The organism is Zunongwangia pacifica (assembly GCF_023499215.1).
Classification (GTDB): Bacteria; Bacteroidota; Bacteroidia; order Flavobacteriales; family Flavobacteriaceae; genus Zunongwangia; species Zunongwangia pacifica.
Genome location: NZ_JAKHSK010000001.1, coordinates 57,672 through 115,342 on the forward strand (window position 1 = coordinate 57,672; position 57,671 = coordinate 115,342).

The following is a 57,671-nucleotide window of genomic DNA, read 5'->3' on the forward strand; positions in this document are numbered from 1 at the left end:
AAAAGAAAAAAAGGTATGCCGGCCCATTCCAAGAAAAAACAAAACAGCAGTTTGTATAAAGGCATGATTATAGCTGCGTTAAATATTTTTCCCATCCCTTATTTTTGCGCTATTGCCGGTGCTTTTAACGTAGGGGTTGGCGTTAGCTATAACTGGTTTAAAATTATAGCCTTTGCAGTTGCAGCGTCGCTAGGTAGCTTTACCAGTCTTTACCTGTATGTACTTTCTTTTATTAAGATTGAAAAAAAAGCAGAGAAATTCGCTAAATATTCCAATTACTTCATGGCGGGTTTAATGGCGGTTCTTGTGGTTATTACCATAATTAGAATATACAATTCATGAGTGTGGTAGATAAATCTGGATTTTTTGAAGAAGTATATAAAGTAGCCGCACAAATTCCTGAAGGCCGTGTAACTTCTTACGGTGCTATTGCAAAATATCTTGGTTCAGCAAAAAGTGCGAGAATGGTAGGCTGGGCTATGAATGCTTCTACAAACCGGGAGGATATTCCTGCCCATCGGGTGGTAAATCGAAATGGTGTGCTTACCGGTAAAAGTCATTTTGGAGGGTCTAATGCCATGCAACAATTATTGGAAGCTGAAGGAGTGAAAGTACTAGAGTTGAAAATCGTTGATTTTGAATCTGTTTTTTGGGATCCCATGAGCGAGTTGGGAGAACATTCTTAAGAAATTTATTTCTGTAAGGTTTTGGGTTGTGGTTACACTAAATCTGGAGTGTTTATCCGATAATCGAGACTAAAAGTTTATATCCTGTGCCGTCCCGATAGTGAGATGACTAGGGCATAAAAAACATTTTCTAACAGCTATTTTATGGGCTTGCCCTTCGATAGTTTACTATTCAGAAAACCTGAATTAATTGTATTTATTAGATAATAGATCAATTCTTTATAAATGCTTCGTGTTCTTAGCATTTCAAAGTATATTTGCATTTAGAATCGATCTAATTAGAAGATATTCTGACTAAAAATTTTTATGAAATTAGATAGAAAAGAAATAATCAGAGCATTAGAATCTATTAGTGTTGCCGGAGAAGGTAAAAACATGGTAGAAGGCGGTGCTGTTCAAAACGTTATGACCTTTGGAGACGAGGTCGTTGTAGATTTAGTATTAAGTTCGCCTGCGCTCCATATAAAAAAGAGAGCTGAAGTAGATGTGATGAAAGCTATTCACGAAAAAGTCTATGAAAAAGCGAAAGTAAAAGTAAATATTAAGGTTGAAGCGCCTGCGGCGGAGAAAAAAGCTCCTGAAATTAAAGGAAAAGCTATTCCCGGGATTAAAAACGTAGTGGCCGTAGCATCAGGAAAAGGTGGTGTAGGAAAATCTACCGTTACTGCGAATTTAGCGGTTACTTTATCGAAAATGGGCTTTAAAGTAGGTGTTTTAGATGCAGATATTTACGGCCCATCTGTACCTATTATGTTTGATGTGGCTGCAGAGCGTCCATTATCTGTAAATGTTGAGGGGAAATCTAAAATGAAGCCGGTAGAAAATTACGGAGTTAAAATCCTTTCTATTGGATTTTTCACCAAACCAAACCAGGCGGTGATCTGGAGAGGTCCAATGGCTGCAAAAGCACTAAATCAAATGATTTTTGATGCGGCCTGGGGAGAATTAGATTTTCTTTTGGTCGATTTACCTCCGGGAACAGGAGATATTCATCTTTCCATCATGCAATCCTTGCCCATTACAGGAGCAGTTGTAGTGAGTACACCACAAAATGTGGCATTAGCAGATGCTAAAAAAGGAGTTGCGATGTTTCAGCAGGAAAGCATAAACGTACCCGTGCTGGGTATTGTTGAAAATATGGCGTACTTTACCCCACAGGAGTTGCCGGATAATAAATATTATATTTTTGGTGAGCAGGGAGCTAAAAACCTTTCTGAAGATTTACAGGTGCCATTTTTAGGAGAAATTCCATTGGTGCAAAGCCTTAGGGAATCAGGCGATATTGGTCGTCCTGCCGCACTTCAGGAAAATACTCCTTTAGAGGAATCTTTCAAAGAGCTTACCAGGAATATGGTTCAGGAAACGGTAAACAGAAACAAAAGCTTACCTCCCACCGAGGCGATTAAGATCACCACGATGGCTGGATGTAGTGCGGTTAAAACTAAGTAAATGACAAGCGAAGAAGTAAAAATTAATGTAGAAAAGGCATTAGCCGAAATTCGCCCTTTTTTAGAAAGTGATGGGGGTGATATCTCTTTGGTTGCGATTGAAGACGATCGTTTAGTGAAAGTACAGTTAGAAGGTGCTTGCGTAGGTTGCTCTGTAAATCAAATGACTTTAAAGTCTGGAGTAGAAATGACCATTAAAAAGTACGCACCACAGATAGAAGAAGTAATTAATATACAAAAATAAATAACCTCAGGGCCATGTCATGAGGCATTTATTAGATAATGGTTTTATTTCAAGGTCTCCTGATCCCGATAACCATCTGGATCAGGACGGATCGGAGCATATAATCGCGATTATCGAATAAACTTTCAAATTAACCCAAATAGCATGATTGAAACAGATATGATAATTGTTGGTGCAGGACCAACAGGACTTTTTACTGTTTTCGAGGCAGGATTATTAAAATTGAAATGTCATCTTATCGATGCTTTGCCACAACCAGGTGGTCAATGTTCAGAAATATATCCTAAGAAACCCATATATGATATTCCTGGTTTTCCAGAAGTACTTGCAGGAGACCTTGTAAGTAATTTAATGGAGCAAATAAGGGCTTTTGAGCCAGGTTTTACATTGGGAGAGCGTGCTGAAACCATCGATAAACAAGAAGACGGTAGTTTTATAGTAACCACAAACAAGGGGACTAAGCATCATGCGCCGGTAGTGGTGATTGCCGGAGGTTTGGGAAGTTTTGAGCCAAGAAAACCTCCTATACCAAATATTGTTGGTTTTGAGGACAAAGGGGTGGCTTATATGATTAAAGAGCCAGAAACCTATCGCGATAAAAAAGTAGTTGTTGCGGGCGGAGGTGATTCTGCTTTAGATTGGGCGATTTTTCTTGCCGATGTAGCTTCAGAGGTTTCTTTAGTGCACAGAAGACAGGAGTTTAGAGGGGCTTTAGATTCCGTAGAAAAGGTAGAAGAATTATCCAAAATCGGTAAAATAAAACTAATTACAAATGCCGAGGTTGTTGATCTAAAAGGAGAAGATGATCTTGAAGCGGTAGTAATAAGACATAAAGATACGGCACTTGGTGAAGAGGTTAAAGAAACCGATTATTTTATTCCGTTATTTGGTTTATCGCCAAAACTAGGGCCAATAGGTGATTGGGGACTGGAAATTGAAAAGAACGCCATAAAGGTCAATAATTCTTACGATTATCAAACTAATATTCCCGGTGTGTATGCAGTGGGCGATGTAAATACTTATCCAGGTAAATTAAAGCTGATCCTTTGTGGCTTCCACGAAGCAGCGATTATGTGCCAGAGTGCTTATCAACGTATATTTCCAGATAAGAAATATGTGATGAAATATACTACCGTGAGTGGTGTTGATGGTTTTGACGGAAGTAGAAAAGAAGCGAAAAAAGAAGTAGTTAAAAGTATAAATTAGTAGTGGAAGCCTAGAGCTTCAAAATATAAAGACATGTCTGATATAAAAATTACCATCATAGACAGAGAAGGTGAAGCGCATACTGTAGATGCACCTACAGATATGAATATGAATTTAATGGAAGTCATTCGTTCGTACGAACTTGCTCCTGAAGGTACGATTGGTATCTGTGGTGGGATGGCGATGTGTGCGTCCTGCCAGTGTTATGTGCTTAATTTGGAGCACATGTTGCCAGAGCAGAGTTTTGAGGAAGAAGATATGCTAGATCAGGCATTTTTTGTTGAGGATAACAGCCGTTTAAGTTGCCAGATCCCAATTACCGAAGATTTGGATGGATTGGAAGTGAAATTAGCGCCAGAGTCCACTTAACAATAAATGATATTTAAAAAGCCAATTCTTTAAGAGTTGGCTTTTTCGTTTTTTATGGCGAGTAGATCAATTTCTTGTTCTATTCCATCCCATAATTCAATTCGGGTATTTAAAGCTTGTTTAGCAATGGCTTCAACTTCCTGCCATTTCGCAATGTCTTTTCCGCAAAGATGGGTAATCATTTCAAAGGCCATTGGTCCGTGTTCATCATCATCCAATTCTATATGGCGGTCAAAGTAATATTTGAATAATTGTAAGTCTTTTTCAGGGAAATTCTTTTGGATATTCCCGATAATAGAAGTAAACATCCCAGGGATTAATCCTTCCCTGCCAAAGGTAAATGCAGAGGCTATTTTGTGCGGTTTACCTTCAGAAATGGTTTCAAAAGTAAATTTTAAAAACTGTTTGATGCTCCAGGGTAAATCACTGGCAGCAATAATTAAGTATATATCGGTACCATGAATTACCTGATTTAAAAATGTAGTGATTTTGATGGTATTTGCGCCTGCTTTTTCCATAGCATCAATGTACATCTCATAATGACTTTGGTGTTTCCCGTAGAAATTAACATCGGTTTCCTCGGCCAGTACAATTTCATTGATTAAATATCTGGTTTCAGGATTCCCAACCGGGAACCAGGGATTGGTAGTTTTGGTAAGATTTTGCTGTAAAGCTTTTAGTAACGACATAAAATCCCAAACTGCAAAAATGTGGTGCTCCATAAATATTTGCAATTCCTTTGGAGTGGTTACTTTTGAATATAGCGTGTGGTTTAGTAAAGTTTCTACCTGTGGTTTTAAAACTTTATTGATGTCTTTAATCATAGCTTCACTTAAATTTGCCGCAAAAATACTCGCTGGCATGGGGATTTTAAAATTGTAACAGTCTTTTTGCAAATTGTTAGTAGCAAATTTCGGTAATTCTGGTTAAATTGAAAGATATTATGATTGGATTAACTCATTTTCATATCATTATTTTTTATTCTGAAAAATCTAAAGATTTCCTCAGGGTAGAGGGGGTGATGCCCAAAAAGGAAGTGAAATTAAAAACCAAATGCTGCGAGAAATATAAAAAAGGCAAACGATGTAAGCGCTGCCCTTGTTTTGATCTTTTGTAACTCGATTTTATCGAATTTGGAATCTAATTTTTAAAAAGCGGGATGTCCTGTAATATCCATTCCCGTGATTAGCAGATGAATATCATGGGTGCCTTCATAAGTAATAACACTTTCAAGGTTCATCATGTGGCGCATGATGCTGTATTCTCCCGTTATTCCCATCGCTCCTAAAATCTGGCGAGCTTCTCTGGCAATTTTTAAGGCCATTTCAACATTGTTTCTTTTAGCCATGGATATTTGTGCTGAAGTTGCTTTTCCTTCATTCCTAAGAGTCCCCAAGCGCCAGGCTAATAACTGGGCTTTGGTAATTTCAGTAATCATTTCAGCTAATTTTTTCTGCTGAAGTTGCTTTACCGCAATAGGTTTTCCAAACTGAATTCGTTCTTTAGCATAACGCAATGCGGTGTCGTAACAGTCCATTGCTGCTCCAATAGCGCCCCATGCAATTCCATATCTTGCAGAATCAAGGCAGCCAAGTGGTGCGCCCAATCCGTTTTTTTCGGGTAAAAGATTTTCTTTTGGTATTTTAACATCATTAAAAATAAGTTCACCGGTGGCACTGGCGCGAAGGGACCATTTATTATGAGTTTCGGGCGTAGAGAATCCTTCCATGCCACGTTCCACTATAAGCCCGTGTATGCGGCCTTCTTCGTTTTTTGCCCATACTACTGCGATATCTGCAAAAGGAGCATTAGAGATCCATAATTTCGCTCCGTTTAGTACATAATGATCCCCTTTATCTTTAAAATTGGTAAGCATTCCGCCAGGATTCGAGCCAAAATCTGGTTCGGTTAAACCAAAACATCCTATTAATTCACCAGAAGCCAATTTTGGAAGGTATTTTTGCTTTTGTTCTTCACATCCGTATGCGTAGATAGGATACATTACCAAAGACGACTGTACCGAGGCGGTAGAGCGTATTCCGCTGTCTCCTCTTTCGATTTCCTGCATAATGATCCCGTAGGAAATCTGGTCTAAGCCGGCACCGCCATAACTTTCAGGAATGTATGGCCCAAAAGCGCCAATTTCAGCTAAGCCTTTTAGTAAACCTTTTGGGAATTCTGCTTTCTGAGCGGCATCTTCTATAACCGGGCTTAGCTCTTTTTTAACCCAGGCGCGCGTCGCGTCGCGTACCATTTTATGTTCGTCGTTCAGTAAATCGTCAAGATTGTAATAATCTGGTGCTGTAAAAAGATCTGGTTTCATTTGCAATGTGTAGTTTCATTAAATGTAACCAAGTTTTTAATAGGAATCAATAGAAATTACATTTTCAGATAGAAGGGAGCAACTAATTTTTGATATTCGTTAGTATATTGATGTCTTTCGTGCTCAATTATTAATTCATCCTTTACGACTTCAATGGGCTTTGCTCCCAATAAAACAAGACATCTTTTGATTGCAGAAGTAGGGGTTCCTTTTACGTAAGTGATTTTTTCAGGGAAAAGATTAAAGTTACCGGCAATTTTTAGAAAAACCTGTTCTTGATCCTTAGGGATAATAACGGCTAGTTTCCCTTCTTCGGAAAGTAAATAAGTTGATCCTTCCAATAATAATTCAAATGGTAAAGCATCCTGAAAACGGGCCATATCCCTTTCTTCTGAAGCACTTTTGAAGTCTGAATTATAGAATGGCGGATTAGAAATGATAAGATCATATTTTTCTTCGTCCTGCATTTCTTCTACAAACTCGCCAAACTCGGCATGGTAGCAAAAAAGGCGATCGCCCCAATCACTACGTTCAAAATTTTCTACGGCTTGTTCGTAGGCGGCTTCATCAATTTCCAGAGCATCTATAAGTTGTGCAGAACAACGCTGTGCCATCATAAGAGCGATGACTCCTGTGCCGGTACCAACGTCTAAAATACTATCGGTATTTTCGCTAATATCGGCCCATGCGCCTAAAAGAACACCATCTGTGCCTATTTTCATGGCACATCGATCCTGAAGGACTTCAAATTGTTTGAATTTAAATGGTTTTTGGGACATAGATTTAAACTACCTCAGGGCAAGTCCATGAGAGATTTATTAGAAAATTATTTTTTATTTCGAAGTATCCCGATCTTTATAGTCATTGGGACGGGCCGAGGTATTTAATCTCGGTTATTAAGTAAAATAAAAAAAACCGCTTCAATTGAAGCGGTTTTTGTCGATATATTTTTTCCGAAGAAATTATTCTCCTAAAGCAACTCTTTCAAAAGCAACTACAGTAAGATCTGAATCTACAGATTTTACGTATTCTGCAACAGATAATTTGTTGTCTTTAATGAATGCCTGGTTTACTAAAGTATTGTCTTTAAAGAAACGCTTAATTTTACCTTTAGCTATATTGTCTAACATGTCTTCTGGCTTCCCTTCAGCTCTTAACTGGTCTTTTGCGATCTCGATTTCTTTCTCGATAGTCGTTTGATCTACACCTTCTTCGTTAAGGGCAACCGGGTTCATGGCAGCAGCTTGCATAGAAACGTCTTTTGCAGCTTCTTCAGCACCTTCTACGTTTTTAGAAAGACCGGTTAAAACAGCAATTTTGTTACCAGCGTGAATGTAAGATCCTACGAAAGGAGCTTCTAAAATTTTAAAAGATCCGATCTCGATTTTTTCACCTATAACTCCGGTTTGTTCAGTTAATTTATCCTGAACTGAAATCCCGTTGTAATCTGCAGCTAAAAGCTCTTCTTTAGTAGAAAAGTTAAGGGCTAACTCTGCAAAATCATTAGCTAGTTTTACGAAATCATCGTTTTTAGCTACGAAATCTGTTTCACAGTTTAAAGAAATAACAGCACCTTTAGTAGCATCTGCATTTACTTTAGCAATAGCAGCTCCTTCAGAAGATTCTCTGTCTGCTCTTTTAGCAGCTACTTTCTGTCCTTTTTTACGAAGAACTTCGATTGCTTTATCAAAATCACCATCAACTTCTACAAGAGCTTTTTTACAGTCCATCATTCCTGCTCCCGTAGCTTTTCTCAATTTATTTACTTCAGCGGCGGTTATCTTTGCCATAGTTGTTTTAGTTTTTAATCCCTCATGGAGGGTTTAATTCCCCGAGGCTTGCCTCGAAATTGTATAAAAAGTTTTCAGACTCAACCTCGCTGGTTTCCCTTGAGGTTCTTGATAGTATGAGTCGTTTAGTTATTTTGTAAAGAAATAAACTAAACGACTCATAGAGTTTACCAAAATGTTATATTTTATTCTTCTTCGTTAGAAGAGGTCGCTTTCTCTAAAGTTTCCTGTTTAGACTCTAATTTAACATCTTTCTTAGCCTCTTTCATGGCTTTTTTGTCTGATGCGTCTTTAGATGGAACTTCTCCTTCTGCTTTTGGCATTTTTGGAGCTTTCTCGCTTTTACTTTCTTTATCCTCTTTTTTAGAATCTTTGTTAGATTTTCTATCAGATAAACCTTCTACGATAGATTCTGATACATAAGATACTACTTTGTCGATGGATTTTGAAGCATCATCGTTGGCAGGAATTACATAATCCACTTCACGAGGATCTGAATTCGTGTCTACCATAGCAAAAATTGGAATGTTTAATTTTTGAGCTTCTTTTATTGCAATATGTTCACGAGTAATATCTACTACAAATAATGCTCCTGGAAGTCTGGTCATATCTGCAATAGATCCTAAGTTTTTATCTAACTTAGCTCTTAAACGATCTACCTGAAGACGTTCTTTTTTAGAAAGAGTATTAAAAGTACCGTCTTTTTTCATTCTATCGATAGAAGCCATTTTCTTAACAGCTTTACGGATAGTAACAAAGTTGGTAAGCATACCACCTGGCCATCTTTCTGTGATGTAAGGCATGTTTGCTTTTTCAGCTTGCTCAGCTACGATTTCTTTTGCTTGTTTTTTGGTAGCAACGAAAAGTATTTTTCTGCCGCTGGCTGCTATTTTTTTAAGGGCTTCACCAGCCTCTTGCATTTTAGCAGCACTTTTATATAGGTTGATGATGTGAATACCATTACGCTCCATATAAATGTAAGGAGCCATGTTTGGATTCCATCTTCTTGTTAGGTGTCCAAAGTGTACACCTGCATCAAGTAATTCTTTAACTTCTACTTTATTTGCCATTTTTGTAATAGTTTACTTTCTGTTGAGATAGCAACAATTAGGTGGCTACTGTTAAGTATGGCCCTAATCGTTTAGATGCTAAACTAACTCTCGATAACCATGACCGAGATAACAACAAAATTTTTAATTTAAATGAACTTAATCGGGTAAATACCCAATACATATTAACGTTTAGAGAACTGGAATTTCTTACGAGCTTTCTTCTGACCAAATTTCTTACGTTCCACCATTCTTGGGTCTCTTGTAAGTAATCCTTCTGGCTTAAGAGTCGATTTGTTCTCTTCGTTAAGCTCTACCATCGCTCTAGATAAAGCAAGACGGATAGCTTCTGCCTGTCCTGTGATTCCTCCACCGTACACGTTGATTTTTACATCAAAAGTCCCCGCAGTTTCGGTAAGATTGAAAGGCTGGTTTACTTTATACTGTAATGTGCTTGTGGTAAAGTAATCGTTAAGATCTTTTTTGTTTACAGTGATGTTTCCTTTTCCTTCAGAAACATATACACGTGCAACAGCCGTTTTTCTACGGCCAATTTTGTGAATAACTTCCATTACTTAAGATCGTTTAAGTTAATAGTTTTAGGTTTTTGAGCTTCCTGATCGTGTTCTGATCCTGCATAAACCTTTAAATTACGGAAAAGAGCTGATCCTAATTTGTTTTTAGGAAGCATTCCTTTTACTGCTTTTTCAACAAGACGCTCTGGCGCTTTTGTAAATAATTCTGAAGCAGTTAAACTTCTTTGTCCACCTGGATAGCCTGTGTGACGGATGTATTCTTTAGCATCCCATTTCTTTCCAGTTAAGTTGATTTTCTCTGCGTTGATAACAATTACGTTGTCTCCACAATCAACGTGTGGGGTGAAGTCTGGCTTGTACTTACCTCTAAGGATTTTTGCAACCTTAGAAGATAGGCGGCCTAAAGTCTGTCCTTCAGCATCTACAAGTACCCATTCTTTGGTTACTGTCGCCTTGTTGGCTGATACTGTTTTGTAGCTTAATGTGTCCACACTAAATAAATTTACTTAATAATTAAACATTCCATTCCTGATCCCAAAGTCGTAGCAAGGGAAATTCAGGGGTGCAAATGTACAATTATAAATTTATATAGCAAATAGCATTTTTATTAAAAATTAGATGTAAAGATTTTGATAGTCAAATATATAAGTTTTGAATATGATGAATAGCACCAATCTTATCATATTTAAGGCGGCTTTAAATTGGGCTACCTTTTATTTTATAGGGTAATTGATATTAAATAATTCAATTTTGTCCAATGGATTAGGATAAGATGATTCAAACTGAAAAACAATTTTTCGAGGAATGTCTGTTGGACTGCCCTTTAAAAGCTTTTCTGATCTCCTAAAACTATAGTTGCCGACTAAATGCGAGGAATTGCAGGTGAAAGGTATTAATTGATGTTAAATAATTCTTAATGTTGATTTTCGTTGTTATATTTGTGCTTTGAAAATGAATTACATACCATTTTTAGAAAGTATAATTTTTAGTGTTAGTCTGGGAGCCTCGTATGCAATGTAGGGTAAAGCAAACGAGGCTTCCTTCTTATTAATGTGCTTCTAACCAATCCTGCCCAACGCCTAAATCTACGTCTAAAGGCACTTTTAGCTGATATGCATTTTCCATTTCAGATTTAATGAGTTTTTTTACCTTTTCCAATTCTGGTTTATAAACATCAAACACCAATTCATCATGAACCTGAAGCAGCATTTTGGTCTGTAGCTTTTCTTCTTCCAGTTTTTTATGAATATTGATCATGGCGATCTTAATAATATCTGCGGCACTTCCCTGTATGGGTGCGTTTACCGCGTTACGTTCAGCAGCACCTCTAACCACCGCATTTTGGGAATTTATATCTTTTAAATATCTTCTTCGGCCTAAAATAGTGGAGACATAGCCATGTTCTCTGGCATACGCTACCTGATCTGCGATATAATTACTGAGTTTTGGATAAGTTTTGTAATAAGTGTCGATCAATTCTTTAGATTCAGATCTGCTTAAACTTGTTTGATTGCTTAAACCGAAAGCGGATACTCCATAGATGATTCCGAAGTTTACCGTTTTTGCGTTACTACGTTGCTCGCGCGTTACTTCTTCTAATGGGACATTGAAAACCTGAGAAGCGGTAGAGGCGTGAATATCTTTCCCATCTTTAAAAGCTTTAATCATGGTTTCTTCTTCACTTAGGGCAGCGATAATACGCAATTCGATTTGCGAATAATCGGCAGCGAGCAATACATAGTCCTCATTTCTTGGAATAAAAGCTTTTCTTACCTGTCTTCCACGTTCGGTACGTATCGGGATGTTTTGCAGGTTTGGATTGTTGGAGCTCAACCTCCCTGTCGCTGCAATGGTTTGTACATAATCGGTATGAACGCGACCGCTGGATTCTTCTACCTGCCCCGGTAAGGCATCTACATACGTATTTTGAAGCTTCACGAGTCCGCGGTAATCTAAAACATGCTGAACAATTTCATGTTCTGGCGCCAGATAAGAAAGTACATCTTCACTGGTAGAATACTGGCCGGTTTTGGTCTTTTTGGGTTTTTTAACTAAAGCCAGCTTTTCAAAAAGAATAATTCCCAGTTGTTTGGGCGAGCTAATTTTAAATTCCTCACCGGCTGTTTCATAAATTTTAGCTTCTAATTCTTTAATATCACGATCTAAAGCTTCAGAAAGTTTTTTTAGGAAATCAAGGTCCAGATTAATGCCTTCGATCTCCATATCGGCTAAGACTTCAACCAATGGCATTTCAATTTCATTAAAAAGCTTGCGTGTTTTAGCCTCGTCCAACTCTTTCTCGAAAAATTCTTTAAGCTGAAAAGTAATATCGGCATCTTCCGCAGCATATTCGGTTTGTTCGGCTAAAGGAACATCTCGCATACTTTTCTGATTTTTGCCTTTTTTGCCGATTAATTCTGAAATAGGTTGCGGAGTATAATTAAGGTATGTTTCCGCTAAAATATCCATATTATGTCGCATATCGGGATTAATTAGATAATGCGCGATCATGGTATCGAAGGTAGGCCCTTCCACTTTAATTCCGTATTTATCTAAAACCTTAATGTCATATTTTAAATTCTGACCTATTTTTTCAATTTCGGGAGATTCAAAAAATGGCCTTAGCAACTCGATAAGTTGCTGTGCTTTTTCTTTATCCTCTTCAAACGGTAGGTAATAGCCTTTTCCGCCTTCCCAGGAGAATGCGATCCCTACTAATTGCGCTTCAAGCGGATTCAAACTGGAGGTTTCAGTATCAAAGCAAACCGATTTTTGTTTCATTAATTTCTGAATGAACAAGCGTAAGCCCAAACCGGTGTCTACTTTTTGATAAACGTGTGACGTATCCTTTAGTGTTTTTCGACTATTGGTGCTTTCAATTTTTTCTGAAGTATCGCCGCCAAACAACGAAAACTGACCTGCACCGGCAGTTTGTGCATTTTTCTTGGCAGAAGGGGAATTGGTTACCTGTGTTTGGGTGCCGTCTTCTTCGCCGCTAAATAGTTTTATAAATTGATCTTTTAAACGTCTAAATTCAAGTTCGTCAAAAAGTTCCTGTACTTTTTCAGAATCTGGCATCGAAAGTTCATAATCTTCCGCATGAAATTTCACATCACAATCGATAATTATCCTCGCTAGTTTTTTAGAAAGTATTCCCTGTTCGGCATTGGCTTCAACTTTCTCTCTCATTTTCCCTTTTAGCTTATCGGTATTCGCTAAAAGCTCTTCCATCGAGCCAAACTGCTTCAGGAATTTTTTAGCGGTTTTTTCTCCAACACCTGGTAAGCCAGGAATGTTATCTACCGCATCGCCCATCATTCCTAAAAAGTCGATTACCTGTTCTGGTCGCTGCACTTCAAATTTTTTCTGCACCTCGGGAATTCCCCAAATTTCAATTCCGTTGCCCATTCTGGCCGGCCGGTACATAAAGATATTTTCAGAAACTAACTGTGCAAAATCCTTATCTGGGGTTACCATATATACCTGGTAATTTTCTTTTTCAGCCTGCTTTGCCAATGTCCCGATAATATCATCGGCCTCGCAACCCGGTAGTTCTACCACCGGAATATGCATGGCTTTCAAAATATTTTGAATATATGGAATGCCCTGCATGATAGGCTCTGGCGTAGCATCCCTATTGGCTTTGTAATCTGAAAATAGTTCGGTTCTTACCTCGCTACCTTCTTTATCAAAACAAACCGCTAAATGATCTGGTTTCTCCCTGCGGATCACATCGAACAGCGAATTCATAAAACCCATGATTGCCGAAGTATCAAAACCTTTAGAGTTTATTCTTGGGTTTTTGATGAAAGCATAGTATCCACGGAATATTAACGCATAAGCATCTACTAAAAACAGTCTTTTTTGAGCGGCCATATTTTGTGTAAAATTTATATGTATCTTCCCAAAACTACGAAGATAATGTTATACAAAAAGAAAACCGTCCATAAAAATGAACGGTTTTTATATAGAATATTGATCTTATTCAGTTTAAATTTCTACCTGTCTTTTTCGGTTTATAAATCCGTAGAAGAAAATATAGGCATAGGCAACCATTACTAAAACAAAGGCAACACTAAAGCCAAATCTATCGGTTAGGAAGCCAAAAGAAGGAGGTAAAACAGCCCCGCCAACGATCATGGTACATAAAACACCAGATCCTTGTGGTTTATCGTCACCCAAACCGTCTAAAGCCAAACTGAAAATCGTAGGGAACATAATGGAGTTGAATAAACCAACGGCAATGATCGTCCACATCGCGATTACCCCAATAGAAAGGTTAGAAATATTTACCATAATAATGGCAAATGCCGCAAAAGCGCATAAAACAACCGCAGGGTTGAAGATCTTAGTTAAATAAGAACCTATAAATCTACCAATCATAGCACCCGTCCAGTAGAAAGTTACAAATACTCCTACTACCGCCATATTACTTGCGTTTTCTAAACCGGTGTCTAAGATCCACTGGGCGATATTACGTAAATATGGAGTTGATTTTATAATTTCTGAAAGTTCTAAGGTTAAGAAGTAGTTTACCATATAACTTCCTAAGGCAACTTCAGCCCCAACATAAAAGAACAATCCCACTGCTCCCAGCATTAGGTTTTTATTTTTAAGAACCCTTCCGTAGTCGTTAGATGCTGCGGTATTGCCAACTTTAGGTAGGTTTACAAATGCAAAAACCAGTGCGATAACAGCAATAAAAATAGCAATGCCTAAAAACGGTTTTTGTACCGCTCCGGCTTCAGCAATGTAATAGGCTTTTTGTTGAGCTGCGGATAAAGCTTCAATTTCTTCGGTGCTCATTACTTTATCTCTAAGGATAAATAAAGCACCAATTGCCGGAGCAATGGCTGTACCTAACGAGTTGAACGCCTGTGAAAGGTTAAGCCTACTTGATGCCGATCGTTCTGGTCCTAAAATGGTAACATAAGGATTGGCGGCAACCTGAAGAATGGTAATTCCTCCCGCTAATACAAAATATCCAAGCATAAACACCCAGAATACCCTAAAGGATGCTGCGGGCCAAAATAGTAAACAGCCTGCTGCCATGGTGCTTAATCCTAAAATAATACCTTTTTTATAGCCAATTTTAGATAGAATATATCCTGCCGGGATCGATAGTAAGAAGAATGCTCCAAAAAAAGCAAACTGTACCATCCCTGCCTGAAAATAACTAAGTGTGAATACTTCTTTTAATCTTGGGATTAATGAATCTACAAGTACCGTAATAAACCCCCATAAAAAAAACAGAATCGTTAAAAATAGAAATGCGGTGCGGTAAGATTTATTCGTATTGTTTTCTGTGCTCATAAATTATTGAACCTGTAGATTACAGGTAGCTTTTACATTTTACATTTTCGTTTTTGCTGTCCTGGTATTTGGCATAAGAGAATCCGTCGTGAATACTGTATCCGCCAACTTCCCCATCTTTGTTAATCGCGATAAAACAAGCCTGGAAGTCATTATAGTTGTCATTCCTTTTTACAATTCGTTCTATAGCTTCTTTACAGGCTTCCTGCGGAGACCTGCCGTTTCGCATAAGTTCTACCACTAAAAAACTACCCACACTTTTCATAATGGCTTCGCCCATTCCTGTGGCTGCTGCTGCTCCAACTTCATTATCTACATATAATCCAGAGCCTATAATAGGAGAATCGCCAACACGGCCATTCATTTTATAGGCAAGTCCAGATGTTGTGCAGGCGCCTGCGATGTCACCATCCTTATCGATACATAGCATGCCAATAGTGTCATGATTTTCGATATTGATAATTGGCTTGTATTTTTTTTCTTTAAGCCATTCTTTCCAGGCTTTTTCGGATTCTTCGGTGAGCAGATTTTGCTTTTTAAATCCGTTTTGTAAAGCAAACTGTAATGCCCCTTCACCGGCAAGCATTACGTGAGGAGTGTCTTCCATTACTTTTCGGGCAACAGCAACCGGATGTTCTATGTTTTTAAGATAAACTACAGATCCCGCGTTTCCATTAGGGGCCATGATGCAGGCATCTAAAGTAACATTACCATCGCGATCTGGTGCGCCGCCATTCCCTACAGTAGTGTTTTTTAAATTAGATTCTTCTACCATTACGCCCTGTTCCACCGCATCTAAAGCTGATGTACCTTTATCCAAAAGTTCTCCGGCTCTTAGGGTAGCTTCGTGAAAATTCCAGGTGGCGATTGCAATGGGGAGCGAAGATTTTTTCAGGTTTGAGATTGCCGAAATGTTCTTTGCAAAAATGGAAGGTGTGGTTCCTAGCACAGCTCCCGTTATTCCTGCTTTTTTTATAAAATTTCTACGTTTCATGATTCGTAGCTATAAGGTTTTAGCTGAGTATTTTGCGTGAAAGGTATAGTTTAAAGCGTAAACTCGCAATTTTATGCTTGTTAATTTTATGATTTTATAATGATTTGCCTAGTGTTTACGGGCGTTATTACGTTAAATTAGTTGTAAAAGTACCCATTAAAGATTTGATTAAAAGTACCTTCGCCAAATAAATTACTTTGCTATGCGTTGGCTGCTGTTTATTGCCTTCTATTTGCTTGTCGATATTTATGCTTTTCAGGCCTTAAGAAATCTTAATCGGTCCTGGTGGGTTGCGGGTGTTTATTTTTTTATTAGCCTGTTGGTGATTGGTAATTTTATTTATCAATGGCAAAGCTCTGGAGGGACATTTTTTAGTGCGATAGGATTTGCTTTTGGGATTGTCCTTGCGTTTTTACTTGCCAAGATTGTACTGGTTATTTTTATGTTTGCAGAAGATATTGTACGCTTTTTTATAGGGATTTTCAATGCTGTTTCAGGTTCAGGATATAAGGCGCCGGGAAGAAGAAAGTTTGTAAGCCAGATTGCACTTGGATTGGCGGCGATTCCTTTTGTTTCCGTTTTATACGGAATGTTTAAAGGGAAATACGATTTTAGGGTGTTGAATTATGCACTTTATTTCGAAGATTTACCCGCTGCGTTTGACGGATATCGTGTAGGGCAAATAAGTGATGTGCATAGCGGAAGTTTTGATAATCACGAAAAGGTAGCTTATGGGGTAGATCTGCTAAATAAGCAAGAGGCCGATGTGGTATTTTTTACCGGTGATCTGGTAAATAACAAAGCTGTCGAGATGAAAAATTGGAAATCACTTTTTAGTACTGTAAAAGCAAAAGATGGTGTTTATTCTATTCTGGGAAATCATGATTATGGAGATTATGTAAATTGGAATAGTGCCGAAGAAAAAGAAAATAACCTGGATCAGTTAAAATCAATTCATGCTGAAATGGGTTGGGATTTATTATTAAATGAACATCGCTATTTAGAAAAAAATGGTGAAAAAATCGCCATTGTTGGTGTTGAAAACTGGGGAGGCGGACATTTTAAAAAGGCAGGTGATCTGGATGCCGCTGGTAAAAATGTAGACGATAAAGACTTTAAAATACTTTTAAGTCATGATCCTTCACATTGGCAGGAAAAAGTGAAGCAAAATGATAAATTTTATCATTTAACTTTAAGCGGGCATACACACGGTATGCAATTTGGAATAGAAATCCCTGGTTTTCTAAAATGGAGTCCGGCGAAATATCGTTATAAGAACTGGGCAGGAATTTATAAAGAGAACAATAGATATATTAATGTGAATAGAGGTTTTGGATATCTGGCTTTTCCGGGAAGAGTAGGGATGTGGCCAGAAATTAGTGTAATAGAACTGCGTAAAGGTAACGCTCCTACTTAATTGTAATTTATTGCTATATTTGGTTATATGGCATTTGTGATTGCAAAAAAGGCAAGATTTTTTCTAGCAAAAAATAATGTGTACTTGAATTCGAAAGAATTGAAGTGTAAAACCTCAAATATCGAGTAAAGCTCAATTTTATGTCAAAATTTGGAGAATTAGTAGGTTTAAATATACCCGTACTTATCGATTTTTATACCGAGTGGAATGAAGCTTCGGTAAAAATGCATCCGGTGTTAAGGGATGTGGCTTCGGCTATTGGTGATAAAGCTAAAGTGATTAAGATCGATGTAGATAAAAATACGCAACTGGCCGAGGCTCTTCGGGTAAAAGGGTTGCCAACGCTTATGATCTATAAGAAAGGAGAAATGCTTTGGCGGCAAAGCGGAGAGCAAAATGCAGCATCTATTATCGCTATTTTAGAGAAGTATTCTTAGGTTAAAGCTTTAAACTTCCAGCCCTTTTGTGTGTATTTTTCCAGCAATTTTGGGAGCACGTATTTTAAATTCTTTTCAGCTTTCAGGCTATCGTGAAAAACAATAATACTGCCCGATTTTATCAAATTTAGGGCATTTTGCAAGCATTTTTCAGCATCATAATTCTTGTCATAATCCCCGGTAATCACATCCCACATCACAATGGTATAGCCCAGATTGGAGATTTTAGCGGCCTGTTTATTTTTAATTTTTCCGTAGGGAGGTCTAAATAATTTTTCTTCGGAAGTCAATGTTTTCTGAAGCTGAAATTCGATAATTTCTTCTGTTTTTTTGAAGTTTTCCAGGTACGCTGAAGTAGCCGTTTTCCAACCGTTTAAATGATTGAAGGTGTGATTGCCAATAGCATGGCCTTTTGCTTCTACTTGTTGAAAAATTTCAGGATATTTTCGAATATTGTCGCCAATACAAAAAAAAGTAGCTTTTGCCGAGTATTTTTCCAGCTGTTCTAAAACCCAGGGTGTGACTTCAGAAATGGGACCGTCATCAAAGGTTAAAAACAATGTTTTTTCCGCAGTAATCCTGGAAAGCCTTTTGGGATAGAGCTTTTTTAAAATCCACGGATATTTAAGAATAAAGCGGTTCATAAAAACAAGGCCTTAGAATATCGATTTTCGATATTCTAAGGCCAGATTATTTTATTGATCAGCATCAATAGAAATTGAATCCTGTGCGGCTTGCCCCTGATTAAGTTCTTGCTCTAATTGTTGTTGTCGCAATTGTTCTTCAGGAGAAACTTCAGGCTCAATGCCTTCCTCTTCAGAATAGAAATGCTGGAATTTTTTCAGGTAATTATTAAATTCTTTTGCCTTTTCTTTTACGATCTTTTCATCTTGATTTCTAACAAGAAGATCTACGAGTCCGCGATAACGTTCAACATCGGTAAAAATTTCTTCCGCATAACGGCGCTGTCTCTGGAAATCCCAGCTACTATACCAGTCTAAATTTTGCTGATATTTTTCCGCTACTTTATTCCAAAGTTGCCTTGCCTTTTCATCTTCGCCAACTTTATAATAACCATCAATAAATGGTTCTAAAAGGGTGTAATATCCATAATAATCTACTGGCATGTTTTTCATGCCTAAATCAAGGATTTCTTTAGCGCGCTCTTTATCACCTTCATTAAGAAGGTTTTCGACCAGGCGGGCAAGGTTGCTCCTGTAGGTGATTGAGTTTTTGCGGGTTTCTGGATCGTGATAAATATTTGGATCGCCCATGTTGCCCCAATCCCAATGCGTTACGATCTCGTACATTTTATCGGTGTTTACCCTTCCCATATCAAATGGATTTCTTGGGTTAACAGGCGTTTTAATGGGGACAAGTTTGTAAGCAACACCTTCTAATTGAAGGTAATCTTTCATCCATAAATAATCATCATCGCCATAGCTGCCACCGGTAAAGTAAATTGGGCGCTCCCAGTTATTATTGGCAATAATATCTAACATTAATAGTCGATTTTTATAGATAAGGTTCGAGCCAATTTCGATATCGATGTGATCTACGATTAGATCGGCTTCGCTAGGATCTACAATGCCATTTTTTAAAACGGTTTGTTTATCTACCGGGATTCTAACATGTTTAGATGGGTAGGTATTGAAGGTTTCGTCTTTAGAATATTCCAGTTTGGTTCTTGGATCGTCACTTTCAATATAATTCATCCATTGTTTGATATTTAAGGTATCCTGAGTGATTTCTCGGCCAACTACAATATCGTTTCTGCCGCTATAAAAATCATGTTCTAATTGCGAAGGGATTGGATCACTATCAAAAGCTTTGCGTTTCATCTGGTCAATATACCAATCTGTCGCAAATAAGCTGGTGTTTATAATTCTAACATCAAGCCTGTAGCGTTCAATTTGTTGTGCATACCAAAGCGCGAAAGTGTCATTATCCCCAATAGTAAAAATAATTCCGTTTTGGTCTACAGAGTCGAGATACATCTTCGCCATCGCTAAAGCTGAATATTTATCTGAACGATCGTGATCGTTCCAGTTTTCTGCTGCCATAATTCCCGGTACAATTAGCGAGGCAATAATTACAATTGGTGCAGCCAGTTTGGGGGATAGATAATTTTTTAACTTATCATAAATCGCATAAACCCCAAAGCCAATCCACATCGCAAACACATAGAAAGAGCCTACCAGTGCATAATCCCTTTCACGAGGCTCGAATGGTCGCTCATTTAGGTAAATTTTCAATGCAATTCCTGTAAACAGGAAGAAGACTAAAAGTACCCAAAAATTCTTTTTATCCCGATTAAGATGAAAAAAGAAGCCAATAAAGCCTAAAAGGAAAGGTAAGAAATAATAAGTGTTTCTTGCCGGGTTGTTTTTTACATCATCTGGTAAATTATCCTGTGGGCCCAGATGCCATTCGTCTATCGGTTTAATCCCGCTTAACCAGTTACCATGTAAATCGGTATATTTTCCCTGAATATCATCCTGTCGTCCTACAAAGTTCCACATAAAATAACGCCAGTACATATAACCAATCTGGTATTCTAACAGATAGGAGAAATTAGCGGAAGCACTTGGTTTTTCAACATCGATATAATCGCTGAATTGTTGAAGGAATTTATGGTAATCGGAATTATCAAGTTCGCCACTGGAATACCGTTGCTTAAATTGAGAAATAGCCTGCATTAAACGTTCCTCGCCCTGATATTCCTGCTTAACGGTAAATTTAAGTGGGCCGGTAAGGTCCATGTAATTTGCAGCGTGTTCTGTACTCCACATTCTTGGTAGAAATGTTTTATGAGCATCATCAAGGTTTTGCTTGGTGTTTTTCCAGTCGTTTACAATAATATATTTGCCAAGCTCTTCGTTTTTCTCGTATTTAGGTTTTTTATCGCTGTACGGGTTTTCTTCATCTAAACCAGCATACATCTCAGACCATTGCGGTCCATAAAAAAGATGGGTTTCGCCATATTGTTCCCTATTGTAATAAGCTAGTAATTCTCTGGCATTATCTGGGCTGTTTTCGTTAATTACCGTAGGCGCGTTAGATCGAATAGGTAGCATGATCCAACAAGAGAAACCTATTAAGATAAAAAGGATACAATGTAGCAGGGTATTTATTTCGATTTTTTTGTTTTTGATGCTCCAATTAATTCCGAAGTAAAAAATAGCGATTACCGCTAGAAAAGCCACTATTGTCCCTGTGTTGAAAGGCATTCCCAGTGAGTTGGTAAAGAAAACCTCTGAAGCAGAGAAAAAGGTAAGCGTATAAGGTAATAACAGTTTGAAAATAAATAATAGCACGGCTACCACTACAATATTGGCAATGATAAAATTCTTAATAGTAACTTTTGGGTAGTTTTTAAAGAAATATAAAAATCCGATTGCAGGGATAGTAAGAAGTCCCATAAAGTGGATCCCAAAAGTAAGTCCTGTTACAAGCGAAATGAGAATTAACCATCGATTGCCACGTGCTTTGAACATATCGCGCTCCCAAAGCAAGCCGAGGTAAAACATGATAGACATTAAGCAGGCCGCTGCTGCGTAGACTTCAGCTTCTACAGCGCTAAACCAAAAACTATCGGTAAACGTAAAGGCTAATGAGCCAACTGCGGCACTTCCCAGAACAGCAAGTTTTCCTGAAAAGCTAAGACTTTCAGCGGGGCCAGAAATTTTTCTTACCAACAGTGATATCGACCAAAACATAAAAAGAATCGCAAATGCACTGGCCAGGCCAGACATGAAGTTTACCATTAATGCGATATTCGAATTATCCGGGGCAAAAGTTGAGAAAAAAGCACCTAACATTTGATAAAGTGGGGCTCCCGGAGGGTGTCCCACTTCCAGATTAGAAGAAGTTGCAATGTATTCTCCCGCATCCCAAAAACTTGCGGTAGGCTCTAAGGTCGAACTATAAGTAAAAAGCGCGATTGCAAAAACCACCCAACCGGTGATAATGTTCCACTTTTTAAAGCTGAATTCTGTCATTTGTTATATTCTTGAGTCTTGTGTGGCGAATTTAATAATAAAAATATTGAACGCCTTAATAACGCAAGTGTAAAGTATTTTATTTTTTGTAATTTAAGCTTGTTATAAATATTGAAATTGGTCTTTTTAGAGCTCTTTTTAAAATAAACATGGAGAAAATATTTGAATCAATAGCGTATTGATATACTGTAATTTGGATAATTTCTTATTTGCGACAGATGAAAAAAATAAGGTTTGGATGAAATTTTTCTCAAAAATATTTGTGGGAATGAAACTTTGTTTTAAATTTGCATCCGCATTACAGCAATGGCCTATGGTGTAACTGGCAACACGTCTGGTTTTGGTCCAGAAGAGTCTAGGTTCGAGCCCTAGTAGGCCAACAAAAAAAGCCCTCAAATTTTTTGAGGGCTTTTTTGTTTTGATCAGGGATTGGATTAATTATCTTTGATTTTTTTGAAATACTCACTGTAACCTGAAATTTCATGTCTGTAGAGGCAATTATTACACTATGTGTTATAGTTTGTGCAATTATACTTTTTGCAACAGAACTTTTATCTATTGACCTAGTAGCTTTATCGGTTATGTTGGTTTTAATTTTGACCGGGGTCATTTCTCCTCAGGAAGGAGTGAATGGTTTTAGTAATAAAGCAACCATGACTGTGGCATTTATGTTTGTGTTAAGTGCAGCCTTATTAAAAACAGGTGCTTTGCAGGTAATGGCGCATCGATTATCCTCAATTTTTAGGCATCGTTTTAATATGGGCATCGTCTTAATGATGGTTTTAATTGCAGGGATTTCAGCTTTTATAAATAACACCCCGGTTGTTGCCGTTTTTATTCCGGTCGTTATTCAGATCGCTCATTCTTCAGGACAAAGTCCGTCTAAAATGTTGATTCCACTTTCGTTTGCTTCGATTTTTGGAGGTACCTGTACTTTAATAGGGACTTCGACTAATATTCTGGTGAGCAGTATTTCTGAAGCTGAGGCGGGTATTACTATTTCAATGTTCGATATGACTCCGCTTGGTTTGATTTTTATGATCGTGGGGGTATTATATATGATATTTATTGGGGTCAAACTTTTACCAGATAGAAAAACGAATAAGGATTTAAAGGCGAAGTTTCAAATGAGTGGTTATTTAACCGAAATTGAACTTTTAGAAGATTCGGGATCTATTGGTAAAAAGATCATGGATTCTGGTTTGGTAAAGGAATTGGAGATGGATATTATCGAGATTCGGCGTGGCGATCAGAAATTTACATTACCTGCCGGGGATTTTATACTAGAGAAAGCAGACATCTTAAAAGTGAGGTGTGATGTAGAAAAGATAAAATCTTTAAAGGACAGGGCGAAAATTGTTGTTGGTACTTCGGTGAAGATTGGGGATGATGATCTTAAAGGAACTAATTCTACTATAGTAGAGCTGGTGTTAACGGCAAATTCTGAAATTGACGGGAAAACCCTGAAATCTATGGATTTTAGACGGAGATACAGGGCTATTCCATTAGCAATTAGACATCGGGAAGAAGTTAGGCACGATCAGCTTTATGATGTGAAATTAAAGGCGGGAGATGTGGTTTTAGCTGAGGTTAAAACGCATTATGTTAAAGAGTTAAGGAAGAAAGGGAGTGCTCAAAATGCTCCTTTTATAGTACTTTCTGAAGATGTGATTACAGATTTTGACAAGAAGAGATTTTATACCGTGATTAGCGTGATATTAGGAATTGTGTTGTTGGCTTCTTTAAATATTTTGGATATTATGGTTGGTGCTATAACGGGTGTTACGCTTTTAGTGCTGCTTAAAACCATATCCATGAAGGAAATGTACCAGGCGATTAACTGGAAAATCATTTTTCTTTTGGCAGGGGCTTTAAGTATGGGGACCGCAATGAATAACACCGGTTTAGATTTAACCATTGCAAATACATTGGTGAATAGTTTGGGCAGTTGGGGTCCAGTAGCTATTGTTTCTGGGCTTTATTTAGTGACTTCTATGCTTACTGAAATAATGTCTAATAATGCAGCTGCGGCCTTGCTGACTCCTATCGCTATTGCAACTGCTGTTAATTTAGAGCTTAGTCCTATGCCGTTTTTAATGGCGATTATGTTTGCGGCTTCTGCAAGTTTTATGACTCCGGTTGGATATCAAACCAATACAATGGTTTACAGTGCTGGACAGTATAAATTCTTTGATTTTATAAAAGTGGGGACGCTATTAAACATTTTATTCTGGATCATCGCAACTCTATTGATTCCGTTGCTTTATAAATTCTGAAAAAGGCTTACTCGAGACCATTATTTATTATAAGTCGCTTCGTTATTTTAATCAAGCGTCATCATGTGCATGCAAAACTGCGGTTTATGATTGAAAAAAGATTTCGGAACTCTTCTTTGAAATAAATACTGTTTTGTAATAGAAAAATTTCAGATGATGATAGTGGATTAATTTACTTTCTAAATAGAATTTCAGTTTTTATTACACCATATTTTTATTCTTCAGTTAATAGAAAAATTGTTTATGGCGCCGACTGATGACTGACTGTTTTCCGCTCACAGAAGTTAACTTTTAAAGTACAAATCGAATTCAATTTGTATCTCTTCTTTTACTTTTATTAAGCCAAAAACCTTTTTAGGTGGTTCGAGTTTAAAATCATTAATATTTAAATTGATAATGCCAGTATAATTAGACTTTGAATCATCAATTTTCACGAGGACTTTGTATGGTTTTTCAATTCCGGCAATTTCAATGTTTAAGGTGACTAAAGCCGAGTTTGGAGCGGTAAGTTTAAGTTCTTTGAGATCTAAGAAAATATACGGGTATTTTTCAGCTTTAATTAAGTCTTTAAAGTCCCTGTTTATTGGGCGGCTTCCACAATCGAATGCTTTAGCGCGTAGTTTTAGTGAAGTGTTTTTAAAAATAAGGGTTTGTTGCTTTCTTTCGAATCTCGCTATTAATTTTTCAGGTAACTCTTGTGGGTTAAAAACACAATTAAAACTATTAATATTGGTGTCCCCATTTATTTTTAGTTGAGATTCTTTAGAAATCAGTAACGTTTTTTGTTCTAGTTTTTGAGAAAAGAGGGCTGTGCTGATAAACAAAAATATTGAAAGAATGGCTGTAGTTTTCATCGTCTGGGGATTTAATGAAAAAAAGGAGAAATATAAGAAAAATAAAAGGAGAGCGAATTATTTTATCGCTCTCCTAAAGTAATTGAATTTATCTAAAAGCTAATTACGGCTTCAATTGTTGCACCATTAAATTTACCTTCATTTAAAATGCTTGTTTGGCCAAAATCATCATAATTTTGAACTACGTATTCCGCTTTTAGTAGGATGTTCTTTGTCATAAACCATCCTGCGGCAGCTTGGAATCTGTCGATGTTTACGTCTTGTCCTGAAGGATCTTCGGCATCAACCACATTGTAACGAGCACCGATATACATGTTTTCATCAAGTCCAAATCTGTAAATTAACTCACCTGCATATTGATTGGCAGTTCGATCATCTACTTCAGCGCTGCTTTTCCCTGTAGAAGTTTCAATAGTTCCGAAGAATTCAAGACCTCTATATTTTACGAAAGGATTAATCATAATAGCAGTTATTTCGTTAGATAACTTAGGATCATATCTAGAAGCTCTAAAATCGTCACTAGTGCTTTCTAATGCCTGCATTACATTATAGTATCTGGCACCTGCTCTATCTGCGCTGTATAAGTAAGTGTTTGGAATATAACCAGTATTATACATAGAACCAGTAAGACGAACACGCAAATCGTTATTAATTTGTTTATCGTATCCTAACTTTGCTAAGAAAGAAGCTCCGCCGGTTTTGTTGTATTCATTTTCGGTTACAGATTGGTTTAATTTACCATTGGTGAAACCTACCATTCCTATAAATCCGTTACGACGGTAGTATAGTTCGGCTCCTACTTCAGTAGTAAACGCGTCCATGATTAAGTTCCCTACAAATGGATTGTAAATGGCTTGTGCATTATCAGATCTACGGAAGTGAGCATCACCATAGTTATTTTCCATGTGGCCTATTTTAATGGTGGTGTATTTCATAAGATCCTCTAAAAATCCTTCATGAACAAAGTTTAATTTATCTACCACTAAATACCCTCCTTTTACGTAAGGTTCGTGGTGGTGTCTTGAGGACAGATAAGTACGAAGGTGCATTCTAACTCCATCATAAAGAGCTACGTCTATATCAAGGTTGGCAGTGGGTAGATTAAAGTTTTCACCAACAGCTTGTATTTGATAATTCTCTAAATTTGCATTTTCGTTATCTATAGCTTGGAACTGTAAAGCGAAAGCTCCACCAATTCTAACTTTTAATCCATCAAAGGTAGATTCATTATCTTTTGGAGCTTCAAAAACATTTATACCATCCTTGTCAGGTTCGCGATAATTATCAAGACTTCTATCTTCTTGTGCTTGAAGAGTGTTTATTCCAAGGAATAAAAAGGAGGCAATAGCGGAGATTTTAAATATAGTTCTCATATTATTATAATTATTTTGTGGATTATTGGTTTATTTTAAAATTGAAATTTATAGTTACTTCTTCTCCTGTTCTGATAGTTCCCATAAGTGCTGTAGGAGGTTCAACACCATAATGGGCCATGTTAAGTTTATATTTACCTGAGATTTCTATGCTGTCACCAGATTTTTTGGTGCTTACAGGTATAGAAACTGTTTTGGATTTTCCGTTAATTATAAGATTACCTGTTATTTTGTTAGAGCTTATTTCTGTTGAACTGAATTTTATAGTGGGATAATCATCTTCGTTAAGCGCTTTGTAGGCATTCTTGTCCATTCCGCCTTTTCCGCTTTCTAGGGATTTAACAGGAATTTCTAACGAGATTTTAGAAATAGCACCGTCGTTACTTTGAAAGGTTCCTACTGCTTTTTCTGAGGTCATTTCCCAATCATGAATGTTGGAAGTTCCTTCAACAAGAATCTCGGTTTTAATTGGTTTTAGGTTTTGACTGTTTACTGATGCTCCTACAAAAAGAAAAGCTAGTAGGGCGAATACTGCATAATAGTTAAGGGATTTTGTTTTCATGGCTTTATTGATTTTGTTTGGTACAAATTTCCCTTAATAGGCCAGTTTAAATTATGACTATTGTCATGTTTCGTAAAAAATGCGGTTAATTCTTGAGAAGTTGCTAACTATAACGCTATAGTTTTGTTATGATTTAAGGATATCCGTAAATCTTTGTAATTAATTTTCACGTGACGATAAAATCGGGCTAAAACATTTACCTTTACACCTTCAAAAATTCAGATAAACTAAATTGTTTTAAAAGAACTCCCCAAATTCTTTTTTAAAGTTTCTTGCCCCAATTAGTTTTGAATATTTAAGTTAAAGTTATTGGTATGCCCTGGTATGTGATTTATACAAAACCAAAATCAGAGATAAAAACAGCAAGAATGCTGGAGAAGATTGGGGTGGAAGTTTTTTGTCCGGTTAAGAAGGAAATAAGACAGTGGAGTGATCGCAAAAAACAGTTTGTCGTCCCCTTATTTACCTCTTATGTTTTTGTGAGGCTAGAAGAAAAAGATCGTGCGATAGTTTTCGATGTGCCAGGGGTTAGTAGCTATTTATTCTGGTTGGGTAAACCTGCCATGGTTCGTCAATGTGAAATCGATGCTATAAAAAGCTGGATGACAAATGAGGTAATTAATGATATACAAATAGGTCATTTAAAACCTGGGGATCATCTTATTATCAAAAAAGGAGCTTTTAAAGATAAAAAAGCGGTAGTGCAGAAAATAGGAAAGAGAAAATGTAAACTTGTTTTACCTAGTCTGGGGATATTTTTAGAAGCTAAAATAGATGAGGTTTGTAAGTTGTAGAAATTGCTAATTGTTAAAAAATGAATCGGCGTTATTGTATTAACAATATTAAAGTTAATAATTTTTTGAAATTAAGATAATAGTAACGAAGGCTTAAATTTTGTCTTGGCTAAATTAACATTTATTTATAGATTAGTGGTCTGTAATTAAATAGATTTGGTCTTTTGATTTTAGAAAAAAATAAAAATGTTCGTGAAGGTTCAGGGAGTTCGTGAAGAGCAATATGAGCTTTTTATTTTTTATTGACCTTAAAATAGACTATTGGGAGATTTTATATGTGACTCCTGTGGCGGAGCCGTGAAAAATTTTATCTTTAGTGCAAGAAACTAACTAAACAAAATATGAGTGCGAATTATCATGTAATTCTTACTGGAGGCGTAGGTAGCCGTTTATGGCCATTTTCCAGAAAATCACAACCTAAACAATATTTAGAGATTTTTAAGAATGATTCTTTATTTGAACTGGCCATAAAAAGAAATCAGAAGTTTTCTGATGGATTAATTGTCGTAGGGAATAAGGATAACAGGAATTTGTCTATTAATAGTTTAGATAAACTTGGGATAAATAGCTATCATGAAATTGTAGAGGCAACACCCAGAAATACTGCACCGGCGATCGCTTTTGCAGCTTTTCAGGTAAAGCCAGAAGATATTTTAGTGGTGACTCCCGCCGATCATATTATTAAAGCTGATGAGAATTATGATGATGCGGTTTCTAAAGCCATAAAATTAGCAGAAGAAGGTAACATCGTAACTTTTGGCGTTAAGCCAACACGACCAGAAACAGGATATGGCTATATAGAGAATGAGGGACAAAATGTAGTATCCTTTAGAGAGAAACCTAATTTAGAGACCGCAAAAGATTTTTTATATAGAGGTAATTTTCTATGGAATAGTGGAATGTTTTGTTTCAAGGCAGGTGTTTTTCTTTCTGAATTAGAAAAGTACGAGCCAAAAGTTTATACAGCGTCGAAAGAGGCTTTTGAAAAGGCGGAAAAAGGGAAGTTAAATGAAACCTTGTCTATGGAAATTCCTTCCATAAGTGTAGATTACGCAGTAATGGAACGTAGCGACCTTATTAAGGTTGTAAATGCTGAATTTGAATGGAGTGATATGGGGAGCTTTGAGGCTGTTTACGATTACTTTGTGGAATCTGGCTATCCGGTAGATGATGATGGAAATATGGTGATAGGATGTGATAAATTTACGGCCTTTGTAGGTTTAAAGAATACTATTTTTGTAAATACCGATGATGCCATATTGGTTTTATCCAAGGAGGCTTCTCAAGATGTAAAAGGAGTCTATCAACAATTGGTAGATGAAAACTCACCTTTAATCCAATAGATTTATTTAATTCTGCTTTTGTTTTTAAGCTGCGAACTTTTTGAGTAGAATAAATTAATATGAGTAATATTATTCCGCATACATATGAAATCACAGCCAAGAAAAGAGCTTTGCAGAAAAAGCAAAAACCTCTTGTGGTTTGGTTTAGCGGACTCTCAGGTTCTGGTAAGTCAACTTTAGCAAACCTTCTAGAAAAGAAGTTGTTTGCAGAAGGATATCATACTTATGTATTAGATGGAGATAATATTCGTTTAGGACTCAATAAAGATTTAGGCTTCGACCAAAATTCAAGAAATGAGAATATTAGGAGAATTGCCGAAGTTTGCAAGTTATTTTTAGATAGTGGATTGATTGTTATAGCGGCATTTATTACGCCTAAAGAAATAGATCGCCGGATTATAGAGTCTGTTTTAGGAGATCAATATATAGAGGTTTTTGTAGATACTGCTTTGGAAGTCTGTGAAAAAAGGGACGTTAAGGGACTTTATAAAAAAGCCAGAAGTGGAGAAATCGCTAATTTCACCGGTGTGTCTTGTGTATTTGAAAATCCTGTTAATCCAGATCTACGTATTAAAACCGATTTGGAAGAGGCCGAAGAAAGTATTGGTAGAATATTTAAGTATATTCACAACCGAATTAATGAAAATTGAACAATGAAAAAGTATTATCTGAATTATTTAGATGAACTTGAATCAGAAGCAATATATGTATTGCGAGAAGTTTGGGCACAATTTGAGAATCCTGTGATCCTTTTTTCTGGAGGGAAAGATTCCATTTTAGTAACTCATTTGGCTAAAAAGGCTTTTTATCCCAGTAAAATACCTTTTTCTTTATTACATGTCGATACAGGCCATAATTTCCCAGAAACTATTGCTTTTAGAGATGATCTAGTTGAAAAACTTGGAGTTAAGCTTTTAGTTGGCTCTGTTCAGGAGTCTATCGATGAAGGCCGTGTTCAGGAAGAAAAAGGAAAGAATGCAACTAGAAATGCTTTGCAAATTACGACGCTTTTAGATGCGATTGAAGCGAATAAAATAGATTGTGCCATTGGAGGTGGCCGTAGGGATGAAGAAAAAGCTCGTGCGAAAGAGCGTTTCTTCTCTCATAGAGACGATTTTGGGCAATGGGATCCTAAAAATCAGCGTCCGGAATTATGGAATCTCTTAAATGGTAAATATTTTGAAGGAGAACATTTTAGAGCCTTTCCTATAAGTAACTGGACAGAAATGGATGTTTGGAACTACATTAAACGTGAAAATATTCAGATTCCATCTTTATATTTTGCTCATCAAAGAGAGGTGGTCTGGAGAAATAACTCATGGATTCCGGTTTCAGACTTTCTGAAATTAGATGAAAGCGAAGAGGTTTTTTCAAAGAAAATTAGATTTAGAACACTTGGGGATATTACTATTACCGGAGGAATCGAATCTGATGCCGATACTTTAGAAAAGATTGCTGAAGAGGTTTCCACCATGCGTAAAACCGAAAGGGGAGATCGTTCTGACGATAAACGATCGGAAACGGCCATGGAAGACAGAAAAAAACAAGGTTATTTTTAAATAAACAGGTCCCTCGACCTTAAGATACAAATTACAATGGAAATTAGTAATAATCAGTTATTACGATTTACAACGGCGGGTAGTGTAGATGATGGGAAAAGTACTTTGATTGGAAGACTTTTATATGACTCAAAGTCCATTTTTGAAGATCAGTTAGCATCGGTTACCGCTACGAGTTCTAAAAAAGGACATGAAGGTGTAGATTTAGCTCTTTTTACAGATGGATTAAAAGATGAAAGAGAACAAGGGATAACCATCGATGTAGCTTACCGATACTTTACCACTCCCAAAAGAAAATTTATTATTGCAGATACTCCTGGGCATATTCAATATACTAGAAATATGGTAACAGGAGCTTCAACGGCTAATGCGGCAGTGATCCTTATTGATGCTAGAAATGGTGTCATCGAACAGACTAAAAGACATTCTTTTATTGCTTCTCTGTTGAATATCCCACATTTAGTAGTCTGTGTAAATAAAATGGATCTGGTAGAGTATTCAGAAGGCGTTTTTAATAAAATTACAGCGCAGTTTGAAGAATTCAGTAGTAAATTATTGATGAAGGATGTTCGGTTTATTCCAATTAGTGCTTTGGAAGGTGATAATGTGGTGAATAAATCAAAGAACATGGACTGGTATGCTGGTGGGACGTTATTGAATGTTTTAGAAACACTGCATATTAGTAGTGATATCAATAAGATTGATGCCAGATTTCCGGTGCAAACTGTTTTAAGACCCCAATCTGAAGAATTCAGGGATTATAGAGGGTATGCAGGTAGGATCGCCAGCGGAATTTATAGAAAAGGAGATGAAGTTGCTGTTTTACCTTCAGGCTTTACTTCAAAAATTAAATCAATCAATACGGGGGAAGTTGAAATCGAGGAAGCATTCGCGCCGATGTCGGTTGCCCTTACTCTTGAAGATGATATAGATATAAGCCGCGGGGACATGATTGTAAAGAAAAACAATCAACCGGAGCCCTCTCAGGAATTTGATGTGATGCTTTGTTGGTTAAATAATGATGCCGCAAAACCCAGAGCTAAGTATGTGATTCAGCATACCTCGAATGAAGAAAGAGCCATGATTAAGTCGGTTGTTTATAAAGTAGATATCAATTCTTACGAACGTGAAGAAGGAGATGATAGTTTGCAGATGAACGATATTGCACGAGTGAAAATTCGTACTACAAGAAGGTTGATGATCGATTCTTATCGGGATAACCGAAATACTGGGAGTATTATTTTAATCGATGAGGGCACAAACGAAACGGTAGCAGCCGGAATGATTATTTAATTGTGGAGTTAAAAAATAATTATTTAGATATTGCACTTCAGGCTTGTTTTAAAGCTTCTGAAGCTGTTATGAATATTTATAAAAAAGATGATTTTGGAGTTCAATGGAAAGTTGATGATTCTCCACTCACAAAAGCAGATCTAGAGGCTCATAATATTATAAAAATGGAGTTATCCCAAACAGGATTGCCTATTTTATCAGAAGAGGGACGCGATATACCTTTCGAAGAACGAAAATCATGGGAAACATTATGGATAGTAGATCCTATTGATGGAACGAAAGAATTTATAAAAAGAAGTGGAGAGTTTACTATAAATATTGCCTTGGTTACTCGAAAAAATCCAGTTCTTGGAGTAGTGTATGCACCAGCTTTAGGAATTATTTACTGGAATGATTGTTATCAAAATGCCTATAAACTTCAAAATGTGTATAGCAATGCTGATTTTAATGCAGCAGTTGATACAGCTAACGTGTTGCCGCTTAAAAAAGCTCATCATAACTATATAATCGCAACTAGTAAATCCCATCTTTCAGAAAAAACAAAAGATTTTATAAAACAGAAATCAGAAAATACCAAAGTTGAAATTTTAGCTAAAGGAAGTTCTCTTAAAATGTGTATGGTAGCAGAAGGAGCTGTAGATTGTTATCCACGTTTAGGGACTACTATGGAGTGGGATACTGCAGCTGCACACGCAATTTGTTTAAGTGCAAAAAAAAATATAAGGAATTATACCACAAATTTGGAACTGTCGTATAATAAAGAAACCTTGAAAAACGATTGGTTTTTGGCAAAATAATTTTGAATATAAATTTATCTAACTAAAAAAAATAATATGAAAGTAAAAAACATCTGTTGTATAGGTGCTGGATATGTTGGTGGCCCCACAATGGCCGTAATTGCTCAGAAATGTCCGGAAATTAATGTAACTGTGGTAGATCTTAATGAAAAGAGAATTGCAGCCTGGAATGATGAAGACGTTGAGAATATTCCAATTTATGAACCTGGACTTTCGGTAGTAGTAGAAGAAGCAAGAGGGCGTAATCTCTTTTTCTCTACAGATGTCGATGAAGCCATCGATAAAGCAGATATGATTTTTATTTCTGTGAATACACCGACCAAAACTTATGGTATTGGAAAAGGGATGGCAGCAGACTTAAAATATATTGAATTATGTGCACGCCAAATTGCTAGAGTAGCCAAAAATGATAAAATTGTAGTTGAAAAATCTACATTACCAGTACGAACAGCCCAAGCTCTTAAAAATATTTTAGACAATACAGGAAATGGTGTGAATTTTCAAATTTTATCTAATCCTGAATTTTTAGCTGAAGGTACTGCTGTTACTGATTTATTGGCTCCAGATCGTGTGCTTATTGGTGGAGATATTGATACAGAAAAAGGTCAAGAAGCGATGCAAACGCTTGTTGATGTCTATTCACATTGGGTTAAGCCTGATCATATTTTAACAACTAACGTATGGTCATCAGAATTATCTAAATTAACTGCGAATGCATTTTTAGCGCAACGAGTTTCTAGCATCAATGCCATGTCAGAACTTTGTGAAGTTACTGGGGCTGATGTTAATGAAGTTTCAAAAGCAGTAGGGATGGATACTCGAATCGGGCCTAAATTCTTACAAGCTTCAGTTGGTTTTGGTGGTTCTTGTTTCCAAAAGGATATATTAAATTTAGTATATATTGCTAAATCTTTTGGGCTGAATGAAGTAGCAGATTATTGGGAGCAAGTTATTCTGTTAAACGATCATCAAAAACGTCGTTTTGCAGCTAATATTGTAAAGACTTTATTTAACACAGTATCAGGTAAAAAGATAGCTATGTTAGGTTGGGCTTTCAAAAAAGATACTAATGATACTCGTGAAGCAGCTTCAATTTATGTAGCAGATTATCTATTAAATGAGCAAGCCGAAATTGTAGTTTATGATCCTAAGGTAACGGCGGAACAGATTTATGCAGATTTAGATTATTTGGGTACTAGAAGCTCAGAAGAAAATAGAAAATTAATAACTGTCGTTAATGATCCAGAAGTTGCTTGTGAAAAATCTCACGCAATTGCTGTTATGACTGAATGGGATGAATTCTTAGAATTAAATTGGGAAAAGATCTATGATTCCATGTTAAAACCTGCATTTTTATTTGATGGTAGACGTCTATTAAATAAGAAACAAATGAAAGATCTAGGTTTTAAATTATATACTATAGGAAATTAAATTTTCAATAAAAAAAGAGTACGAAAGTTTAAATAATATGCATTAATTATTTTATCGTTTTAATTGAAGTTTATATTAAATAATTTTAACCTAAAAAAGAAACATTTATAATTAAAAATTTTAGAGTAAGATGACTTAATTATTCTTTATAAAAAATGATATTTATTTTTATAAACTTTTTAAAAGACTGTAATTATAAAAACTTATTTGCTGCTGATAATAATAATTGGTAGTAAATAAGTTTTGCATATCAGTCAAATAATATAAGTAATAAGCTGACTTTTGTATATAGAAAGTTAGTTAGATTTTGAGTCTTAATTAATGGATTCTTAGTATCTAAACGGTTAATAAAGTCTTGATGGTTTCAACTGACTAATAAATATGAAAGGAATAATTTGAGTGGGAGGTTCAGGTACGAAATAATATCCCATAACAAAAGGTGTTTCTAAGCAATTGCTAAATATTTATGATAAGCCCATGATTTATTATCCGCTATCGGTTTTAATGTTAGCAGGAATAAAAGAAGTTTTGGTTATTTCCACTCCTTATGGTTTAGATAATTTGGTAAACTTTTGGGTGATGGTAATATCGGGATGCATCTTGAATATAAACAGCAACCCTGTCCAGAGGGTTTAGCACAAGCATTTATAATTGGAGAAGAATTTATAGGTAATGATGATGTATGCTTAATATTGGGAGATAATATATCTTATAGGGGTTAACAGAATTACTCACGAATTCTTTAAATAGATTGAGAGATAATAAAGAGGCTACTTACTGTATTTGGTTATTATGTTACCGATCCTGAGCGCTATGGTGTAGCTGAGTTTTATAAAGAAGGAAATGTGACATCAATAGAAGAAAAACCAGAAATTCCTAAAAAGTAATTATGCTATTGTAGGTCTGTATTTTTATCCTAATTCTGTAGTAGATATTGCTAGATCTATACAGCCAAGCGATAGAGGAGAATTAGAAATAACTTCAATTAATGAAGAGTATTTAAATAGAGGAAATTTAAAAGTTGAATTAATGGGTAGGGGATATGCATGGCTAGATACAGGAACTCATGAGTCTATTTTAGAGGCCTCTAACTTTATCCAGACTATAGAAAAATGACAAAGTTTAAAAGTTGCTTGTATAGAGGAAACAGCTTACGATAAAGGTTTTATTGATGAGATGAGGAACAGTTAATAAAGGTAGCTCGTGAGTATAATAAAAATGATTACGGAAAGTATTTATTGAAAAAAGGATTTAATAAACAAGGTTAGTTTAAAAAAACTTAATTAATAAATTTTTAATTTCTTACAAGCATTAATAATGAGTGTTTGATTTTATTAAGATATATAAAAATTATAAACTATGAAAATATTGGTTACAGGAGCTGCAGGCTTTATAGGTTTTCATTTATCAAAAAAATTACTAGAAAAAGGTCATACTGTTGTTGGGCTTGATAATATAAATGACTATTATGATACTAATTTAAAATACGCAAGATTAAATGAGTTAGGCATATCAAAGGAAAATGCTCAAAATTGGAATGAAAAAAAGAGCTCGGAACAACAAATCTCTGAAAAGTTTTCTTTCATTAGAATGAACTTAGAGAATAGAATAGCTTTGCCGGAATTATTTGATCTGGAAAAATTTGATATAGTATGTAATCTAGCCGCTCAAGCAGGAGTTCGATATAGTATAGAGAATCCAGAAAGTTATATTGATAGTAATGTTGTTGGCTTTTTAAATTTATTAGAATGTTGTCGACACCATAAAATTGATCATTTATTGTATGCTAGTAGTTCTAGCGTTTATGGTGAAAGTACGAAAAAAGTTTTTTCTGTAGAAGATAGAGTGGATCACCCGATAAGTTTATATGCCGCTACAAAGAAGAGTAATGAATTGATGGCATTTACTTATAGTCATCTTTATGGTATTTCAACTACAGGTCTTCGATTTTTTACAGTTTACGGTCCTTGGGGACGTCCTGATATGGCATTATTTTTATTTACTGAAGCAATATCTAATGGTAAACCTATAAAAATATTCAACAATGGAGAAATGAGTAGAGATTTTACTTATATTGATGATATTGTATCTGGAATCGAAATTTTAATAGATAAAAAACCACAGGAAAATAAAGAAGTACCATATTTTTTAGCAAATATAGGAAATGGAAAGCCTCAACCTTTGATGGCATTTGTTGAAGCAATAGAAAATAGTCTCGAAAAAACAGCTGAAAAAGATTTTTTACCTATGCAGCCAGGAGATGTCCCTAGAACTTCAGCTGATGTACATGAATTAGAATTATTGGGTTATAAGAGTACAACTGAAATAAAAGAAGGAGTTCAAAAATTCGTGGAATGGTATAAAAAATATTATAAATCTTAAGACGATTAATAATTCCTTTATGATTAAGAAAATTGTAAAAAAAATACGTCACTTAAAGTGGATTTTTTTCTCCTTAGAAAAACAAGCTTGTTCAGTAGGTGTTCAGATGGGAAAAAATAATTTTATAGCTTCTAAATTCTGGAGTACTGAGCCATATTTAATTACAATCGGAAGTAATTGTCAGATTACCAATGGTGTTAAATTTTTTACACATGGGGGAGCGGGAGCAGTGAGAAAGTTTTATCCTGAATTTGATTGTTTTGGGAAAATAAAGTTAGGAGATTATGTTTATATAGGGAATAATTCACTTATTATGCCCGGAGTTTCAATAGGGGATAATGTTTTAATTGCAGCAGGGAGTGTAGTGGTTAAATCTATACCTGATAATTGTGTTGTTGGAGGTAATCCCGCTAGTTTTATTTGTACAATAGATAGTTATATAAATAAAAATAAAAAATTCAACCTTAATACGAAAAAAAATAGTGCAAGCGAAAAGAAAAAAATACTTCTTTCACTTTCTACAGAAAAGTTTATAAAAAAGAGAGATATAAAAATAAATAGTATTGATTTATGAAAAGAAGAATTTCAGCTTTAGATAGTTTTAGAGCTTTAGCTATATTGGCTGTTTTACTTTATCACTATTTTTCTCGGTGGACTTATCCAAAAAATGACATATCACTATATCCTTATGATGATGCATATGATTATTTTGGATATGCATATTTAGGAGTTGAGTTTTTTTTTATAATTAGTGGATTTGTGATTTTTTTTACTCTTGAAAAAACTTTGAACTTAAAAGTATTCTGGAAAAAAAGATTTATTAGGCTTGTGCCTCCTATTATTTTTGCCTCAGTTACTACATTTATTTTTGTTAAACTTCTAGATGATGAATCTTTATTTTTAAATTCAAATCAATTTAAAAACTTTATACCTAGTATTACTTTTATATCTCCTCAGATATTAAAAACAATTTTTAAAGGAAATTGGGGATATATTGATGGATCTTATTGGAGTTTATGGCCAGAAATTCAATTTTATGCATTATCAAGTATATTATATTTTTTAAATAAAAAGAGATTCGTTTTTAATTATATAGCAGTATCTTCTGCTATTATTTGTTTAAATACACTAGTTAAATTTTTTAAACAAACTCCTAAGTTTAATTTGCTACCTGAAAGCTTTTTCCATTACTACCAAATTATATTTGATAAAGGTTTTAATTTAGTCAACTACATTCCTTTTTTTAGTTTAGGTTTTATATTTTATATTTTTTACAAAAATCATCACGATAATGTAAAAACATGCTTGATAAATAAATTATATTTGGCATTTCTTATTTTATATGTTCTATTTATATATGGAGGAATTGATGAATCTTTTATTATAAGAATTATTTATGCTTGCATGCTAGTTCTTTTTTATGTATTTATATATCATCCAGAATATTTACGTTTTTTTGAAAATAAATTTTTAGTTAGGATAGGTGTTTCTTCTTACTTTTTATATTTAATCCATCAAAATATCGGAGTTTTAATTATTCATTATTGGGGAAGCAACAATTATGGCTTTATAGTTCCATCACTTTTGGTTTTGAGTTTGATTCCTTTAAGTATATTTTATTCTGAAAAAATAGATAGACCAGTTGGGAAGTGGTTACGTAATAGATTGATTAAATGATATTAGTATAGATGATAAAATCCAAAAAAGATTTAAAAAGATATTTAAATGAGGACTTGAAAGAATATCCCTCAAAAAATTTATTTTTATTATGGTTGAAGGGTAGCGAGAGTCTTTTAATTGTATCATTTATGATTTTTCTTAGACATTATGAGTATTATTATAATGTAAAAAGTAAATCAATAATCCATATTTTCAAAAAGCAAGTTTGGAGATTCTTATACAGACATGCTCAATTAAAATATTCATTTTATGTAGGTGTGAATGTAGCAGGTCCAGGTTTTAAATTAATACATCCTGGTTTTCGTCATTTAATGAAAGTAGGAAGTATAGGTAAAAATTGTACTGTTTTACCTATGGTGCTTATAGGAAAGAAAAAACCAAATACAAATTCCAAAATAACTATAGGTGATAATTGTTATATAAGCACTGGGGTTACTTTGTTAACACCTTTAAAAATTGGTAATAATGTTACTATAGGAGCTGGAGCTGTTGTAACTAAAGATGTACCTGATAATTGTACAGTTGCTGGAATTCCGGCTAAAGTGATAACTGTAAATAAATGAACTCATTATTAAAAAGTAAGTTATTATCTAATTTACTAGCATCACTATCCGGTAAATTTGGAACAATGCTCATCCAGTTAATAACCACAATGGTTTTATCTAGATTTTTAGCTCCATCTGCATTTGGTATTGTAGCAATGTGTACAATTTTCTTGAGTATTTCGGAAATGTTGATTGATTCGGGTATGGCTGGTTCTATAATTTATCATAAAGATGTTGAAAAGATAGAACTTCATACTCTTTTTTGGACGAATATATTAATTAGTGTTGTAATCTATGTGATATTATATTTTACATCTGGATTTATTGCTGATTTTTATGACACTCCGGTATTAGCAGATATTATAAAAGTAATAGGTCTATCTAGTATAATACATTCTTTTTGCCTTATACAGAGCGCTTTGCTATCTAAAGAATTAAAGTTCAAATTACAGAGTAAGATTTTAGTTTATGCTGCAATTATGGCATCGTTAGGTGTGGTGGTTTTAGCTGTTTTAGATTATGGCGTATGGGCTTTGGTGGCACAGCCAATTTTATTAAAAATATTTCAAGTAGTTTTCTATTATATTTTTGGTGGCTATACTCCACGTTTATCATATTCTTTGAAATCACTAAAAAGGCATTGGAGTTTTGGTTCAAACTTATTGGGGAGCTCTATGTTAAAGTTAGTATATGATAATATATATGTACAGATAATAGGTAAAGTGGTTAATATAAATGATGCGGGATATTATTCACAAGCTAAACGTTTTAATGATATACCTACAAAGCTTATAGCATTTCCTTTAGAAAGAGTTATTTTTCCTAATCTTTTACAGTCATCAGATATTGTTGCTAAAATGAAAAAAATTAGTAAAGTTTTTTCATTTTTTATTATACCTATATTGTTTTTAGCTGCATTAGTTTCTAAGGAGTTGATTGTGATATTGCTAGGGTCTAAGTGGTTAGATTCGGGGTGGATGTTGTCATTTTTATTTTTAGGAAGTATAGGGGCTTCACTTGAAGCTTTAAATCGGAATTATATAAAAGCTAGTGGGAAAACAAATATTTTATTAAAGTTTGATGTTTATAAAAGAATTTTGAATTTCATAATTCTTTTTATAGGTATTTATTGGGCCATGTGGGGGATTTTGGTAGCTTTTATTGTTAATGGTATTATAGGATGGTTAATTAATTGTTACGCATTAAGTCTTTCTTTAGATTATAATTTTAAACATCAAATAAAGTATGTTTTTGAAATTACAATCTTGGCTATTATACCTTATTTTTTAGTTTACTTTTTTTTAGAGATAACAGATTTCAATGCTTTTCTAAACATTGTTGTTAAATCTACGGCTTATATGCTATCTTATATAATGCTACTAATCCTATTTAAGAGGAAAGAATTAGTATCTTACTTAGAAATGATTCGCAATAGAAATGCTAGATAGTGTAAAAACATATATAATTGATAGATGGATAATTATTTTATTATTTATCTTACCTCCTATTTTTGCTGTAGTTAATTTACCCGGTAAGTATGCTGTTATTTCTATTATGTTTTTGGTAGCTCTAATATACTATCTTAAATATAATGCATTAAGAACTTTAGCTTTATCATATCCATTATTTTTATGGTTAATTCTAACTTTATACCACTGGGGTAATGCGGTTAATAAAAAAGTCCCTGGGGTTGATTTCGTAGATTTATTGCACGGTATAAAAATTTATTCTTGTATTCTTATTTTTACATACTTAGCGCGAAAGAATTTTGAACAAACAATAAAATCTTTGTTTATATGTTTTATGGGGTATCTTCTTTTAAGTTTTGTGGTTAATGGAGGGGCTTCAAATGATGAATTTCATGGTAGAATGTCAGGTGTTATATTTGCTACAGAGCTAGGGCAGACAGCAGCTTTATCGGCTGTTTATATAGCTTATTATTCTTTGATTAAGAATTTAAGTAAATTGAAATCTGCATTTTACTATATGTTACCTTTATTAGTAATTTTATTTACACAAAGTCGAAATTCACTAGCTATGTTTTTTATTTGTATTATTGGACATGGACTAGCATATTCATATTTAAAAGGTAAACGAGTTAGAAATATAATTTTTGTACTTCTATTTTTTTCGATGTTAGGTTTTTTTGTTTTTGATCTAATTATAAAAGAAACAGATTTAGGAGAAAGATTAACCGATACCGAATCTGTAAGAGAATCACAAAAGAAGAATGATCTCGCAACAGGTACTCTCTTCGATACTGTTGTTGGAGATAGATTAAAGTATTATGTGTTAGGTTGGGAATATTTTACTGAATCTCCTTGGACAGGAATAGGGATGTGGAACTTTAAATTCAAAAGTAATGGGGATTATCCACTACATTCAGAATATATGGTTCACATAACAGAAGGAGGTATAATCGCTTTTGTTTTATGGGGACTTTTTTTGATATCACTCGTAAGAGGGGTAATGAGATCTAAACAGCCAAAATACTTAAAAGTTTTAGCACTTTTTTCTATAGCTGAAATTCTTTTTTGTGGTATTTATGCAAGAGTTTTCTTTTATGAGTTCTTTTATCCTGTAATAGGAGTTGCTTTATCCTTTTCGTCTTTTGGTAAACCTAAAACTGTATTAATAAATGAGTAAAAAGAAAAAGGTTATTTTTTTTGTTAATTATTATGCGGGTGGAGCCGAAAAAATGACTTTAAATATAGCCAGTTTTTTAGATGATACTACATATGAGAAAATTTTTTATATAGTAGGAAAAGATTTAGGACTTATTTCTAAATTTATACCAAAAACCTCAACGATTAAGTTTATAAAAGTAAAATCTTATAAAGATTTTTTAATTTTCAAAATATTTAAAGTAATAAAAAATGAAAAGCCCGATTTTGTATTTTCTTCATTAATGCCCATAAACTGGAGAGTTTGTATGGTCGGAGCTTTTTTTTATAGAGTAAAAATAATTATAAGGATCAATAATTATTTATATACACAATCCTTAATTCAAAAGATAAGGTTATTTCTAGCTTATAGATTTGCAAAAACTATTATTGTCCAAACTGATGAGATGAATAATGAGCATATTACCACTTTAAAGTTAAATAAAAATAAAGTTGTTACGCTTGCAAATCCTATAAATAAAAAAGCAATAGATAAAAAAATTGCTGTTTCAAATTGTTCACCATTTCCAGAGTCAACCATTAATTATGTGTTTGTAGGGAGAATAGATCCTGTAAAAGGTATAGATGTACTGCTGCAATCTTTCTCTAAAATTTTATCTACACAATTAAATGCCCATCTGTATATTTTAGGAGATACAGAAGGGATTTTTGAACCTTATTATCTCGAATTATTAGAATTGGCTCAGCGTTTAAAAATACAAAGTAAGGTTTTTTTTATGGGTTTTCAAGATAATCCATATAAATTCATGAAGTATGCAGATTGCTTAGTGTTGCCTTCTAAAAATGAAGGATTACCAAATGTAATTTTAGAAGCATTATATTTAGGAACACCAGTTGCGGCCACAGCTTCTATTCCGGTAATAAGCAGAATAATAAATAATGGTGTTGAGGGCTTTGTAGTTCCAGTAGATGATTATGATGCTTTAGCTGATGCAATGCTATCCTCAGTTAAATTAGGTAGAGTAGTTTGTGAATATACTTCAGCCACTAAGCAAGATTTTAGAAATTTATTTTAAATATGATGTCAGTAAGTAGAGATTTTAATGCATTGGCAGAACATTGCGGAAGTAAATTAAAAGTATTCGCTAAAATAATGTTTTATGTGGCTCTTTTTTTTAGAATAAGTCATTTTTTATATAAAATTAAGCTTGTTCCATTTAGTAGATTATTTTGGTTATTAAATAGAGTATTGTTTTCTATAGATATCGATCCTAGAGCGGTAATAAAAGGAGGGTTGGTTATTTTACATGGAGCAGGAATTGTTATTGGAAAATCTGTTATAATAAATGGAAATGTCAAAATTTATCAAGGTGTAACTTTAGGAGGTAACAATGGAAAGAAAAGAAAAGTTGGTGGGAGTTTTTTCTCTCAGCCCATTATAGAGGAAAATGTGGTAATAGGGATTAATGCTGTGGTTTTAGGTCCAGTAATTTTAGAGAAAAAAGTGAATATAGGAGCAAATGCAATTGTAACTAAAGATGTACCTGCTAATTCTACTGTGGTTTCCAATAATAAAATTTTAAATAAAAATAATTTATAAATTTAAGGTGTAATAGAGCTATATATCACATCTATATATTTCGGATAAAGAGTTATGAAAGTATTTTTTGTAATAAATTCTTCTAATAATGGGGGTGCTCCTAAAATGATAGTGACGCTGTATCAGGAGATGAAAAAAAAAATTCCTGAAAGTGAAATTATTTTTTTGAAAAAAATAGAATCGCAATATTCTCAAATAGCTGGAGCTAGATACCTAAGTAATAGATTAAATACACCAGTAGATTATATTAAAGTTTTTAGGAAGCTTTACAATATATTAAAAAAAGAAAAACCTGATGCTACTATTAGTTTTTTACCCTTAGCAAATATTTTTTCCAATGTTATCGGTAAACATTTAGGAATACCTATTCGTATTGCCTCTCAAAGAAATCCTCCATACATATATGGTAAAATTGTCCGTGTTATAGATAGGTATATTGGTGCTAACGGGTATTATACTCATAACATATGCAATTCAGTAGCAGGCATGAAGGCTTTTTATGATTATCCAGAATCATATAAAAAATTACTTGATGTAATTCGTAACTGTGTAGAACCAGCAGATTTTTCTATATCTAAAGAATCTGCAGTTAATAAACTTAATTTACCAAAAGATAAGCTTATTTTAACTTGTGTAGGTAGATTACATGATCAAAAAAATCATGATGTTTTGATAAAGACAATGCAATATTTAGAGAATACAGTTTTGTATTTGGCCGGAGATGGACCACTTCGAGAAAATATTATTTCCTTAATAAAGGATTTTAATGTTGGCGATAAAGTTGTCTTGTTAGGAGATTTAAATAGGGAGGACATTCGCTTATTGCTAAGAGCTACAGATATATTTGTTATCCCTTCTAAATATGAGGGACTTAGTAATTCTTTGATCGAAGCTATGTCTTATGGATTGCCTGTTATTTGTAGTGATATACCTAGTTTTACTAATTTCTTGAAAATTGAAGGAACTGATAGTTATGCAGGGATAATTGTTGAAAGTAACGACGAAAAAGATTGGAGTTATGCAATTGAAAGCTTAAAAGAAGACGTGAATTTAATAGAGCACTATCAAACTCTTTCTTTAGATAAAGTTAAAGATTTGACAGCTGAAAAAATGACGAATAAATATATTAATTTATTAAAATAATTATGAAAGTATTAGCGATTGCTTCTGTGGGAGGTCACTGGATTCAGCTACTTCGGTTAATACCTGCTTTTAAAGGATCAGAAGTTGTTTTTGTTAGCACTAAGCAAAGTTTTGGTAAAATGGTTTCTAATGAAAAATTTTATGCAATTGCTGATGGTAATCGATCTGATAAAAAAGGACTTTTCAAAGCGATAATGCAATTACGCAAGATTTTTTTGTTGGAGAAGCCCAATGTTGTAATAACGACAGGAGCTGCGCCAGGTTTAATGGCAATATTTATAGGAAAGCTTTTTAAAGCTAAAACAATTTGGGTTGATAGTATTGCAAATTGTGAGGAGCTCTCGATGAGTTGTAAAATTGCAAAAAAAGTAGCGGATCATGTCTATACTCAATGGCCCCATCTAGCTGACGATAAGGTTAAATTTAAAGGAAATGTTTTAAAATGATATTTGTTACAATAGGAACTCAAGAGCCATTCGATAGGCTGATAAAGAGTATGGATGAAATAGCTGAATCTGTAGGAGAAGAGGTAATAGCACAAGTTTCAACTAAAACGAAACTTAATGTAGAACATATGACTGTTTTGGATTTTCTTCCTCCCCAAGAATTCAATAAATTATTTGAAAGAGCTGATTTGATAATAGCACATGCTGGGATGGGAACTATAATTTCTTCATTAGTAAAATCGAAAAAAATTATAGTTTTTCCAAGAGAAAGAAAGCTTGGAGAACACAGAAGTGATCATCAAATTGCAACTGCTAAATATTTTGAAGAATTAGGTTATGTTGATGTAGCAAAATCTAAAGAAGAATTATATGAAAAAATAAAAATAAAGCAGCGAGACGAAAAAGAAATAAAATTAAAGATTGGTGATTATGCTTCTGAAAATTTAATTGACGATTTGAAAAAGAATATACAATCAAACTAATAGCTTTTAAAAATCGCAAAGAAATACTATGAGAAAGTCTTCTTTAATTGTACCAATTTCTATTTTAGTTCATTTATTTATTATAAATGCATCATTATATTTTCTCACCGCATCAACTTATTTAAGTCTGGTCTCTATTACGTATTATAATATAAGTTGGTTGTTAATTTCTTTTGCCCTTAACTTTTACCCTACTAAGAGGACTGAACGGTTTTTTACAAATTTTCATAAGCTACTTTATTTATTTATGATTTATACGTTAGCTTATTTTTCTAATTTAGCTTTTCGAGTAATAGATTATAGTGCTATTTATCAATTGAAGGTTCTATTGGTGGTTTTTGGTTCAATTACGGTATATCGTTGGATCTTTTATTATTTGCGAAATATCTACCGTGCAGAAGGAGGGAATTTAGCTAGTGTCGTTGTAATTGGTCGAGATCGAAAATTAAAAAAAATTAGACAAGTTTTCGATATGCCAGAACTTGGTTATAGGTATCTGGGGTATTTTGATAACAATAGCTCGAAGAGTATAACTTATCTAGGCAAAATAGAAGATTGTATTCCGTACTTACGAAAAGAAAATGTCGAAGAAATATATTGTATGGCCTCCAGACTTACTTCCGAAGAACTCAGTAGTTTAATTAATTATGCCGATAACAATCTTAAACGTATAAAAATTATTCCGGATAATAAAGAGATTTATACTAGAGCTATGAATGTTGAGTTGTTTGGAAGTGTGCCGGTTTTGAATCTAAGAAAATTACCTTTGGATACGGATGTTGCTAAATATTCCAAGCGGGCATTTGATATTGTTTTTTCTTTATTGGTATGTATTTTTATTCTTTCATGGTTAGTGCCTATTATTGGTGTCTTGATAAAGATAGAATCTAAAGGGCCTGTTTTTTTTAAACAAAAAAGACATGGTTTTAATAAAGAATCTTTCTTCTGTTATAAATTTCGGTCGATGGCGGTTAATAAAGAAGCGAATACCAAAATGATGACCAAGAATGATACCCGTTTGACTAAAATAGGTAAGTTTATTCGAAAAACGAGTATCGATGAATTACCTCAATTTATTAATGTGTTTAAAGGAGATATGAGTGTAGTTGGGCCGAGACCTCATATGGAAGCTCATACTAAAGAGTACCAACATTCCGTTGATAAATATTTAGTTCGTCATTTTGCTAAACCGGGTATTACAGGATTAGCTCAGGTTAAGGGGTATCGAGGAGAGATTGTACAGCAGTCTGATATTATAAATAGAACACGTTTAGATATTTTTTATGTTGAAAAATGGTCCCTGTTGTTAGATATAAAGATAATTGTTAAAACCGTTCTAAACGCAATTAGAGGAGAAGAAAAAGCATATTAAGAAAACTGAATTTATTTTACCGTATTAAAAAAACTATATTAGCCAAAAATACTACAGATTTTGAAATTAAGTTTATTTTATTTTTTATTGATAGGTGTTCTTGTCACCTCTTGTGTGTCTCGAGAAGAAATTGTTTACTTCCAAGATATGGAAAATTTACAAGTGCAAACTAATTCTACACAAACTTTTAATAACTTACAAATAAAGCCTAATGATAGGCTGGCTATTACTGTGTCTGCAGAAGAAATTGAAGCAACTATGCCATTCAATTTACCATATCTAGGTAATAGCGTAGGAAGTCAGAATGGAGAAATTCGAGTAAGTGGTACACCAACTTTGCAAACCTATTTGGTAAATAGTGATGGAGAAATACAATTTCCGGTATTAGGTTCTTTAAAAGTAGCTGGTTTAGATCGGAAAGAAGTTTCTAAGAAATTAGAAAATGAAATAGCAGAATATGTACAAAACCCGATAGTGAATGTTCAAATAACAAATTTTCAAATTAGTGTGTTAGGAGAAGTGAATCGTCCCGGTACATTTGCTATTACCGATGAATATGTTAGTTTGCCTAAAGCATTGGGGCTAGCGGGTGACATGAGTATCTATGGAAAGCGTAAAAATGTTTTGGTAGTTAGAGAAAAAGAGAATGGGCAGAAAAAATATGCTTATTTAGACTTAACAGATGCCAATGTCATCAATTCTCCATATTATTATTTACAACAAAACGATGTTGTATATGTTGAACCTAATGGACCACAAAGACAGTCTGCTAGTTACAACCGAAATGCTTCTGTATATATATCTATAGCTTCGGTTTTGGTTTCACTTGTCGTATTAATAACCCGATAATTTTATGAACGAGAATACTAATTTCCAGGAAGAAGAAATTAACATTCGAGAAGAACTCGAGAAATATTTAAAATATTGGCCTTGGTTCGTAATGTCTGCTGGGATAGCGTTAATTCTGGCTTTTTTCTATTTAAAATTAGCAACACCAATTTATTCGACAACTGCTAGTATTATCATAAAAGATGAGGATACTAAATCTCCAGCAACTTCTGGTCTGTCTTCTTTTGCTGATTTAGGAGTACTCGAAGGTTTAAAAACAAGCAGTATCGAGAACGAGATTGGGTTGTTGGAATCTAAGCGGATGATGACTAAAACTATCAAATCTTTAGATTTAAATATTCAATATTATTACTCAGATTTTTTAATTACAAAAGAACTCTATAAAAATAACCCTTTTAAAGTTAGTATTTTAAGTCTTAATGATGAAGATTTAAATAAAGCTGTAGAAAATGAAATTAATTTTTTTACCATTAAAGAGAATAAAGAAGGTTTTGAAATTTATTCTGAAAATATTGATAAAAAGTTAAAGGGTAAATTTGGAGATCCTTTAAATATAGGTTTTGCGGATATAGTTATTCGAAAAAATACTAATTACATACAACCAGAAAAAGATAGTGGGGAGTTTAGTTTTAAGATTTCCAACCTTGAAAATATCGTTGCGGTGTACAAATCAAAATTAAAAGTTGCATTGGTCGATGATAATTCAACTTTAATAGATCTAAGTTTAGATGATCATATTCCTGCAAAAGCTCAAGATATATTAGATCAATTAATAGTAGAGTATAATAAAGAAGCAATAATCGATAAAAATTTAGTAGCTTCTAATACCGCTGAATTCATTGATGAACGCTTAAAAGTAATTAATTCAGAGTTAGATTCAGTTGAAATAAATAAAGAAGAATTTAAAGAAGATAAAAAGCTAACTGATATAAAGGCTGAATCTGAGATTTTTTTAAATAACGCAAGTGATTTTAAAAAAGAGCGACAAAGAGTTACCACTCAATCGCAATTAGCAAAGGCGATGTTGGATTTTTTACAAAAAGGAGATAATTCGGATCTATTGCCTATGAATTTAGGAATAGAAGGAGAAGGTGTCAACCAACAGATTTCAGATTATAACGAATTAGTCTTACAGCGTAATCGAATTTTAGAATCCTCTACAGAAAAGAACCCAGTTATTAAAAATTTAGATCGTCAGATTAATCAAACACGTTCTGTGGTTACGCAAAGTTTACAACGCTTAAAATCCAATTTAGATATATCGTTAAATGAGCTAGAAAATGAGTCAGAATTAATCCAATCTAGAATTTCTGATGTTCCATCTATGGAACGTACTTATCGAGGAATAGATCGTCAGCAACAAATTAAAGAAGCACTATATTTATTCTTACTGCAAAAAAGAGAAGAAAATTCGTTATCATTAGCTGTCACGGCACCCAAAGCAAAAATTGTGGATAATGCTTATACTAACGTGAATCCCGTAGCTCCAAAATCTAAATTGGTATTGTTAGGAGGATTGGTAATAGGTTTGTTAATTCCATTTGGAATTATTTATGGTAAAAATCTTCTTAATAATAAGGTGAAGAATAGAGGGGATTTAGAAAGAAAAGCAAAACAAATTCCAATAGTTGGTGAAATTCCCAGAATTGATAAAAAAGAGAATCATTTAATCACCGAGGCAGATCGTTCGGTGTTAGCCGAGTCCTTTAGGATTGCAATTACCAACATGCAGTATTTACTGATTAATAAAACTGATAAGCAAAAGGGGATTAAAATGTTGGTTACATCCACGGTTAAAGGAGAAGGGAAGACGTTTACTTCTATAAACTTAGCATTGACTCTTGCGAATATGGGCAAAAAAGTAATTGTGGTAGGAGCAGATTTACGTAATCCTCAGCTGCAGCGGTATGATGTGGGATCAAGGAAACACTTGGGGGTTAGTGATTATTTAATTAATGAAGATTTACAATTAAATAATCTTATTGAGCAAACGAAATTTAATAAGAATTTAGACTTTTTGACTTCAGGGAGCATACCTCCAAATCCTTCAGAATTATTAAGGCATCGTAGACTCGGGGAGATGTTGGGTATGCTAGAAGAGCAATACGATTATATAATTCTTGATACAGCACCTTGTATGCTTGTCGCTGATACTTTCTTGATCAGCCAGTATGCTGATATTACGCTTTACGTGGTAAGGGCCTCATACACAGAAAAAGCTTTATTGCAATTCCCAATTGATTCTAAGGAGGCAGGAAAGTTGCATGACATTAGTTTTGTGTTGAACGATGTGGACACCGCGAACTTTGGGTACTATGGGAATAAATATGGCTATTCGTATGGATATTCTGAGGATGAAAGTTTTATAGATAAAATCAAGAAGTATTTTGATTAAAATATAGATTTTATTAATCTTATTATTTTTTTTATTTAAAGTGTGAACTTTTTAATTTTATTTTTTATATGTTATTAATTTAAATGAATTTGATAAAACTTTAAATTAGATTCAAAGATTTGTGGTTAAATGTTTTAAATACAAGATATTTTTTTATCTTCGACAAATGTTTTAAATGAATTTACAACTTAACAGATAATTATATTAACTTAAACCAATGCTTATGAAAACGAATTTTAACAATTCATGGCGAAGAGCGGCCTTTTTCGCTTTTTTAATTTTGACATCAGTTACATTGTATAATTGTAGTGATGATGATGATAACCCTGGGCCAGTTATTACTGGAGAAGAAGTAAAAAAGGAATTTGAGGAAGGTGTTGAAGAAATGCCTGAATTAGAGGATGAGGATCCTACAGTAACTGAGCCTGATGTTGAAGCTGAGGTTGCTACCCCTGAGGCAACAACTACTGCAGCGGCAGATTTTAAAGCAGCAACAAGTACTGATGATTTGAGTGCAGAAAGTAAGGCAATTTATAATAGTCTTCAAACAACTAATGCAAATGTTCCTCAAAGTGCAAAAACTGTTGCTTCTACTTTGACAGAAGATCAGATTGCAGGGATGTTAGATATTGATCAGGATTTACCTTCTGATGTTCAAGCTGATGTTGATGCTATCATTGCGGCTATACCGGCTGATATTATGGCTTTGTTACCAGAAATCACCTTTGATTTTGGAACTAGCGCAACGGCTTCTGTATATGGGAAAGATGGTATTCAAGTATTGAATGTAGGTGTTGAATTGGATCCTGTAGCTCAGGTTGTGGATGCACCTTGTGAAGATATATATCGTGAGGCTTATGATGAAATAATTGCTACCCGTCAAGCAACACGTGATGATCAATTAGCAACCATTTTAGCTAACTTTAATAGAAGAATGGAAGCTGCAGGTACTAGATATACAACAAGAATAGCGGAAATTGATGGTGATGCTGATGCCTTCGCTGCTGAAATTGAAATAGTTGCTGATGAATTTTTAGCCGCTGCAGCAGGTTTAGACGTTGCTGAGGAAGAATTAAAGTTGATGGCATTTTTAGTTGCTTTGGAAGGAAGAATGGAAATTCAGACTTGGTATGATGCTGCTGAAACTGTTATCAATGCAGCAAAAACTACTGAAGAGGCTGCTACTCAGACAAGAAAAGACGAGAAGGATGCTGCTGTGACTGCCAATTATCAGATAGCTAAAGAAGATGCAGATGCTATTTTAGCCGATGGTTTGGCCAACTGTCATAATCAGGGATCTGGTTCTTAGTCAATAATATAGAAGCATAATTATATTAAAATATATGTTACAAGAAAACCTGTTGTTTAAATCTTTTATTAAAACAACAGGTTTTTTGTTTTTATTGCTTTTGTCTATTTACGGATATAGTCAGAACAATTTTTTAGGTAAGCCAGGCTACATGACCATCCCTACCGCAGATTGGAAGGATGGTCATGAACTTGGCTTTTCTTATGGTTTTATACCAGCGGCCTATTCAGATGATACTTTTAGTCCAGGATCGGAAGAAAACGATGTTGATGTTTATAGTGTTAGAGTTAAGCTTACCCAGTTTATGGAGGTTAATTTTGGGATTTTTTATCGGTCCGAAATTTCTGATAAGATTGGAGTGGGGGATCGTCAGTTAGATTTTAGGTTCAGGATACTAAAAGAAAAGCAGTATTGGCCTGCCATTGTTTTAGGGTGGACACCTCCCGGGTCTAGGTCTCCTGTTATTTCACATGATTATTTAGTGGCTACTAAGAATTTTCAATCCTCATTAGGGAAATTTCAGGTTTCTTTAGGTTATGGTTCTCCTTATTTTCTTTATAGAAATTTAGAAGATGATAACAATTTTTGGGAAAGTCTGCAGTTTAGAAAAAAGCAATCGTTTGGCAATAATACATATTTAACAGGTGTTTATGGTGGGGTTTCTTACGAACCTTTACATTTTTTAGGAGCGAGTCTGGAATATAATACTTCTACCTTTAATGCCGGTGTGTATGCAAAACTATGGAATGAGCACATTATGTTGCAAGCCTATACTTTTGAAGGAAAAGAGCTAGCTTTTAATATTAACCTGCAATTTTCACTACATTTTTTACCCAGATCATTAAGAAGATATGAAAAGAAATAATGTCCTTTTTGTTTTATTCTTTCTGATCACCTTGGCATTTTCAGGTCAGGAGCTGGAAAAAGCACTCTATGATGAGGGTTTTGAAAATGTGCTTATAGAAGAAAAAGAAGATACTCTAAAAATATTTTTTGAGTTCAGGGAGTTCAGGAGTCCATATCATAGTATGCGCTTTGCAAATGATATAGTCTCAAGCTTTGTAGAGGGAAAGCATATAGAATGGATTCCGTTGCACCATAATGTGCCTATTGGGAAATATAATGCAGATTCCTATAATTTTAATACCCTATCTTCTGCGGATTTAGAATTTTATAATGCAAATAATAGACCCTTTAAAAATTATCGATTTAATATTAGGATAAGGCCTTTTGTGGCTGCCAGGTTTGGATATTATTCGAGTCCATTTCAAACGGTGTTTGATGCTATTGTAGATACTCGAATTTATCTGGCCAAAGGGTTAAGCGCACAAACCGGTTTGGTTATTCCTATTCAAAATTCTTTAAATAATACGAGTATGGAGTCTCGTGTTGCTCCTAGTATGATTAGTTATTTTACCCAATTTAAGCCTGGGCATTTCGCTAATATTTCCTATGGCACCTATCATAACGATCGCTACGGTCTGGATGTGCAATATCGATATGGGCTGCCCTCTAAAAATTGGAGTGTAGGTATAGAAGCTGGTTTAACGGGATTTTATTATGAGGATGGGTTTAGGGATGTTATATTCTCAAATATGAGTAAAGTACATTTTTTGGCAGACATCGAGTATCATTTACCGATAGAAAACCTTAATGTGAGGGCAAGTGTAGGTCGATTTATTTATGAGGATTTTGGCGGTCGGGTAGATCTTATAAAACAATTTGGACTTGTTGATGTAGGTCTTTTTGGTACGTATACCCAAAATGGGGCTACGGCTGGTTTTCAATTTGCGATCCCTATTTTTCCTGGTAATATTTTTAAAACTAAAAAAGTTCAGCTTAGAACTACCGAGGAGTTTCGATGGGAATACACCTATAATAACGAAGATCGTGTAGGTCTTAAATATAGAATGGGAGCTCCAAGGCTGGTAGATGTCTTGAGGCAATATCGTGTTGATTTTATTCAGTCTTTAAAGGAGCAGTAGCTTTCTTTTATAGCTCAACAATACTTATTCCATTAATCAGTCTATTTTTGCTATCCATTACGGCTGAATTTATAAATAGAGTAGGCCCAATGTTTTTCTTTCCGAAGTCATCGTGAACATGGCCAAACAAATGTAATTGCGGTTTTATGTCTACTATTTGCTTTAATAATTCTTCACAGCCAATATTCTTATACGTTTTACTTTCATCTAAAATCCCGTAAGGAGGTGTGTGGGTAATTAGGATATCAGTATTATGTGGAATTAGGTTCCATTTTTTCCGAATCGTCCTTCCTCTTTCAAGGTTAAATGCCCAATTTCCATTCCCAGGCGTGTAAGGACTTCCCCAAATTTTTAAGCCTTCAATTGTAATTCCTTGATCTTTTAAATAATGAATGTTTTTTGGAATAAGGTCTTTTAGGTGATTACGATGTTTTTCTAAAAAGAAATCATGATTTCCGGCAACTAAAATTTTATACCGATGTGGTTGTTTTGAAAACCATTGTAGAAAATTTAAGGTTTCCAGTCTTGTGCCGCCTTCTGTAAAGTCTCCACAGTGAATAAGAAAGTCTCCTTTGGGGATTTCTAAATTCTTATGCTTGTTATGAGTGTCTGAAATTGAAATTAAGCGCATAGGCCAATTTTATTCGCCATCAACAACACCATCTTCCTGCTCTTGGGAAATATAATCTTTATCTACCGGTAAAAATTTATTAGTGATTTTGGTAAGTGCGAATGCAATAATTACTGCAGTAAAGGCAAAAAAGATGAACTTTACCAGTAAGCTATCGCTCATAGCAAAACTGTAAAATGCTAAGAAAATCTCAGCAATAATAAACAGTATTTTTATAGATAGCTTTAAAATCATTGGTTATTTAGTTAATAATTGCAAATATATATCCTAATCCCGGTTATTGTGTAACAAATTATCAGCTTTGACTTAAATTTAACGTGTCCATTTTATTCAAAATCGACTTTTTAGTTAAATATTCTTAATCTTACGTACCGCTGGGTTTAAGTATCGTAAATTTCAATTAAAAGCCTTTTATTTTGAAAAAGAAAATTAAAGTATTTATACCAATATTGGTCGTTTTAATCTTGCTTTTTATTGTTGGATTATTTCTCAATTCTTTTGTCGAGAAAAAGGCTGTAAGCTTACTTCAGGAACAGTTGCCAGAATTAAAATTCGATAGACTCCAGGTGCAGGTTTTTAAAAATAGTGCTGAATTATCGAAAATTCGTTTAAAGCGAGGAGAGGTGAATATCCGTTCAGAGAAATTAGAAGTTAGCGGATTGGATTACTGGGAATTTCTCATTGAAAACAATATTGAACTTAATACTATCGAAATTAGTGATCCCGAAATAATCTATCGCGCTGAAAAAAATAAGTCGAAGGAAAAAGACGCTATTGCGACAAAGGGGAACTCGACTTCAAAAGAGCTTAATAAGCGTATTTCAGTTGAAAAGATTATGCTGAATCATGGGAATTTTGCTTTGTTGGATAGTGTTTCTGAAGAAAAAATGAAGGTGAAAACTTTCCATTTTCAGCTTAATAATTTACAAATAGATGGTGTTAGTATTCAAAAAAAGATTCCATTTGAGTTTGAAAATTTCAACTTAGATGCGGATTCAATTTCCTTGAAGGTGGACGAAAGACATATCATGCAGGTGGCTAAAGTTGAGCTTCAGAAAAGAAAAAGTTTGGTAAAAGGACTGTTGTTAAAATCGGTTTATTCGAAAGAAGAATTTCAACAAAATACGCCTATCGAGAAAGATCGTTATGACTTAACCGTTGATAGTCTTGCGATTGAAGATCAGGATTTCGGTTTTAAAAACGATAGTCTTTTGTTTATGGCCTCAAGATTTTTAATTCATAAAGCAGATTTTCAGATATACAGGGATAAAACCCTGCCCGATGATACCAGCATAAAACCGATGTACAGCGAAATGTTAAGAAAATTGCCATTTTTGCTTAAACTGGATACTTTAAAGGTAGGAAATACAAGGATAGTTTATGAAGAGCGTATAAAATTAGATCGGCCGCCGGGCAATGTTGTATTTAAAAATGTACAGGGAGAAATATCTAATCTTACTAATTTTAGTAATAAAGCCGAGTTTCCTACGACCAGGGTTATTGCGAATGCCGATTTTATGAACCAGGCACAGTTGCAAATAAATTGGGGCTTTAAAGTGAACAACCTAAGTGATTGGTTCTCGATTTCTGGAAAAATGGGGACGCTATCAGCTAAAAATATGAATGGCTTTTTAAAATCGGGGATGAATGTGAAAGCAGAAGGTGATATTACTAATATGGATTTTAATTTTTCGGGGAATCGAAATGTGGCTACTGGTGGAGTGGATATAGCTTATAAGGATTTTAAAATCGAAGTACTAAAAAAAGATGGCACCCAAAAAAGTGGAATATTAACCACCATCGCCAATGTTTTTGTAAAACATAATGGCGAAAGTGGTGAAAATGTAAATAAGGGTTTAGAGATAACCCGAGATAGAACTAAATCTTTTTGGAATTACTTTTGGTCCTGTATAAAAAAAGGAGCGCTTAAAACCTTTACCTAAATTTTAAAGGTAATCACAGGTCGTTTAGCGTGGTTTACCAGGTCTTCGCTAATGCTTCCGTTAAAAAAATGAGCTAAACCTTTGCGACCATGTGTACTTATGCCTATGAGATCGGCCTTAATTTTCTCGGCAAAATTTAAAATCCCCTTTTCCACACTAATATCATTATAGATATGTTTTTTGATGGTGGTAAGTCTCATTTCTTGTAGAAACTCCTCTAAATCTGCATAAGCTTGCTTGGTGGTTGTGAAATTGTTTGGTGTATTTACAAAAAGCAGATGTAATTCGGCCTCAAAAAGCTTCGAAAATTCAATGGCTTTTAAAAGCGTTTTTCTGTTATTGATTTCAGTATCGGTGGCAAAAATGAACTTTTCAATTTTAAAATCTTTCGACTCTTCTTTAATTACTAATACTGGTATTTCAGATTGACGAATCACTTTTTCTGTATTCGATCCTATAAACATTTCCTGAAATCCGCTGCTTCCGTGAGATCCCATAACGATAAGGTCGCACTGATTGTTTTTGGCAAATTCTGTAATCCCTTTAAATGCGTAATTAAATTGCACCGCTTCGTTAACCGGAATATCGTTTAGGTATTCACTTTGTTTGATTTTACTGAATTGAAGATGAGCCAGCTTCATAAAATATAATGCTTCAGGAACATTTTGGCTGTTTCCCTGCACAGGATCAATTAGGTTTAAGGGGAGATCCAGCATATGAAGCAAATAAATTTCAGCTTCAAACTTTTTGGCAAGTATTGCGGCGGTTTTTAAAGCATTTTCAGCTTCTTTGGAGAAATCTGTAGGTACAAGAATTTTTTTCATTTCGGGCAAAATTTAAATTTTTTGGTTCGTATCTTAAATTTACAAAGTTTTTTGCCTAAATGCCTGGTTTTCTTTCTCGGGAATTATTATTATATTTGCAACGTTGAAACTAAAAAAGTACAGCGAGGGGACATAAAGTCCCCTCTTTTTATAACCAGTATGAAGTTGAAGGAGAACGTAGAAAAGTTGCTACAAGAAGCATTTGAAGAGAATAATTCATTATTTTTGATTGATCTTATTGTAACACCAGATAATCAGATAAGAGTGGTTATCGATGGCGATAAAGGTGTCTCTGTTGAAGATTGTATGTATGTTAGCCGTAAGGTAGAGCATAATTTAGACAGGGAAGAAGAAGATTTTTCTTTAGAAGTAACGTCGGCCGGAGTATCTGAGCCACTACAAATTCCCAGACAGTATAAAAAAAATATTGGCAGAAAGTTGCAGGTTAAAACTGAAAATGAAAAATTTGAAGGAAATTTAATCGATGCTACAGAAACTGATATTAAACTTCAATGGAAAGCACGTGAACCGAAACCTGTTGGAAAAGGAAAGGTGACGGTAGAGAAAGAAGCTGTATTAGAATATTCAGCAATTGTTGAAGCAAAAGTTATGATAACATTTTAATTGTTTTAGTATGGAAAATCTCGCCTTAATAGATTCATTTTCAGAGTTTAAGGATGATAAGTTGATAGATCGTGTCACTTTGATGGCGATCTTGGAAGATGTTTTTAGAAATGCTTTAAAAAAGAAGTATGGTGAGGATGATAACTTTGATATCATTGTAAACCCTGATAAGGGAGATTTGGAAATCTGGAGAAACCGTGTGGTAGTTGCCGATGGTGAAGTTGAAGATCCAAATCAGGAAATATCACTTACGGAAGCACGTAAAATTGAACCAGATTTTGAAGTTGGGGAAGATGTTTCTGAAGAAGTTAAATTAAAAGATCTTGGGCGTAGAGCGATTTTGGCATTAAGACAAAACCTTATTTCTAAGATTCATGAACATGATAATACAAATATCTATAAGCAGTTTAAAGATCTTGAAGGAGAGATTTATACGGCTGAAGTTCATCATATAAGACACCGTGCAATTATTCTTTTGGATGACGAGGGGAACGAGATTGTTTTGCCAAAAGACAGGCAGATTCCTTCAGATTTCTTTAGAAAAGGAGAAAATGTACGTGGTGTTATTGAGAGTGTTGAATTAAAGGGGAATAAGCCGAGTATCATTTTATCCAGAACAGCACCAGCATTCTTGGAGAAATTATTTGAGCAGGAAATTCCTGAGGTTTTTGATGGTTTAATTACCATTAAAAAAGTAGTTCGTGTACCTGGCGAAAAAGCAAAAGTAGCGGTAGATTCTTAC

The 57,671-nt window shown here is 34.5% G+C and carries 55 protein-coding genes, 1 tRNA gene and 1 pseudogene (2 of these 57 cut by a window edge); 39 read left to right on the forward strand and 18 right to left on the reverse strand.

The genetic code is table 11. The features are described 5' to 3' along the window. The 6 genes from L1967_RS00290 to L1967_RS00315 all read left to right on the forward strand — a co-directional run. Positions 1 to 342, forward strand: the 3' portion of a protein-coding gene (locus tag L1967_RS00290; protein ID WP_249599719.1) for a LysE family translocator. 282 nt of this gene lie to the left of the window's left edge; the window shows 342 of its 624 coding nt (coding positions 283-624); its start codon lies off the left edge, out of view; its stop codon occupies positions 340 to 342. Beyond that, entirely contained in the window at positions 339 to 686 is a 348-nt protein-coding gene (locus tag L1967_RS00295; RefSeq protein ID WP_249599720.1) for an MGMT family protein, read from the forward strand. Before L1967_RS00290 ends, L1967_RS00295 begins: the two co-directional genes overlap by 4 nt. A 306-nt stretch (positions 687 to 992) precedes the next feature. After that, on the forward strand, positions 993 to 2,135 hold the full coding sequence (locus tag L1967_RS00300; protein ID WP_249599721.1) for an Mrp/NBP35 family ATP-binding protein: 1,143 nt from the start codon (positions 993 to 995) through the stop codon (positions 2,133 to 2,135). Beyond that, complete coding sequence (locus L1967_RS00305) at positions 2,136 to 2,378, forward strand: NifU family protein (protein WP_249599722.1); 243 nt, start codon at positions 2,136 to 2,138, stop codon at positions 2,376 to 2,378. A gap of 144 nt (positions 2,379 to 2,522) precedes the next feature. Beyond that, entirely contained in the window at positions 2,523 to 3,584 is a 1,062-nt protein-coding gene (locus L1967_RS00310; RefSeq protein WP_249599723.1) for an NAD(P)/FAD-dependent oxidoreductase, read from the forward strand. 33 nt (positions 3,585 to 3,617) lie between these two features. After that, positions 3,618 to 3,953 carry a 2Fe-2S iron-sulfur cluster-binding protein gene (locus tag L1967_RS00315; protein WP_013070019.1) on the forward strand — a complete coding sequence of 112 codons (336 nt, stop codon included), beginning with the start codon at positions 3,618 to 3,620 and terminating at the stop codon, positions 3,951 to 3,953. A gap of 29 nt (positions 3,954 to 3,982) precedes the next feature. On the opposite strand, the gene L1967_RS00320 is transcribed toward L1967_RS00315, so the two are convergent. The 10 genes from L1967_RS00320 to L1967_RS00365 all read right to left on the reverse strand — a co-directional run bounded on the left by L1967_RS00320 (position 3,983) and on the right by L1967_RS00365 (position 15,958). Then, the gene (locus tag L1967_RS00320; RefSeq protein ID WP_249599936.1) at positions 3,983 to 4,777 is read right to left on the reverse strand and encodes a DUF3050 domain-containing protein; all 795 of its coding nucleotides are present in this window, start codon (positions 4,775 to 4,777) and stop codon (positions 3,983 to 3,985) included. Between the two features lie 323 nt (positions 4,778 to 5,100). Further along, on the reverse strand, positions 5,101 to 6,276 hold the full coding sequence (locus L1967_RS00325) for an acyl-CoA dehydrogenase family protein (RefSeq protein ID WP_249599724.1): 1,176 nt from the start codon (positions 6,274 to 6,276) through the stop codon (positions 5,101 to 5,103). 56 nt (positions 6,277 to 6,332) lie between these two features. Continuing rightward, complete coding sequence (locus L1967_RS00330; RefSeq protein ID WP_249599725.1) at positions 6,333 to 7,055, reverse strand: tRNA1(Val) (adenine(37)-N6)-methyltransferase; 723 nt, start codon at positions 7,053 to 7,055, stop codon at positions 6,333 to 6,335. A 183-nt stretch (positions 7,056 to 7,238) separates the two neighbouring features. Further along, the gene (gene tsf / locus L1967_RS00335; protein ID WP_249599726.1) at positions 7,239 to 8,066 is read right to left on the reverse strand and encodes a translation elongation factor Ts; all 828 of its coding nucleotides are present in this window, start codon (positions 8,064 to 8,066) and stop codon (positions 7,239 to 7,241) included. Between the two features lie 185 nt (positions 8,067 to 8,251). Continuing rightward, positions 8,252 to 9,136, reverse strand: coding sequence for a 30S ribosomal protein S2 (gene rpsB / locus L1967_RS00340; protein WP_249599727.1), 885 nt, complete (start codon positions 9,134 to 9,136; stop codon positions 8,252 to 8,254). Positions 9,137 to 9,300: 164 nt separating this feature from the next. Further along, positions 9,301 to 9,687, reverse strand: a complete 387-nt coding sequence (gene rpsI, locus L1967_RS00345; RefSeq protein ID WP_013070026.1) for a 30S ribosomal protein S9 — start codon at positions 9,685 to 9,687, stop codon at positions 9,301 to 9,303. After that, on the reverse strand, positions 9,687 to 10,142 hold the full coding sequence (gene rplM, locus L1967_RS00350) for a 50S ribosomal protein L13 (protein ID WP_092539499.1): 456 nt from the start codon (positions 10,140 to 10,142) through the stop codon (positions 9,687 to 9,689). Before rplM ends, rpsI begins: the two co-directional genes overlap by 1 nt. A 556-nt stretch (positions 10,143 to 10,698) precedes the next feature. Further along, the gene (gene polA / locus L1967_RS00355; RefSeq protein WP_249599728.1) at positions 10,699 to 13,527 is read right to left on the reverse strand and encodes a DNA polymerase I; all 2,829 of its coding nucleotides are present in this window, start codon (positions 13,525 to 13,527) and stop codon (positions 10,699 to 10,701) included. A 114-nt stretch (positions 13,528 to 13,641) separates the two neighbouring features. Then, positions 13,642 to 14,964 carry a sugar MFS transporter gene (locus L1967_RS00360; RefSeq protein WP_249599729.1) on the reverse strand — a complete coding sequence of 441 codons (1,323 nt, stop codon included), beginning with the start codon at positions 14,962 to 14,964 and terminating at the stop codon, positions 13,642 to 13,644. A 19-nt stretch (positions 14,965 to 14,983) separates the two neighbouring features. Next, on the reverse strand, positions 14,984 to 15,958 hold the full coding sequence (locus tag L1967_RS00365) for an isoaspartyl peptidase/L-asparaginase family protein (RefSeq protein ID WP_249599730.1): 975 nt from the start codon (positions 15,956 to 15,958) through the stop codon (positions 14,984 to 14,986). Positions 15,959 to 16,160: 202 nt separating this feature from the next. Here L1967_RS00365 and L1967_RS00370 point away from each other — a divergent pair, with 202 nt between their 5' ends. Together L1967_RS00370 and L1967_RS00375 are read left to right on the forward strand one after the other, a co-directional pair. Then, on the forward strand, positions 16,161 to 17,375 hold the full coding sequence (locus L1967_RS00370; RefSeq protein ID WP_249599731.1) for a metallophosphoesterase: 1,215 nt from the start codon (positions 16,161 to 16,163) through the stop codon (positions 17,373 to 17,375). Positions 17,376 to 17,515: 140 nt separating this feature from the next. Beyond that, positions 17,516 to 17,812, forward strand: a complete 297-nt coding sequence (locus L1967_RS00375; protein WP_249599732.1) for a thioredoxin family protein — start codon at positions 17,516 to 17,518, stop codon at positions 17,810 to 17,812. Here the strand turns inward: L1967_RS00375 and L1967_RS00380 are convergent. Together L1967_RS00380 and L1967_RS00385 are read right to left on the reverse strand one after the other, a co-directional pair. Continuing rightward, positions 17,809 to 18,456, reverse strand: a complete 648-nt coding sequence (locus L1967_RS00380; protein WP_249599733.1) for a polysaccharide deacetylase family protein — start codon at positions 18,454 to 18,456, stop codon at positions 17,809 to 17,811. The two genes, L1967_RS00375 and L1967_RS00380, sit on opposite strands and share 4 nt — an antisense overlap. A gap of 51 nt (positions 18,457 to 18,507) precedes the next feature. Beyond that, a complete protein-coding gene (locus L1967_RS00385; protein WP_249599734.1) occupies positions 18,508 to 21,813 on the reverse strand; it encodes a glycosyltransferase family 117 protein in 3,306 nt (1,101 codons plus the stop codon). A gap of 307 nt (positions 21,814 to 22,120) precedes the next feature. Here L1967_RS00385 and L1967_RS00390 point away from each other — a divergent pair. Both L1967_RS00390 and L1967_RS00395 read left to right on the forward strand, forming a co-directional pair. Continuing rightward, a tRNA-Gln gene (locus L1967_RS00390) sits at positions 22,121 to 22,193 on the forward strand. 102 nt (positions 22,194 to 22,295) lie between these two features. Beyond that, positions 22,296 to 24,089 (forward strand): SLC13 family permease, encoded by a 1,794-nt coding sequence (locus L1967_RS00395; RefSeq protein WP_249599735.1) that lies wholly within the window; start codon positions 22,296 to 22,298, stop codon positions 24,087 to 24,089. Between the two features lie 284 nt (positions 24,090 to 24,373). Here L1967_RS00395 and L1967_RS00400 read toward each other — a convergent pair whose 3' ends face one another. From L1967_RS00400 to L1967_RS00410, 3 genes are all read right to left on the reverse strand, one after another. Beyond that, on the reverse strand, positions 24,374 to 24,943 hold the full coding sequence (locus L1967_RS00400; RefSeq protein WP_249599736.1) for a YceI family protein: 570 nt from the start codon (positions 24,941 to 24,943) through the stop codon (positions 24,374 to 24,376). Positions 24,944 to 25,035: 92 nt separating this feature from the next. After that, positions 25,036 to 26,316, reverse strand: a complete 1,281-nt coding sequence (locus tag L1967_RS00405; protein WP_249599737.1) for a hypothetical protein — start codon at positions 26,314 to 26,316, stop codon at positions 25,036 to 25,038. Positions 26,317 to 26,338: 22 nt separating this feature from the next. After that, positions 26,339 to 26,878 (reverse strand): YceI family protein, encoded by a 540-nt coding sequence (locus tag L1967_RS00410; protein WP_249599738.1) that lies wholly within the window; start codon positions 26,876 to 26,878, stop codon positions 26,339 to 26,341. Positions 26,879 to 27,192: 314 nt separating this feature from the next. Between L1967_RS00410 and L1967_RS00415 the strand changes: the two genes are divergently transcribed. The 26 genes and pseudogenes from L1967_RS00415 to L1967_RS00535 all read left to right on the forward strand — a co-directional run bounded on the left by L1967_RS00415 (position 27,193) and on the right by L1967_RS00535 (position 52,907). Continuing rightward, the gene (locus tag L1967_RS00415; protein WP_262917398.1) at positions 27,193 to 27,672 is read left to right on the forward strand and encodes a UpxY family transcription antiterminator; all 480 of its coding nucleotides are present in this window, start codon (positions 27,193 to 27,195) and stop codon (positions 27,670 to 27,672) included. A 341-nt stretch (positions 27,673 to 28,013) separates the two neighbouring features. Next, positions 28,014 to 29,015, forward strand: coding sequence for a mannose-1-phosphate guanylyltransferase (locus L1967_RS00420; protein WP_249599740.1), 1,002 nt, complete (start codon positions 28,014 to 28,016; stop codon positions 29,013 to 29,015). A gap of 59 nt (positions 29,016 to 29,074) precedes the next feature. After that, positions 29,075 to 29,665, forward strand: a complete 591-nt coding sequence (gene cysC, locus L1967_RS00425; RefSeq protein ID WP_249599741.1) for an adenylyl-sulfate kinase — start codon at positions 29,075 to 29,077, stop codon at positions 29,663 to 29,665. Between the two features lie 3 nt (positions 29,666 to 29,668). After that, complete coding sequence (gene cysD, locus L1967_RS00430; RefSeq protein WP_249599742.1) at positions 29,669 to 30,574, forward strand: sulfate adenylyltransferase subunit CysD; 906 nt, start codon at positions 29,669 to 29,671, stop codon at positions 30,572 to 30,574. Between the two features lie 36 nt (positions 30,575 to 30,610). Next, a complete protein-coding gene (gene cysN / locus L1967_RS00435; RefSeq protein WP_249599743.1) occupies positions 30,611 to 31,867 on the forward strand; it encodes a sulfate adenylyltransferase subunit CysN in 1,257 nt (418 codons plus the stop codon). Positions 31,868 to 31,869: 2 nt separating this feature from the next. Beyond that, a complete protein-coding gene (gene cysQ / locus L1967_RS00440; RefSeq protein ID WP_249599744.1) occupies positions 31,870 to 32,664 on the forward strand; it encodes a 3'(2'),5'-bisphosphate nucleotidase CysQ in 795 nt (264 codons plus the stop codon). A 36-nt stretch (positions 32,665 to 32,700) separates the two neighbouring features. Then, positions 32,701 to 34,095 carry a nucleotide sugar dehydrogenase gene (locus L1967_RS00445; RefSeq protein WP_249599745.1) on the forward strand — a complete coding sequence of 465 codons (1,395 nt, stop codon included), beginning with the start codon at positions 32,701 to 32,703 and terminating at the stop codon, positions 34,093 to 34,095. Between the two features lie 477 nt (positions 34,096 to 34,572). Then, positions 34,573 to 34,731, forward strand: coding sequence for a hypothetical protein (locus tag L1967_RS22430; protein ID WP_420856389.1), 159 nt, complete (start codon positions 34,573 to 34,575; stop codon positions 34,729 to 34,731). Further along, a pseudogene (locus L1967_RS22435) lies at positions 34,689 to 35,211 on the forward strand (sugar nucleotidyltransferase). Before L1967_RS22430 ends, L1967_RS22435 begins: the two are co-directional and overlap by 43 nt. Before the next feature lie 243 nt (positions 35,212 to 35,454). Continuing rightward, positions 35,455 to 36,477 carry an NAD-dependent epimerase gene (locus tag L1967_RS00455; RefSeq protein WP_249599746.1) on the forward strand — a complete coding sequence of 341 codons (1,023 nt, stop codon included), beginning with the start codon at positions 35,455 to 35,457 and terminating at the stop codon, positions 36,475 to 36,477. Between the two features lie 19 nt (positions 36,478 to 36,496). Beyond that, positions 36,497 to 37,051, forward strand: coding sequence for an acyltransferase (locus tag L1967_RS00460; RefSeq protein ID WP_249599747.1), 555 nt, complete (start codon positions 36,497 to 36,499; stop codon positions 37,049 to 37,051). Continuing rightward, a complete protein-coding gene (locus L1967_RS00465) occupies positions 37,048 to 38,154 on the forward strand; it encodes an acyltransferase family protein (protein WP_249599748.1) in 1,107 nt (368 codons plus the stop codon). Before L1967_RS00460 ends, L1967_RS00465 begins: the two co-directional genes overlap by 4 nt. Before the next feature lie 11 nt (positions 38,155 to 38,165). After that, positions 38,166 to 38,720: a serine O-acetyltransferase gene (locus L1967_RS00470; RefSeq protein WP_249599749.1), complete on the forward strand. Its 555-nt coding sequence runs from the start codon at positions 38,166 to 38,168 to the stop codon at positions 38,718 to 38,720. Next, complete coding sequence (locus L1967_RS00475) at positions 38,717 to 40,150, forward strand: lipopolysaccharide biosynthesis protein (protein WP_249599750.1); 1,434 nt, start codon at positions 38,717 to 38,719, stop codon at positions 40,148 to 40,150. The genes L1967_RS00470 and L1967_RS00475 overlap by 4 nt, the downstream gene beginning before the upstream one ends. Then, positions 40,140 to 41,348 (forward strand): O-antigen ligase family protein, encoded by a 1,209-nt coding sequence (locus tag L1967_RS00480; RefSeq protein WP_249599751.1) that lies wholly within the window; start codon positions 40,140 to 40,142, stop codon positions 41,346 to 41,348. Before L1967_RS00475 ends, L1967_RS00480 begins: the two co-directional genes overlap by 11 nt. Next, positions 41,341 to 42,402 (forward strand): glycosyltransferase, encoded by a 1,062-nt coding sequence (locus L1967_RS00485; protein WP_249599752.1) that lies wholly within the window; start codon positions 41,341 to 41,343, stop codon positions 42,400 to 42,402. Before L1967_RS00480 ends, L1967_RS00485 begins: the two co-directional genes overlap by 8 nt. Positions 42,403 to 42,404: 2 nt before the next feature. Continuing rightward, complete coding sequence (locus tag L1967_RS00490; RefSeq protein WP_249599753.1) at positions 42,405 to 42,926, forward strand: serine O-acetyltransferase; 522 nt, start codon at positions 42,405 to 42,407, stop codon at positions 42,924 to 42,926. Between the two features lie 54 nt (positions 42,927 to 42,980). Continuing rightward, positions 42,981 to 44,069 (forward strand): glycosyltransferase, encoded by a 1,089-nt coding sequence (locus tag L1967_RS00495; protein WP_249599754.1) that lies wholly within the window; start codon positions 42,981 to 42,983, stop codon positions 44,067 to 44,069. 2 nt (positions 44,070 to 44,071) lie between these two features. Continuing rightward, entirely contained in the window at positions 44,072 to 44,515 is a 444-nt protein-coding gene (locus tag L1967_RS00500; RefSeq protein ID WP_249599755.1) for a glycosyltransferase family 28 protein, read from the forward strand. Next, entirely contained in the window at positions 44,512 to 44,997 is a 486-nt protein-coding gene (locus tag L1967_RS00505; RefSeq protein ID WP_249599756.1) for a glycosyltransferase, read from the forward strand. Before L1967_RS00500 ends, L1967_RS00505 begins: the two co-directional genes overlap by 4 nt. Positions 44,998 to 45,025: 28 nt before the next feature. Then, on the forward strand, positions 45,026 to 46,369 hold the full coding sequence (locus tag L1967_RS00510; RefSeq protein WP_249599757.1) for an undecaprenyl-phosphate glucose phosphotransferase: 1,344 nt from the start codon (positions 45,026 to 45,028) through the stop codon (positions 46,367 to 46,369). A gap of 60 nt (positions 46,370 to 46,429) precedes the next feature. Then, a complete protein-coding gene (locus L1967_RS00515) occupies positions 46,430 to 47,218 on the forward strand; it encodes a polysaccharide biosynthesis/export family protein (RefSeq protein WP_249599758.1) in 789 nt (262 codons plus the stop codon). A 4-nt stretch (positions 47,219 to 47,222) separates the two neighbouring features. Beyond that, a complete protein-coding gene (locus L1967_RS00520) occupies positions 47,223 to 49,613 on the forward strand; it encodes a GumC family protein (RefSeq protein WP_249599759.1) in 2,391 nt (796 codons plus the stop codon). 223 nt (positions 49,614 to 49,836) lie between these two features. Further along, on the forward strand, positions 49,837 to 50,922 hold the full coding sequence (locus L1967_RS00525) for a hypothetical protein (protein WP_249599760.1): 1,086 nt from the start codon (positions 49,837 to 49,839) through the stop codon (positions 50,920 to 50,922). A 34-nt stretch (positions 50,923 to 50,956) separates the two neighbouring features. Further along, the gene (locus L1967_RS00530) at positions 50,957 to 51,787 is read left to right on the forward strand and encodes a YjbH domain-containing protein (RefSeq protein WP_249599761.1); all 831 of its coding nucleotides are present in this window, start codon (positions 50,957 to 50,959) and stop codon (positions 51,785 to 51,787) included. Further along, entirely contained in the window at positions 51,774 to 52,907 is a 1,134-nt protein-coding gene (locus tag L1967_RS00535; protein ID WP_249599762.1) for a YjbH domain-containing protein, read from the forward strand. The genes L1967_RS00530 and L1967_RS00535 overlap by 14 nt, the downstream gene beginning before the upstream one ends. Positions 52,908 to 52,914: 7 nt before the next feature. On the opposite strand, the gene L1967_RS00540 is transcribed toward L1967_RS00535, so the two are convergent. Both L1967_RS00540 and L1967_RS00545 read right to left on the reverse strand, forming a co-directional pair. Continuing rightward, complete coding sequence (locus L1967_RS00540; RefSeq protein ID WP_249599763.1) at positions 52,915 to 53,538, reverse strand: metallophosphatase domain-containing protein; 624 nt, start codon at positions 53,536 to 53,538, stop codon at positions 52,915 to 52,917. Positions 53,539 to 53,547: 9 nt separating this feature from the next. Next, positions 53,548 to 53,772, reverse strand: coding sequence for a hypothetical protein (locus L1967_RS00545; RefSeq protein WP_249599764.1), 225 nt, complete (start codon positions 53,770 to 53,772; stop codon positions 53,548 to 53,550). Between the two features lie 182 nt (positions 53,773 to 53,954). Between L1967_RS00545 and L1967_RS00550 the strand changes: the two genes are divergently transcribed. Then, the gene (locus L1967_RS00550) at positions 53,955 to 55,481 is read left to right on the forward strand and encodes an AsmA family protein (RefSeq protein ID WP_249599765.1); all 1,527 of its coding nucleotides are present in this window, start codon (positions 53,955 to 53,957) and stop codon (positions 55,479 to 55,481) included. Here L1967_RS00550 and L1967_RS00555 read toward each other — a convergent pair. Next, entirely contained in the window at positions 55,478 to 56,305 is an 828-nt protein-coding gene (locus L1967_RS00555; RefSeq protein ID WP_249599766.1) for a universal stress protein, read from the reverse strand. The genes L1967_RS00550 and L1967_RS00555 overlap by 4 nt on opposite strands. Before the next feature lie 159 nt (positions 56,306 to 56,464). On the opposite strand from L1967_RS00555, the gene rimP reads away from it, so the two are divergent. Both rimP and nusA read left to right on the forward strand, forming a co-directional pair. Next, complete coding sequence (gene rimP, locus L1967_RS00560) at positions 56,465 to 56,929, forward strand: ribosome assembly cofactor RimP (protein WP_249599767.1); 465 nt, start codon at positions 56,465 to 56,467, stop codon at positions 56,927 to 56,929. Positions 56,930 to 56,939: 10 nt separating this feature from the next. After that, on the forward strand, positions 56,940 to 57,671 hold the 5' portion of the coding sequence (nusA, locus tag L1967_RS00565) for a transcription termination factor NusA (protein ID WP_249599768.1). The gene runs 501 nt beyond the window's last position; 732 of the gene's 1,233 nt are visible here — the first part of the coding sequence; the start codon lies at positions 56,940 to 56,942; the stop codon falls past the right edge of the window.

What these genes read in the sequence shown, in the direction of transcription:
- L1967_RS00325 (WP_249599724.1), bottom strand. Translation starts at nt 6,276, where the DNA reads ATGAAACCAGATCTTTTTACAGCACCAGATTATTACAATCTTGACGAT.
- L1967_RS00445 (WP_249599745.1), top strand. Translation starts at nt 32,701, where the DNA reads ATGAAAGTAAAAAACATCTGTTGTATAGGTGCTGGATATGTTGGTGGC.
- rpsI (WP_013070026.1), bottom strand. Translation starts at nt 9,687, where the DNA reads ATGGAAGTTATTCACAAAATTGGCCGTAGAAAAACGGCTGTTGCACGT.
- L1967_RS00415 (WP_262917398.1), top strand. Translation starts at nt 27,193, where the DNA reads ATGCCCTGGTATGTGATTTATACAAAACCAAAATCAGAGATAAAAACA.
- L1967_RS00500 (WP_249599755.1), top strand. Translation starts at nt 44,072, where the DNA reads ATGAAAGTATTAGCGATTGCTTCTGTGGGAGGTCACTGGATTCAGCTA.
- cysD (WP_249599742.1), top strand. Translation starts at nt 29,669, where the DNA reads ATGAAAAAGTATTATCTGAATTATTTAGATGAACTTGAATCAGAAGCA.
- L1967_RS00540 (WP_249599763.1), bottom strand. Translation starts at nt 53,538, where the DNA reads ATGCGCTTAATTTCAATTTCAGACACTCATAACAAGCATAAGAATTTA.
- L1967_RS00375 (WP_249599732.1), top strand. Translation starts at nt 17,516, where the DNA reads ATGTCAAAATTTGGAGAATTAGTAGGTTTAAATATACCCGTACTTATC.
- rpsB (WP_249599727.1), bottom strand. Translation starts at nt 9,136, where the DNA reads ATGGCAAATAAAGTAGAAGTTAAAGAATTACTTGATGCAGGTGTACAC.
- L1967_RS00555 (WP_249599766.1), bottom strand. Translation starts at nt 56,305, where the DNA reads ATGAAAAAAATTCTTGTACCTACAGATTTCTCCAAAGAAGCTGAAAAT.
- L1967_RS00365 (WP_249599730.1), bottom strand. Translation starts at nt 15,958, where the DNA reads ATGAAACGTAGAAATTTTATAAAAAAAGCAGGAATAACGGGAGCTGTG.
- L1967_RS00420 (WP_249599740.1), top strand. Translation starts at nt 28,014, where the DNA reads ATGAGTGCGAATTATCATGTAATTCTTACTGGAGGCGTAGGTAGCCGT.
- L1967_RS00480 (WP_249599751.1), top strand. Translation starts at nt 40,140, where the DNA reads ATGCTAGATAGTGTAAAAACATATATAATTGATAGATGGATAATTATT.
- L1967_RS00310 (WP_249599723.1), top strand. Translation starts at nt 2,523, where the DNA reads ATGATTGAAACAGATATGATAATTGTTGGTGCAGGACCAACAGGACTT.
- L1967_RS00525 (WP_249599760.1), top strand. Translation starts at nt 49,837, where the DNA reads ATGAAAACGAATTTTAACAATTCATGGCGAAGAGCGGCCTTTTTCGCT.
- L1967_RS00460 (WP_249599747.1), top strand. Translation starts at nt 36,497, where the DNA reads ATGATTAAGAAAATTGTAAAAAAAATACGTCACTTAAAGTGGATTTTT.
- L1967_RS00545 (WP_249599764.1), bottom strand. Translation starts at nt 53,772, where the DNA reads ATGATTTTAAAGCTATCTATAAAAATACTGTTTATTATTGCTGAGATT.
- L1967_RS00315 (WP_013070019.1), top strand. Translation starts at nt 3,618, where the DNA reads ATGTCTGATATAAAAATTACCATCATAGACAGAGAAGGTGAAGCGCAT.
- L1967_RS00495 (WP_249599754.1), top strand. Translation starts at nt 42,981, where the DNA reads ATGAAAGTATTTTTTGTAATAAATTCTTCTAATAATGGGGGTGCTCCT.
- cysN (WP_249599743.1), top strand. Translation starts at nt 30,611, where the DNA reads ATGGAAATTAGTAATAATCAGTTATTACGATTTACAACGGCGGGTAGT.
- rimP (WP_249599767.1), top strand. Translation starts at nt 56,465, where the DNA reads ATGAAGTTGAAGGAGAACGTAGAAAAGTTGCTACAAGAAGCATTTGAA.
- L1967_RS00505 (WP_249599756.1), top strand. Translation starts at nt 44,512, where the DNA reads ATGATATTTGTTACAATAGGAACTCAAGAGCCATTCGATAGGCTGATA.
- L1967_RS00475 (WP_249599750.1), top strand. Translation starts at nt 38,717, where the DNA reads ATGAACTCATTATTAAAAAGTAAGTTATTATCTAATTTACTAGCATCA.
- L1967_RS00300 (WP_249599721.1), top strand. Translation starts at nt 993, where the DNA reads ATGAAATTAGATAGAAAAGAAATAATCAGAGCATTAGAATCTATTAGT.
- L1967_RS00360 (WP_249599729.1), bottom strand. Translation starts at nt 14,964, where the DNA reads ATGAGCACAGAAAACAATACGAATAAATCTTACCGCACCGCATTTCTA.
- L1967_RS00535 (WP_249599762.1), top strand. Translation starts at nt 51,774, where the DNA reads ATGAAAAGAAATAATGTCCTTTTTGTTTTATTCTTTCTGATCACCTTG.
- L1967_RS00510 (WP_249599757.1), top strand. Translation starts at nt 45,026, where the DNA reads ATGAGAAAGTCTTCTTTAATTGTACCAATTTCTATTTTAGTTCATTTA.
- cysC (WP_249599741.1), top strand. Translation starts at nt 29,075, where the DNA reads ATGAGTAATATTATTCCGCATACATATGAAATCACAGCCAAGAAAAGA.
- L1967_RS22430 (WP_420856389.1), top strand. Translation starts at nt 34,573, where the DNA reads ATGATTTATTATCCGCTATCGGTTTTAATGTTAGCAGGAATAAAAGAA.
- L1967_RS00385 (WP_249599734.1), bottom strand. Translation starts at nt 21,813, where the DNA reads ATGACAGAATTCAGCTTTAAAAAGTGGAACATTATCACCGGTTGGGTG.
- L1967_RS00330 (WP_249599725.1), bottom strand. Translation starts at nt 7,055, where the DNA reads ATGTCCCAAAAACCATTTAAATTCAAACAATTTGAAGTCCTTCAGGAT.
- L1967_RS00400 (WP_249599736.1), bottom strand. Translation starts at nt 24,943, where the DNA reads ATGAAAACTACAGCCATTCTTTCAATATTTTTGTTTATCAGCACAGCC.
- L1967_RS00465 (WP_249599748.1), top strand. Translation starts at nt 37,048, where the DNA reads ATGAAAAGAAGAATTTCAGCTTTAGATAGTTTTAGAGCTTTAGCTATA.
- L1967_RS00405 (WP_249599737.1), bottom strand. Translation starts at nt 26,316, where the DNA reads ATGAGAACTATATTTAAAATCTCCGCTATTGCCTCCTTTTTATTCCTT.
- tsf (WP_249599726.1), bottom strand. Translation starts at nt 8,066, where the DNA reads ATGGCAAAGATAACCGCCGCTGAAGTAAATAAATTGAGAAAAGCTACG.
- L1967_RS00305 (WP_249599722.1), top strand. Translation starts at nt 2,136, where the DNA reads ATGACAAGCGAAGAAGTAAAAATTAATGTAGAAAAGGCATTAGCCGAA.
- L1967_RS00490 (WP_249599753.1), top strand. Translation starts at nt 42,405, where the DNA reads ATGATGTCAGTAAGTAGAGATTTTAATGCATTGGCAGAACATTGCGGA.
- L1967_RS00320 (WP_249599936.1), bottom strand. Translation starts at nt 4,777, where the DNA reads ATGATTAAAGACATCAATAAAGTTTTAAAACCACAGGTAGAAACTTTA.
- L1967_RS00530 (WP_249599761.1), top strand. Translation starts at nt 50,957, where the DNA reads ATGTTACAAGAAAACCTGTTGTTTAAATCTTTTATTAAAACAACAGGT.
- L1967_RS00395 (WP_249599735.1), top strand. Translation starts at nt 22,296, where the DNA reads ATGTCTGTAGAGGCAATTATTACACTATGTGTTATAGTTTGTGCAATT.
- L1967_RS00470 (WP_249599749.1), top strand. Translation starts at nt 38,166, where the DNA reads ATGATAAAATCCAAAAAAGATTTAAAAAGATATTTAAATGAGGACTTG.
- L1967_RS00380 (WP_249599733.1), bottom strand. Translation starts at nt 18,456, where the DNA reads ATGAACCGCTTTATTCTTAAATATCCGTGGATTTTAAAAAAGCTCTAT.
- L1967_RS00520 (WP_249599759.1), top strand. Translation starts at nt 47,223, where the DNA reads ATGAACGAGAATACTAATTTCCAGGAAGAAGAAATTAACATTCGAGAA.
- L1967_RS00370 (WP_249599731.1), top strand. Translation starts at nt 16,161, where the DNA reads ATGCGTTGGCTGCTGTTTATTGCCTTCTATTTGCTTGTCGATATTTAT.
- polA (WP_249599728.1), bottom strand. Translation starts at nt 13,527, where the DNA reads ATGGCCGCTCAAAAAAGACTGTTTTTAGTAGATGCTTATGCGTTAATA.
- L1967_RS00485 (WP_249599752.1), top strand. Translation starts at nt 41,341, where the DNA reads ATGAGTAAAAAGAAAAAGGTTATTTTTTTTGTTAATTATTATGCGGGT.
- L1967_RS00295 (WP_249599720.1), top strand. Translation starts at nt 339, where the DNA reads ATGAGTGTGGTAGATAAATCTGGATTTTTTGAAGAAGTATATAAAGTA.
- L1967_RS00455 (WP_249599746.1), top strand. Translation starts at nt 35,455, where the DNA reads ATGAAAATATTGGTTACAGGAGCTGCAGGCTTTATAGGTTTTCATTTA.
- L1967_RS00410 (WP_249599738.1), bottom strand. Translation starts at nt 26,878, where the DNA reads ATGAAAACAAAATCCCTTAACTATTATGCAGTATTCGCCCTACTAGCT.